At 41.6% G+C, this 57089-nt stretch carries 59 protein-coding genes and 1 pseudogene (1 of these 60 running past the window's edge); 24 read left to right on the top strand and 36 right to left on the bottom strand.

Annotation, left to right across the window (positions count from 1 at the left end; translation table 11 throughout):
* On the bottom strand, positions 1–564 hold the 5' portion of the coding sequence (locus ACH0BF_RS18990; RefSeq protein WP_340856352.1) for a peptidylprolyl isomerase. It extends 27 nt beyond the left edge of the window; the window shows 564 of its 591 coding nt (coding positions 1–564); it begins with the start codon at positions 562–564; its stop codon lies beyond the left edge, outside the window.
* A gap of 259 nt (positions 565–823) precedes the next feature.
* Here ACH0BF_RS18990 and kapB point away from each other — a divergent pair, with 259 nt between their 5' ends.
* Positions 824–1219, top strand: a complete 396-nt coding sequence (kapB, locus tag ACH0BF_RS18985; RefSeq protein WP_340852747.1) for a kinase-associated lipoprotein KapB — start codon at positions 824–826, stop codon at positions 1217–1219.
* On the opposite strand, the gene kapD is transcribed toward kapB, so the two are convergent.
* Positions 1216–1830: a 3'-5' exonuclease KapD gene (gene kapD, locus ACH0BF_RS18980; protein ID WP_259455597.1), complete on the bottom strand. Its 615-nt coding sequence runs from the start codon at positions 1828–1830 to the stop codon at positions 1216–1218. The two genes, kapB and kapD, sit on opposite strands and share 4 nt — an antisense overlap.
* Positions 1831–2301: 471 nt before the next feature.
* Here kapD and ACH0BF_RS18975 point away from each other — a divergent pair, with 471 nt between their 5' ends.
* Complete coding sequence (locus ACH0BF_RS18975; RefSeq protein ID WP_340852743.1) at positions 2302–4158, top strand: transglycosylase domain-containing protein; 1857 nt, start codon at positions 2302–2304, stop codon at positions 4156–4158.
* A 153-nt stretch (positions 4159–4311) separates the two neighbouring features.
* On the opposite strand, the gene ACH0BF_RS18970 is transcribed toward ACH0BF_RS18975, so the two are convergent.
* Positions 4312–4869: a DUF5366 family protein gene (locus tag ACH0BF_RS18970; protein WP_120034151.1), complete on the bottom strand. Its 558-nt coding sequence runs from the start codon at positions 4867–4869 to the stop codon at positions 4312–4314.
* Between the two features lie 375 nt (positions 4870–5244).
* Between ACH0BF_RS18970 and ACH0BF_RS18965 the strand changes: the two genes are divergently transcribed.
* From ACH0BF_RS18965 to mnhG, 7 genes are read left to right on the top strand one after another with little or no spacing between them, the layout of a single operon-like run.
* Positions 5245–7662: a Na+/H+ antiporter subunit A gene (locus tag ACH0BF_RS18965; protein ID WP_406910018.1), complete on the top strand. Its 2418-nt coding sequence runs from the start codon at positions 5245–5247 to the stop codon at positions 7660–7662.
* Positions 7652–8074 (top strand): Na(+)/H(+) antiporter subunit B, encoded by a 423-nt coding sequence (locus ACH0BF_RS18960; RefSeq protein WP_120034157.1) that lies wholly within the window; start codon positions 7652–7654, stop codon positions 8072–8074. The genes ACH0BF_RS18965 and ACH0BF_RS18960 overlap by 11 nt, the downstream gene beginning before the upstream one ends.
* Entirely contained in the window at positions 8074–8415 is a 342-nt protein-coding gene (locus ACH0BF_RS18955) for a Na(+)/H(+) antiporter subunit C (RefSeq protein ID WP_120034159.1), read from the top strand. Before ACH0BF_RS18960 ends, ACH0BF_RS18955 begins: the two co-directional genes overlap by 1 nt.
* The gene (locus ACH0BF_RS18950) at positions 8408–9889 is read left to right on the top strand and encodes a Na+/H+ antiporter subunit D (protein WP_120034161.1); all 1482 of its coding nucleotides are present in this window, start codon (positions 8408–8410) and stop codon (positions 9887–9889) included. The genes ACH0BF_RS18955 and ACH0BF_RS18950 overlap by 8 nt, the downstream gene beginning before the upstream one ends.
* 6 nt (positions 9890–9895) lie before the next feature.
* A complete protein-coding gene (locus ACH0BF_RS18945) occupies positions 9896–10372 on the top strand; it encodes a Na+/H+ antiporter subunit E (protein ID WP_120034163.1) in 477 nt (158 codons plus the stop codon).
* Between the two features lie 8 nt (positions 10373–10380).
* Complete coding sequence (locus ACH0BF_RS18940) at positions 10381–10656, top strand: Na(+)/H(+) antiporter subunit F1 (RefSeq protein WP_406910024.1); 276 nt, start codon at positions 10381–10383, stop codon at positions 10654–10656.
* Complete coding sequence (gene mnhG / locus ACH0BF_RS18935; RefSeq protein ID WP_340852736.1) at positions 10640–10978, top strand: monovalent cation/H(+) antiporter subunit G; 339 nt, start codon at positions 10640–10642, stop codon at positions 10976–10978. The genes ACH0BF_RS18940 and mnhG overlap by 17 nt, the downstream gene beginning before the upstream one ends.
* 85 nt (positions 10979–11063) lie before the next feature.
* On the opposite strand, the gene ACH0BF_RS18930 is transcribed toward mnhG, so the two are convergent.
* Together ACH0BF_RS18930 and ACH0BF_RS18925 are read right to left on the bottom strand one after the other, a co-directional pair.
* Positions 11064–11447 (bottom strand): DUF2188 domain-containing protein, encoded by a 384-nt coding sequence (locus tag ACH0BF_RS18930; protein ID WP_340852734.1) that lies wholly within the window; start codon positions 11445–11447, stop codon positions 11064–11066.
* Positions 11448–11509: 62 nt separating this feature from the next.
* Positions 11510–11896 carry a hotdog fold thioesterase gene (locus tag ACH0BF_RS18925; protein WP_340852731.1) on the bottom strand — a complete coding sequence of 129 codons (387 nt, stop codon included), beginning with the start codon at positions 11894–11896 and terminating at the stop codon, positions 11510–11512.
* A gap of 260 nt (positions 11897–12156) precedes the next feature.
* On the opposite strand from ACH0BF_RS18925, the gene nhaC reads away from it, so the two are divergent.
* A complete protein-coding gene (nhaC, locus tag ACH0BF_RS18920; RefSeq protein WP_120034173.1) occupies positions 12157–13584 on the top strand; it encodes a Na+/H+ antiporter NhaC in 1428 nt (475 codons plus the stop codon).
* Positions 13585–13665: 81 nt separating this feature from the next.
* Here the strand turns inward: nhaC and ACH0BF_RS18915 are convergent, their stop codons facing one another.
* The 6 genes from ACH0BF_RS18915 to ACH0BF_RS18890 form a co-directional block, all read right to left on the bottom strand.
* Entirely contained in the window at positions 13666–13845 is a 180-nt protein-coding gene (locus tag ACH0BF_RS18915; protein ID WP_120034175.1) for a hypothetical protein, read from the bottom strand.
* A gap of 105 nt (positions 13846–13950) precedes the next feature.
* The gene (locus ACH0BF_RS18910) at positions 13951–15270 is read right to left on the bottom strand and encodes a Na+/H+ antiporter family protein (RefSeq protein ID WP_120034177.1); all 1320 of its coding nucleotides are present in this window, start codon (positions 15268–15270) and stop codon (positions 13951–13953) included.
* A 539-nt stretch (positions 15271–15809) separates the two neighbouring features.
* Positions 15810–17309, bottom strand: a complete 1500-nt coding sequence (locus ACH0BF_RS18905) for a leucyl aminopeptidase (RefSeq protein WP_120034179.1) — start codon at positions 17307–17309, stop codon at positions 15810–15812.
* A 92-nt stretch (positions 17310–17401) separates the two neighbouring features.
* On the bottom strand, positions 17402–19828 hold the full coding sequence (locus ACH0BF_RS18900; RefSeq protein ID WP_406910017.1) for a molybdopterin-dependent oxidoreductase: 2427 nt from the start codon (positions 19826–19828) through the stop codon (positions 17402–17404).
* Between the two features lie 11 nt (positions 19829–19839).
* Positions 19840–20262: a hypothetical protein gene (locus ACH0BF_RS18895; RefSeq protein ID WP_142927222.1), complete on the bottom strand. Its 423-nt coding sequence runs from the start codon at positions 20260–20262 to the stop codon at positions 19840–19842.
* A 96-nt stretch (positions 20263–20358) separates the two neighbouring features.
* On the bottom strand, positions 20359–21990 hold the full coding sequence (locus ACH0BF_RS18890) for an acetolactate synthase large subunit (RefSeq protein WP_406910016.1): 1632 nt from the start codon (positions 21988–21990) through the stop codon (positions 20359–20361).
* A 226-nt stretch (positions 21991–22216) separates the two neighbouring features.
* Between ACH0BF_RS18890 and ACH0BF_RS18885 the strand changes: the two genes are divergently transcribed.
* Positions 22217–23059, top strand: coding sequence for a cobalamin-binding protein (locus tag ACH0BF_RS18885; protein ID WP_406910015.1), 843 nt, complete (start codon positions 22217–22219; stop codon positions 23057–23059).
* Between the two features lie 80 nt (positions 23060–23139).
* Here the strand turns inward: ACH0BF_RS18885 and ACH0BF_RS18880 are convergent, their stop codons facing one another.
* Positions 23140–23457 carry a YuiB family protein gene (locus tag ACH0BF_RS18880; RefSeq protein WP_120034187.1) on the bottom strand — a complete coding sequence of 106 codons (318 nt, stop codon included), beginning with the start codon at positions 23455–23457 and terminating at the stop codon, positions 23140–23142.
* A gap of 201 nt (positions 23458–23658) precedes the next feature.
* On the opposite strand from ACH0BF_RS18880, the gene ACH0BF_RS18875 reads away from it, so the two are divergent.
* The gene (locus tag ACH0BF_RS18875) at positions 23659–23784 is read left to right on the top strand and encodes a YuiA family protein (RefSeq protein WP_182917008.1); all 126 of its coding nucleotides are present in this window, start codon (positions 23659–23661) and stop codon (positions 23782–23784) included.
* Positions 23785–23822: 38 nt separating this feature from the next.
* On the opposite strand, the gene ACH0BF_RS18870 is transcribed toward ACH0BF_RS18875, so the two are convergent.
* Positions 23823–25043, bottom strand: coding sequence for an NAD(P)/FAD-dependent oxidoreductase (locus ACH0BF_RS18870; protein WP_120037887.1), 1221 nt, complete (start codon positions 25041–25043; stop codon positions 23823–23825).
* A 300-nt stretch (positions 25044–25343) separates the two neighbouring features.
* Between ACH0BF_RS18870 and ACH0BF_RS18865 the strand changes: the two genes are divergently transcribed.
* Entirely contained in the window at positions 25344–25985 is a 642-nt protein-coding gene (locus ACH0BF_RS18865; RefSeq protein ID WP_120034189.1) for an SDR family oxidoreductase, read from the top strand.
* A gap of 37 nt (positions 25986–26022) precedes the next feature.
* Here the strand turns inward: ACH0BF_RS18865 and ACH0BF_RS18860 are convergent, their stop codons facing one another.
* The 3 genes from ACH0BF_RS18860 to ACH0BF_RS18850 all read right to left on the bottom strand — a co-directional run bounded on the left by ACH0BF_RS18860 (position 26023) and on the right by ACH0BF_RS18850 (position 27911).
* Positions 26023–26736 (bottom strand): DUF1287 domain-containing protein, encoded by a 714-nt coding sequence (locus tag ACH0BF_RS18860; protein WP_340852713.1) that lies wholly within the window; start codon positions 26734–26736, stop codon positions 26023–26025.
* 62 nt (positions 26737–26798) lie between these two features.
* Positions 26799–27278, bottom strand: coding sequence for a YbaK/EbsC family protein (locus tag ACH0BF_RS18855; protein WP_406910014.1), 480 nt, complete (start codon positions 27276–27278; stop codon positions 26799–26801).
* 264 nt (positions 27279–27542) lie between these two features.
* A complete protein-coding gene (locus ACH0BF_RS18850) occupies positions 27543–27911 on the bottom strand; it encodes a HesB/IscA family protein (RefSeq protein WP_120034195.1) in 369 nt (122 codons plus the stop codon).
* A gap of 195 nt (positions 27912–28106) precedes the next feature.
* On the opposite strand from ACH0BF_RS18850, the gene ACH0BF_RS18845 reads away from it, so the two are divergent.
* Positions 28107–28808, top strand: a complete 702-nt coding sequence (locus ACH0BF_RS18845; protein WP_120034197.1) for a DUF2225 domain-containing protein — start codon at positions 28107–28109, stop codon at positions 28806–28808.
* Between the two features lie 82 nt (positions 28809–28890).
* On the opposite strand, the gene ACH0BF_RS18840 is transcribed toward ACH0BF_RS18845, so the two are convergent.
* Positions 28891–29127 carry a YuzB family protein gene (locus tag ACH0BF_RS18840; protein ID WP_120034199.1) on the bottom strand — a complete coding sequence of 79 codons (237 nt, stop codon included), beginning with the start codon at positions 29125–29127 and terminating at the stop codon, positions 28891–28893.
* Positions 29128–29333: 206 nt separating this feature from the next.
* Here ACH0BF_RS18840 and ACH0BF_RS18835 point away from each other — a divergent pair, with 206 nt between their 5' ends.
* The 4 genes from ACH0BF_RS18835 to ACH0BF_RS18820 all read left to right on the top strand — a co-directional run bounded on the left by ACH0BF_RS18835 (position 29334) and on the right by ACH0BF_RS18820 (position 34217).
* Positions 29334–30401, top strand: a complete 1068-nt coding sequence (locus tag ACH0BF_RS18835; protein ID WP_120034201.1) for an NAD(P)/FAD-dependent oxidoreductase — start codon at positions 29334–29336, stop codon at positions 30399–30401.
* A gap of 143 nt (positions 30402–30544) precedes the next feature.
* Positions 30545–32032: a spore germination protein gene (locus tag ACH0BF_RS18830; protein ID WP_406910013.1), complete on the top strand. Its 1488-nt coding sequence runs from the start codon at positions 30545–30547 to the stop codon at positions 32030–32032.
* Positions 32033–32052: 20 nt separating this feature from the next.
* Positions 32053–33144 carry a GerAB/ArcD/ProY family transporter gene (locus ACH0BF_RS18825; protein ID WP_406910012.1) on the top strand — a complete coding sequence of 364 codons (1092 nt, stop codon included), beginning with the start codon at positions 32053–32055 and terminating at the stop codon, positions 33142–33144.
* Positions 33141–34217, top strand: a complete 1077-nt coding sequence (locus tag ACH0BF_RS18820) for a Ger(x)C family spore germination protein (protein WP_120034207.1) — start codon at positions 33141–33143, stop codon at positions 34215–34217. The genes ACH0BF_RS18825 and ACH0BF_RS18820 overlap by 4 nt, the downstream gene beginning before the upstream one ends.
* A 39-nt stretch (positions 34218–34256) precedes the next feature.
* Here ACH0BF_RS18820 and ACH0BF_RS18815 read toward each other — a convergent pair whose 3' ends face one another.
* The 4 genes from ACH0BF_RS18815 to ACH0BF_RS18800 all read right to left on the bottom strand — a co-directional run bounded on the left by ACH0BF_RS18815 (position 34257) and on the right by ACH0BF_RS18800 (position 39004).
* Positions 34257–35681, bottom strand: a complete 1425-nt coding sequence (locus ACH0BF_RS18815) for an NAD-dependent succinate-semialdehyde dehydrogenase (RefSeq protein ID WP_406910011.1) — start codon at positions 35679–35681, stop codon at positions 34257–34259.
* A 23-nt stretch (positions 35682–35704) separates the two neighbouring features.
* Entirely contained in the window at positions 35705–37066 is a 1362-nt protein-coding gene (locus tag ACH0BF_RS18810; protein ID WP_120034211.1) for a sigma-54 interaction domain-containing protein, read from the bottom strand.
* Positions 37067–37151: 85 nt separating this feature from the next.
* On the bottom strand, positions 37152–38513 hold the full coding sequence (gene gabT, locus ACH0BF_RS18805; RefSeq protein ID WP_406910023.1) for a 4-aminobutyrate--2-oxoglutarate transaminase: 1362 nt from the start codon (positions 38511–38513) through the stop codon (positions 37152–37154).
* Positions 38514–38674: 161 nt separating this feature from the next.
* A complete protein-coding gene (locus tag ACH0BF_RS18800) occupies positions 38675–39004 on the bottom strand; it encodes a YuzD family protein (RefSeq protein WP_340852694.1) in 330 nt (109 codons plus the stop codon).
* Between the two features lie 90 nt (positions 39005–39094).
* Between ACH0BF_RS18800 and ACH0BF_RS18795 the strand changes: the two are divergent.
* A pseudogene (locus ACH0BF_RS18795) lies at positions 39095–39392 on the top strand (NifU family protein).
* Positions 39393–39528: 136 nt separating this feature from the next.
* On the opposite strand, the gene ACH0BF_RS18790 reads toward ACH0BF_RS18795, so the two are convergent.
* The gene (locus tag ACH0BF_RS18790; RefSeq protein WP_120034218.1) at positions 39529–40515 is read right to left on the bottom strand and encodes a 2-hydroxyacid dehydrogenase; all 987 of its coding nucleotides are present in this window, start codon (positions 40513–40515) and stop codon (positions 39529–39531) included.
* An 81-nt stretch (positions 40516–40596) separates the two neighbouring features.
* Positions 40597–41598, bottom strand: coding sequence for a spore coat putative kinase YutH (gene yutH, locus ACH0BF_RS18785; RefSeq protein WP_340852693.1), 1002 nt, complete (start codon positions 41596–41598; stop codon positions 40597–40599).
* 169 nt (positions 41599–41767) lie between these two features.
* Between yutH and ACH0BF_RS18780 the strand changes: the two genes are divergently transcribed.
* The gene (locus ACH0BF_RS18780; RefSeq protein WP_120034222.1) at positions 41768–42274 is read left to right on the top strand and encodes a phosphatidylglycerophosphatase A family protein; all 507 of its coding nucleotides are present in this window, start codon (positions 41768–41770) and stop codon (positions 42272–42274) included.
* Positions 42275–42380: 106 nt separating this feature from the next.
* On the opposite strand, the gene ACH0BF_RS18775 is transcribed toward ACH0BF_RS18780, so the two are convergent.
* Together ACH0BF_RS18775 and hepT are read right to left on the bottom strand one after the other, a co-directional pair.
* The gene (locus ACH0BF_RS18775) at positions 42381–43148 is read right to left on the bottom strand and encodes a TIGR01457 family HAD-type hydrolase (RefSeq protein WP_406910010.1); all 768 of its coding nucleotides are present in this window, start codon (positions 43146–43148) and stop codon (positions 42381–42383) included.
* 49 nt (positions 43149–43197) lie between these two features.
* Positions 43198–43635, bottom strand: coding sequence for a type VII toxin-antitoxin system HepT family RNase toxin (gene hepT, locus ACH0BF_RS18770; protein ID WP_406910009.1), 438 nt, complete (start codon positions 43633–43635; stop codon positions 43198–43200).
* Positions 43636–43763: 128 nt separating this feature from the next.
* On the opposite strand from hepT, the gene ACH0BF_RS18765 reads away from it, so the two are divergent.
* Both ACH0BF_RS18765 and ACH0BF_RS18760 read left to right on the top strand, forming a co-directional pair.
* Positions 43764–44030, top strand: coding sequence for a DUF3055 domain-containing protein (locus tag ACH0BF_RS18765; RefSeq protein WP_406910008.1), 267 nt, complete (start codon positions 43764–43766; stop codon positions 44028–44030).
* Positions 44031–44191: 161 nt separating this feature from the next.
* Positions 44192–44443, top strand: a complete 252-nt coding sequence (locus ACH0BF_RS18760) for a hypothetical protein (protein ID WP_406910022.1) — start codon at positions 44192–44194, stop codon at positions 44441–44443.
* Positions 44444–44468: 25 nt separating this feature from the next.
* On the opposite strand, the gene ACH0BF_RS18755 is transcribed toward ACH0BF_RS18760, so the two are convergent.
* Positions 44469–44744 (bottom strand): YutD family protein, encoded by a 276-nt coding sequence (locus ACH0BF_RS18755; RefSeq protein ID WP_120034232.1) that lies wholly within the window; start codon positions 44742–44744, stop codon positions 44469–44471.
* A gap of 106 nt (positions 44745–44850) precedes the next feature.
* Between ACH0BF_RS18755 and ACH0BF_RS18750 the strand changes: the two genes are divergently transcribed.
* Positions 44851–45729 (top strand): YhcN/YlaJ family sporulation lipoprotein, encoded by an 879-nt coding sequence (locus ACH0BF_RS18750; RefSeq protein WP_120034234.1) that lies wholly within the window; start codon positions 44851–44853, stop codon positions 45727–45729.
* A gap of 138 nt (positions 45730–45867) precedes the next feature.
* On the opposite strand, the gene lipA is transcribed toward ACH0BF_RS18750, so the two are convergent.
* Positions 45868–46785: a lipoyl synthase gene (gene lipA, locus ACH0BF_RS18745; RefSeq protein ID WP_120037891.1), complete on the bottom strand. Its 918-nt coding sequence runs from the start codon at positions 46783–46785 to the stop codon at positions 45868–45870.
* Between the two features lie 200 nt (positions 46786–46985).
* On the opposite strand from lipA, the gene ACH0BF_RS18740 reads away from it, so the two are divergent.
* The gene (locus tag ACH0BF_RS18740) at positions 46986–47948 is read left to right on the top strand and encodes a M23 family metallopeptidase (RefSeq protein ID WP_406910021.1); all 963 of its coding nucleotides are present in this window, start codon (positions 46986–46988) and stop codon (positions 47946–47948) included.
* 85 nt (positions 47949–48033) lie between these two features.
* On the opposite strand, the gene yunB is transcribed toward ACH0BF_RS18740, so the two are convergent.
* The 9 genes from yunB to ACH0BF_RS18695 all read right to left on the bottom strand — a co-directional run bounded on the left by yunB (position 48034) and on the right by ACH0BF_RS18695 (position 56793).
* Positions 48034–48789, bottom strand: coding sequence for a sporulation protein YunB (gene yunB, locus ACH0BF_RS18735; protein ID WP_340852683.1), 756 nt, complete (start codon positions 48787–48789; stop codon positions 48034–48036).
* Between the two features lie 60 nt (positions 48790–48849).
* The gene (locus ACH0BF_RS18730) at positions 48850–50235 is read right to left on the bottom strand and encodes a bifunctional metallophosphatase/5'-nucleotidase (protein WP_406910007.1); all 1386 of its coding nucleotides are present in this window, start codon (positions 50233–50235) and stop codon (positions 48850–48852) included.
* A gap of 18 nt (positions 50236–50253) precedes the next feature.
* Entirely contained in the window at positions 50254–51075 is an 822-nt protein-coding gene (locus ACH0BF_RS18725; RefSeq protein ID WP_340852678.1) for a sulfite exporter TauE/SafE family protein, read from the bottom strand.
* A 12-nt stretch (positions 51076–51087) separates the two neighbouring features.
* Positions 51088–51933, bottom strand: coding sequence for a DUF72 domain-containing protein (locus tag ACH0BF_RS18720; RefSeq protein WP_340856347.1), 846 nt, complete (start codon positions 51931–51933; stop codon positions 51088–51090).
* A gap of 482 nt (positions 51934–52415) precedes the next feature.
* Positions 52416–53150: an ABC transporter permease gene (locus ACH0BF_RS18715; protein ID WP_120034242.1), complete on the bottom strand. Its 735-nt coding sequence runs from the start codon at positions 53148–53150 to the stop codon at positions 52416–52418.
* Positions 53151–53846, bottom strand: a complete 696-nt coding sequence (locus tag ACH0BF_RS18710; RefSeq protein WP_340852677.1) for an ABC transporter permease — start codon at positions 53844–53846, stop codon at positions 53151–53153.
* Positions 53843–54736, bottom strand: coding sequence for an ABC transporter ATP-binding protein (locus tag ACH0BF_RS18705; RefSeq protein ID WP_340852676.1), 894 nt, complete (start codon positions 54734–54736; stop codon positions 53843–53845). The genes ACH0BF_RS18710 and ACH0BF_RS18705 overlap by 4 nt, the downstream gene beginning before the upstream one ends.
* 105 nt (positions 54737–54841) lie before the next feature.
* The gene (locus ACH0BF_RS18700; protein WP_406910006.1) at positions 54842–56122 is read right to left on the bottom strand and encodes an ATP-binding protein; all 1281 of its coding nucleotides are present in this window, start codon (positions 56120–56122) and stop codon (positions 54842–54844) included.
* Entirely contained in the window at positions 56119–56793 is a 675-nt protein-coding gene (locus ACH0BF_RS18695; protein WP_120034250.1) for a response regulator transcription factor, read from the bottom strand. The genes ACH0BF_RS18700 and ACH0BF_RS18695 overlap by 4 nt, the downstream gene beginning before the upstream one ends.
* Positions 56794–57089 lie beyond the last annotated feature (296 nt).

The following is a 57089-nucleotide window of genomic DNA, read 5'->3' as shown; positions in this document are numbered from 1 at the left end:
CACTACATCTTCCTTCGGCTTGTCCTGTGCGCCAGTTGGTATGCTAGCAATTGTATCGACAACATCCATGCCTTCCACCACTTGTCCAAACACAGTGTGACGGAAGTCAAGCCATGGTGTTCCTCCATTTTGCATATAGAAGTCTGTCACTTCCTGAGGATATCCTGCTTTTTCCATTTGCTCTTTAAAGCCTGGGTCCATCTTGCTGTTTTGCACGATAAAGAACTGGCTGCCATTCGTATTGGGACCAGCATTAGCCATTGAGAGAGCTCCCCGGAAATTGAACAATTGCTGAGAGAACTCATCTTCGAAGGCCTGACCATAGATGCTTTCGCCCCCTGTTCCTGTTCCTTGCGGGTCTCCCCCCTGGATCATGAAATCAGGAATGACACGGTGAAAGATCAGTCCGTCATAATAACCATTTTGGCTATGAGTAACGAAGTTTTCAACCGTTTTGGGAGCTTGTTCAGGAAACAATTTAATTTTAATTGTTCCTTTATTTGTTTTCATTTCAACAAGCTTTTCATTCTCTGCTACTTCTGCTGTGAATTGTGGATAACTCATTTTCTTATCTCCTTCCTGTTCTTTCCCAATCTTCGCTGCTGGCTTTAAAGGTTCTGAAGAGGCCTTTTCCGATTCTTTGTTACAGCCAGCAAGCAAGAGAAGGAATGCTGCGAATGTGATGAAAATCAAACGATACATCCTCTCACCTCTGCCTTTTCTACTTTAACTGATTGCTAAAAAAAAATCACCTGCTATCCCCCGTATTTCTTTCATCCAAAGATTCTGATAGAGTGAAGAGAGCAGAGGAGGGTAAAAAACTATGATAAAAACAGGAGATATTGTAACTGCTTTTTATAAAACAGGAAAATATATTGGGGAAGTCAGCGATTCTCACCCAGACAGCTATACAGTTAAAATACTGGCTGTGCTGCGTCATCCTGCCCAAGGAGACCTTCATCACCCCAAGCAAGTAGATGTGCCTTTTTTCCATGAAAGAAAGGCGCTTGCCTATACAGAACGAGCCAACATTCCAGCATCAACCGTTAAGCCTTATGAAGGAAGCATTCCCGATTACAATGAATCACTGAAGGAGGCCGTCACTGCGCTCAAAAGCAGGCTAGAACAAGAAGACAGCGAGTTTTCCAAAAAGAGCCTTATGTCGCTACAAGCAGTTCAGAGAGAGTATGAGCTGATGTATAACATTGCTTGGACTTAAGCCATGCGGTTAAGCAATTGTGAGAAGTCAACGAGGTCGCCGATTGTCGGCGGCTTTGACTTTTTCATATAAGCCTTGTCTTTTTCAACGAGATTGTAAATATGATAAGTAGTAAGAGCATCGTCTAGTGCTCGATGATGCTTGCCTGTCCCTTCCTTGCCGTATTCTTGTACCGCCTTCCATAGCCCAGTCTGATTGCGGTCACCGAAAAAGGTTTTGTACTCCATTGATAGGTCAATAAATTGTCCTCTTAGCGGAAAAACAAGTCCTGCTTCCTCACAGTTTCTTCTCAATACCTTCATATCCATATTGCCCCACGTAATAACGGAATGGCTGTCGGTTCCGCTTAATTCTGCGAGTAAACAAACTAGCTCCTGAAGAGACATCCCCTCGTCCACCTGCTTTTGTTCAATATGGAGAAAACGCTTGCATCTTTCAGTTAACTTAGGAAAAGCAGAGGGTTTTATATAAGAAGAAAAGGTATAAATAATTCTCTCTCCTTCAGCAATCACTATGCCGGCTTCAATAATTTCTGGATAAAACCCTTTTGCTGTTAACCCGGCATCCGGCATCGAAAATTCAAAATCAATGAAAAAGAACTTCTTACTCACAAAAACCTCCTCCTTCAACCAAAATAGCTATTTATTTTACCTTAATTTATTTTATTATAATCTCTAGCCAATCATGATGTATATAATGGCTTGATTCCGTATTCTTAAAGTTTCTCCTGCTAGACAGGAGGCCTACAAGACTATTGTACTTACTTTCCACTCTTTATAAAAGCCCCGGCAAACAAATAAAAATGAATCATACGGCTCCTTTTGACAATTTGCAACGCCAATAGACGAACAGAAATGCGCTTATCATGCTTTTCCCTTACCTTTTAAAAAAAATCTTTGCTGCTTTTTATTTCTTAAGTTAGTAGATTTATACCAGTTCATCCGGGCCTCTCAGATTTTCCTATTTTTCTCATGATATCCTCTTTCTAAATTGCCCTCTTTCGATTATGATGATGAAAGGATTATTTTTTACTTGTTTTTCCACAAGTATAACAAACTAGAAAGAAGAAGGCGGTTTAGGGAATGAGGACAGTTTTTGGTTATATGTTAATAGTTTTGCTCCTCCCTGTAGCTGTGTTTTTATTTTACTTCGCAAACGCAGAAGCACATAAAGTCAGGAGCTTTGATGAGGTTGTCGATGAAAAGATCGTCATTAAAGATGTCCACCTTTCTCAGGCAAGTAAATTTGTCGATAAAGATGGGAACCCCTATTTGGAGATTCATCAGCCTTACCGGATTGTAGCAGATGGAAAAAATATTCCCCCATTTTTAAAGGAATTGTTTTTACAGTCTGAAGACAAGCACTTTTATGATCATGCCGGTATTAATGCGGCGGCTGTTATGCGCGCCGTGCTCATTAATGCTAAAGCTGATGGGATCGAACAGGGAGCAAGCACAATCACACAGCAGCTTGCACGTAACATTTATTTGAATCACGACCGGACATTGGTACGAAAAGTGTCAGAAGTATTATATGCATACGAACTTGAGAAAAGGCTGTCGAAAGATGAAATTTTAAATCTTTACTTAAATGCCATTTATTTCAATCATCAAGTATACGGTGTAGAAGCAGCTTCGCAATTTTATTTTCAGAAACACGTCAATGAATTAACGAAATCACAGCTGGCTTTTATCGCTGCTATTCCAAACAATCCGTCATTATATGACCCCGTCCGGCATTTCGAAAATACGAAAAAACGCCAAGAACGGCTCATTGATATGATGCAGCGAGAAAAGTTTATTACGGCATCTGAAGCTGAGGAAATAAAAAAAGAACCTATTAAGCTTCAAATGAGAGACCGTATAGACAAATATGCTAGCTACTCTACTTATGTGGAAGATGAGCTGAAGCAATTAATTGCCAAAACAGAAGGCTTCGATCAGCAATTGCAAAATGCCAAAGGGGACGAAAAAATCACTATTGAACACAAATTGAACGACCGTGTTGAAAAAGTAAAATCTTCGGGCATTGTTGTTCATACCTCTTTAGATCCTTCCATGCAGCAGCGAGCAGAAAACGCTGTTAACTCGGTACTTAGCGGCTCATCGGTGCAATCATCGGCCGCAGTTATCAAAAATGATTCGCGTAATATCGTTGCGCTTGTCGGCGGAAGAAACTATGACCGGACACAATTCAATCGGAGCTTCCAAGGGTTCCGGCAGCCTGGATCGACAATTAAACCATTGCTTGATTACGCTCCCTATATTGACACCTATAGGGCAGATGTTAACAGTTTAGTAAGTGCTGATAAATATTGTGGTCCGGGCTATTGTCCGAAAAACTATAGTGGAAAAGAGTATGGAATGGTTTCCTTAAGAACCGCTCTATCAAAATCGTACAATACAGCCGCATTGCGTCTATTTGTAAAAACAGGACCAAAAAAAGCCTGGTCCTATATGAACAATTTTGATTTTGAAAGAGTCACAGAATCAGACAAAGATCCTTCTCGCCGTGCTACGGCTCTTGGTGGTTTTGATGTCGGCATGTCTTCACTGGAAGTAGCCGGTGCCTATACATCCTTTATTGACGGAACTTATACTAGACCACGGGCGATACAAAAAGTGACAGACCGTCAAGGCAATCTGCTCTATGAATGGAAAGAGGAAACGAAGACAGTTTGGTCAAAATCAACAACCTATAAAATGCGGTACTTGTTATCAGATGTAATCCATAATGGAACAGGTAAAAAAGCGAATCCTGGCACTGCCTACGCAGGTGGGAAGACTGGTACAACGAACAGTACAAAGGACCTCTGGTTTGCTGGTCTAACAGATCAGTATACTGCAAGTGTCTGGGTCGGAAAAGACTCGCCGAAAAGTATTCGCTATTTAGAAAGCTACGCACCAAATCAATTGATCTGGCGCAGAATCGTGCGATAAAAACGGCAAATACAGCTGCAAAAAAGCTGCGGAGAATCATTCCGCAGCTTTTTTATATAGCCCTACCTATCCGAACATTCGTTAACCGCCAAGCCCGTGGTTTTTCCTTTCCCTTTTATACTTGACTACAAAAAAAAACCGCCAAAGCGGTTCTTAAAGCGGCAAACTGCCAAGCAGGCCATTGTAGACTTTCATTCCTAGCAGAGCCAATGAAACTCCTAAAGCTGACCATGAAACAATTTGGAAAGTAACTATTCCAATTAAATTAGCTATCGAAAGGGAAGAGCTAGTTTTATAAACAAAAAAGATCAAGTAGCCAGCGGCTGTTAATAGAAAGATTGCTAAAATCCCTATCAATGAGGAAAAACTAATCAAGGAAAGCAGACCACCTACAAAAAAGATAATCGAGCCGTTACGAACAGCTTTTAACAATTCTCCTTCTGTATCTTTGGAGAAAAACAACAAAGACAATTCATTCACCGTATTGGCGATCACTTTTAAGCCGGCAATTACAAAAAAGAAGGCAATCATTAATGAAACGGTAATCACCAGATTGATCTCTGTCTTTGTAAATAGCTCAAGCATTTCGTTGTATAAGCCTACTTTCTTAAATAAAGAGATAATAATTCCTTGGACAAACAAAGCAAACGACAAACTAAATAATAGAATAGCTATGAGAGGCAAGTAGCCTGTTAAATAAGTGTTTTTCATAAAGAATATACTCTCCTGTTCCGTTCAATCCATTTTATTATGCAAGAGCTGACAAACAAAGACAAGTTCTTTTTTAATAATTTTTGGAAGTCCCAAACATTTTTTGGCAAAAAAGTTGCGGGCAAGAAGGACGAGAAAAAATTTTTTAATGAGTGATAATGCCATGTTTCTACATATTTATTATTATTGACCGACTTTTCAGCAAGTTTCACTTTTTGACCATGCATGAAGTAATTTTTTACGTTATAATGCTCTAGGAGATCAAAATTTGCATCATCAACGATGAGTATAGTTGAAAAAGGGATCGTTATATGCAAATAGTCACCTTTTTCTTTTGTACACATTATCGATTTAGTTTATGAGGGGGGGATTTTTTTGTCTTTACTACATCTAGCCATCTTTTCTCCTTTTTTAATGGCTATTTTAGTTCCTTTTTTTTATAAAGGGCTACGGAGTATACATACAGGCTGGTTTGTTCTAATTTTACCGATTTTGCTTTTCACTTATTTTATCGGATTTCTCCCGGTTACCCGGAACAACGGGACAGTCGAGAAATCTTTTGATTGGATCCCATCACTTGGCATCCGCTTTGCTGCCTATGTAGATGGATTAGGGCTGTTATTCGCTCTGCTTATTACTGGAATCGGTTCACTCGTCGTGTTATATTCCATCTTTTACTTATCAAAGGAAAAAGAAAGACTGCACAACTTTTATGTCTATTTACTATTGTTTATGGGTGCTATGCTTGGCGTTGTGCTGTCAGACAACTTGATCACTTTGTATATGTTCTGGGAATTGACATCCATTTCTTCTTTCCTGTTGATCGCCTACTGGTACGACCGTGAACGCTCTCGTTATGGAGCGCTCAAATCTATGCTTCTAACGGTATTTGGCGGTCTTTCTATGCTGGGCGGCATCTTGTTGCTTTCCATTATGGGCGATACATTTAGCATACGCGAGCTCATTTCTCAAGCCAGTGAACTAAATGGTCATCCTCTCTTCCTGTTTGCGCTGATCCTTATTCTACTAGGAGCCTTTACAAAATCAGCTCAATTTCCATTTTATATTTGGCTACCTGATGCCATGGAAGCACCTACACCTGTGAGCGCATACTTGCACTCGGCTACAATGGTGAAAGCGGGAATTTATTTAGTTGCCCGCCTCAGTCCAATCTTTGCTTTCTCAAGCTATTGGTTTTGGATTGTTGGAGCAGTTGGCATTTTCACTATGTTCTGGGGATCATTCAATGCAGTCAAACAAACAGATTTAAAAGGGATTCTTGCTTTTTCAACGGTCAGCCAGCTCGGTTTGATTATGTCGCTTTTGGGAGCGGGAGCCGCCGCTCTTCACTTTGACGCATTAAATGACAATATCTACATTGCTGCTGTTATTGCCGCTGTCTTTCATTTAATCAACCATGCAACATTTAAAGGCAGCTTATTTATGGTAGTTGGTATTGTCGATCATGAAACAGGCACAAGAGACATCCGCAAGCTTGGCGGACTGCTCAGCTTTATGCCTATTACTTTCTCGATAGCTGTCATCGGAGCTTTCTCTATGGCTGGTCTTCCTCCATTTAACGGATTTTTAAGTAAGGAAATGTTCTTTATTGGAATGATTCAGCTTGTTGACTTAAACATTTTCAACTTACAAACATGGGGCATGTTATTCCCTATTCTCGCTTGGATTGGAAGTATTTTCACATTCATTTATAGCATGATGTTTGTATTCAAGACATTTTCCGGGAAATATCAACCCGAAAAGCTCGACAAAAAACCGCATGAAGCACCTGTTGGCATGTTGATTTCACCTATCATTCTTGCTGTTCTTGTCGTCCTATTCGGTCTTTTCCCAAATTTGCTGTCTTACAGCCTCATTCAGCCAGCAGCGGCTGCGATTGTCCCTTCGCTAGTTGAGCCTGGTGAGCTGCTATCAGTTCATATTGTCCATTGGCATGGAGTTACGACTGAGTTGCTAATGACGATTGGTGTGATAGCTGTTGGTATTCTAATGTATTTGACTTTAAGCAAATGGATCAAGCTATATACGCTATTCCCTGGAAAAGTAACACTTAATACGTTATATGATACGAGCTTGTATGCTGCTGAACGCGGTTCTTACACGTTCACAAAGGCTTATATGAATGGATTTATCCGTACATATCTCGTCTATATTTTTGTTTTCTTTATCGGTATTCTTGGTTTCACAATGTGGACAGAAGGCGCGTTGAAGATTGATAAGAGCAACTTAGCTCCGATCGGTGTATATGAAATTGTCCTCGTTATTATTATTTTAGCGGGTATTTTCACTATTTTATTCGCCAAGTCCCGGCTGACGTCCATTATCGCTTTAGGAGCAGTCGGCTATACAGTCTCCCTCTTTTTCGTTATTTTTCGGGCACCGGATCTGGCTCTTACACAATTGGTTATTGAAACCGTGTCGGTTGCTTTATTTCTGCTTTGTTTCTACCATCTTCCAAAGCTTAATCGCCATGAAGAGCGAATGGGCTTTAAACTTGGCAACTTAATTATTTCTCTCGGAGTTGGAACCGTTATCGCTTTAATGGCCATCTCCTCCCACAGCAACAAAATGTTTGAATCAATCGCCAGCTACTATGTTGCGAACACTTATAAAGAAGCAGCGGGCAAAAATATGGTCAATGTCATCCTCGTCGATTTCCGTGGATTTGATACCTTGTTTGAAATCAGCGTGCTGGCGATTGCCGGTCTCGGCATTTTCGGCCTGATTAAACTACGGCTAGCAAAGAAAGGAGGAGAAGCAGATGAAAACTAATGATGTCATTTTACAAACAACGAGTAAGGTTGTGTTTTTCATCATTATTCTCTTTGCCATCCATTTGTTCTTTGCCGGGCATTATCATCCCGGCGGTGGATTCGTCGGCGGGTTGATGACATCGGGAGCGATCGTACTGCTTCTGCTTGCCTTTGATATTAAAACTGTAGCGAAAGGTTTTCCTATCGATTATAAAATTCTAATCGGAATCGGCTTGCTGTTTGCGATCGGAACAGCGGCAGGTTCACTTATTTTCAATGTTCCATTTTTTACTCATGTATTTGGCGACGTATATTTGCCGATCTTTGGAGAAACGTCTCTCCATACTGCTATGTTATTTGATTTAGGTGTTTATTTAGTTGTCATTGGTGTGACCATGACCATTATTCAAACGATAGGAGAGAGTGAATAATGGAGATTTTAATGTCAATTATTATTGGTGCTTTATTTGCAAGTTCTATCTATTTAATGCTTTCAAAAAGCTTGCTCCGTATTATTATCGGGACCGGGCTATTAAGTCACGGAGCTCATTTGTTAATTATTACAATGGGCGGCTTAAAAAGAGGGGCGGCTCCTCTTCTCGGTGAAAAGGCAGCCTCTTATGTAGATCCCTTGCCGCAAGCACTGATCTTAACGGCCATCGTTATTAGCTTTGGCGTTACCGCCTTGTTTCTTGTGCTCGCCTACAGGGCTTACCAGGAACTAGGAACAGATAATATGGATGAAATGAGAGGTAATGAAGCAAATGATTAACCTGTTAGTTTTGCCGTTGCTTATTCCTCTCTTGACTGCCGCTTTATTAATTTTTGTGTCTAAATCTGTCGGAGTCCAACGAGCCATTTCAGTCATCTCTGCCATTGGTACATTAACCGCTGCTGTTGTTTTATTAATAACCGTTAAAAAAGACGGGATTCAAACGGTCAATGTCGGCAGCTGGGATGCCCCGTTTGGCATTACGCTTGTTTCCGATACCTTGTCTGCGCTGCTTGTCACTACATCGTCACTGATCACGCTGTGTGTCATTCTTTATTCTTTCCGTTCGATTGGTGCGGCACGCGAACGATTTTATTACTATCCTGTGGTCCAATTTTTGCTTGTTGGTGTAAACGGTGCCTTCACAACGGGCGATATCTTTAACCTGTTTGTGTTTTTTGAAGTGATGCTGATGTCCTCTTATGTCCTGATTGTCATCGGCGGCACAAAAGTCCAGCTGCGTGAATCAATTAAATACATTCTTGTGAACGTCATTTCATCGGCGCTTTTTGTGATCGCCGTGGCTATGCTTTATTCTGTCGTTGGCTCTCTGAACATGGCGGATATTTCCCAGCGTATTGCAGAAATTGGCCAACTGCCGATCCTAACGGTTATCGCTGTATTATTTTTAATCGTATTCGGTTTAAAAGGAGCCATTTTTCCGCTGTATTTCTGGCTTCCTGGTTCTTACTATGCACCACCTGTACCAATTCTTGCTCTGTTTGGTTCCCTGTTGACTAAAGTAGGCGTATACTCTATCCTGCGAAGCTACTCACTATTCTTTTACCACGATCAGGCTTTCACGCATGAACTGTTAGGCATTCTCGCTATTATTACAGTGATCGCCGGCTGCATTGGCGCGATTGCTTATTGGGATGTAAAGAAAATTGTCATTTACAATATTGTAATTGCAGTAGGTGTGCTCGTATTTGGAATCTCAGTTGCTACAGAAGAATCCTATAAAGGCACGGTCTTTTACACGATTCATGATATGATTATAAAAGCCGCTCTATTCTTGCTCATTGGTGTAATGATCAAGATTACCGGGACAAGCGACTTACGCAAGATGGGCGGTTTGATGAAGAAATATCCATTGCTCGGCTGGACCTTCCTTGTTGCTTCTTTTGCACTCGCCGGCATTCCACCGCTCAGCGGATTTGTCGGAAAGCTGTTAATCGTACGCGGAGGGCTGGCGGAGGGAGAATATGTAGGCTCCTTAATTGTTCTTTTATCCAGTCTTGTCGTGCTTTACTCTGTAATTAAAATTTTTATGAACGGTTTCTGGAGAGCTCCGAAAGAATACCCAGGAGAAGAAAATCAGCCTGTTCTCTCTCTATGGGCACCAGGAGCGATTCTCGTACTTGCCTCAATTTTCTATGGGGTAGGAGCGGAAATAATGTATCCAATTATTTCTCAAGCCACTGATGCACTCGTACATCCGGCAATCTATATTGATGCAGTGTTAAAGGAGTAATGTCTTATGGCTTTTCAAATTTTACTTAATTTCTTTTTAGCGTTTCTGTGGATGTTTCTACAAGTATCCTTTAACAGCAAAACATTTATTATCGGATACTTAATTGGCTTGATTTTAATTTATGGCATGCGCCGGTTCTTTAAAACAGAACTGTATGTGCGCCGTGTGTTTGCCATCGTTTACTTAACCCTTCTATTCTTTAAGGAATTAATTATGGCGAACATCGACGTATTGAAAGTGATCTTAAAACCTAAACTTGATATCCAGCCAGGAATTTTCGCCTTGCCGACTGAGCTGAAATCAGACTGGGAAATTACCTTGCTTGCTAATTTAATTACCTTAACTCCCGGCACATTAGTCATCGATGTATCAGATGATCAAAAGACATTATACGTCCATGCGATTGACGTACCGGATGTGCAAGATGCAATTAACGGCATAAAAGAATCATTTGAAAAAGCGATTATGGAGGTGAGCCGCTGATGTTGGTAATGGTTATGAAGCTGTCGCTCATTTTAATTACCTTGGCAATGCTCGGCTTCATCTATCGGCTTGTTAAAGGTCCAACCGTCCCTGATCGGATTGTCGCTTTAGATGCGATTGGCATTAACTTGGTCGCCATGATCGCCATTCTCTCTATGCTGTTTAAGACCTATGCGTTTTTAGATGTTATTTTGTTGCTCGGCATTTTATCTTTCATCGGTACGACTGCTTTCTCCAAGTTCCTTGAGAAAGGAGAGATCATTGAAAATGACCGGAATCATTGAGATCGTGATCATTCTCTTTTTACTGCTTGGTGTCTTTCTTACTCTTGTTGCATCTTTTGGAGTGATTCGGCTGCCTGATGTCTACACGCGCAACCATGCAGCTTCAAAAAGCGCCACACTTGGAGTGATGTTGATTCTGCTCGCTTGTTTTCTCTATTTCTATTTAATTGAGGGACACTTTAGCTCGCGTGTCCTGCTCGGAATTGCCTTTATCTTTATAACGGCTCCTGTTGGCGGTCACTTAATTAGCCGTGCTGCCTACAACTCAGGCGTCAAATTGTGGGATAAAAGTTCCCGAGATGATTTAAAGGATAGAAAATAATTAAAACCAGCCAACGCTTGATTTGTTGGCTGGTTTTTCACTTAAAATTATGCTCTTTTCTTTTATTATAGCGCTCTATGAAAGCTTAGTTTTCATAGAGACGTTTTTCCTCGCTTCCATCAGCGTGGTGAATAATCAGAATTCCATCATGCTCTTTTACATAATCCTTTGCCTTATCTGATAACCCTTCCTTCGTGTGGTCTGACAAGATACTATGCTCTCCCTTTTTCTTGACGAGCTGCCAGCCCTCACCGTCTTCTTTCGGCTGCAGATGATAGACAGGGCGTTCTTCATCGTTTCCATGCCCTTTACCAACAGAGCTGCGGGCACGATCAATAGCAATAGCAATGGCTCTTCCTTCATCATAATTCTCATCAAGCAGTGCATTCGCAATTTCAATCGCTTTTTCACGCACCTGCTGGGGCAAGTTTTTCATTGAAGCAGGATAGTCATTTTCATTCCAGGGCATGGGTTCTCCTCCTAGTCATTCAACTACCCTTCTTCTTCCCCTATTTTTCCCCTTCAAAACTTCTACACTTTCTTCGGTACTATCGCTACTGTACAACGTGAGAGGCAAATAAGCTGCTCTTGCTCATCACGAATATCAATCTGCCAGACCATTGTTGTTCGTCCTTGATGTACAGATTGCGCTGTAGCGGTAACGATTCCTTCCCTTTTGGCTTTAATATGATTAGCATTGATCTCCAGACCAAAGCATATTTGTGTGTCTGGATCAATTAAATAAGCCGTACCAATGCTTGCAGCTGTTTCAGCCAAAGCAACGGAGGCGCCACCGTGTAAGTACCCAAGCGGTTGGCGTGTACGCTCATCGACCGGCATGGTCATGACAACTTTTCCTTCACTCATTTCTACAAGTTCCATTCCTAACGTATGAGACAAATTGCTATTTTCTTTCATTTTTATTTCCTCTCTTTCTCTCTATAAAATGAACAATAATTCATTTCATTATATTACATTCTGTCTTTTTAGAAAAATCCCTCCTTTTATGCAAAATGGTATATTTTATGCAAAATAACATGAAATCCGACATTTATCCTTATGTTTTTATGCATAGATTTAGTCTTTTTAGCATAAGATCGACTTTTCAGATAATTAGATCTATTGGCATGGTTCTTGCAATCTATTTAGATAGAATACTGAAAGAAAGAGGGATGATAATGAAAAAAACTAAAGCACCTTCACTCGCCATTGCGCTAATCCCTATTATTGCTATGGTTACATTCCTGTTCGCCGGGATTTTTATTTTTGAAGCTGATGCTCATATTCCACTTTTATTAAGTGCAGTCGTAGCAGCTATCATAGCGATTTATCTCGGCCATACGTGGAAGGAAATAGAAAAAGGGATTATTAGTGCAGTGACGCTAGCGATGCAGGCTCTTTTGATCTTAATGGTTATCGGGACGATCATCGGCACATGGCTTGCCGGCGGAATCGTTCCAACGATGATTTATTATGGGCTTGATATTTTATCGCCTGCCTATTTCCTGCCGGCTGCTGCCGTCATTTGCAGCATTGTAGCCATTGCTTCAGGAAATGCTTGGACAGCAGCCGGTACTATCGGCATCGCCATCATGGGAATCGGAGCAGGTCTCGGTGTTAACTTAGCGATGGTGGCCGGAGCAGTAATTTCCGGCTGTTATTTTGGGGATAAAATTTCACCGCTTTCCGAAACAACGAATATGTCACCAGGGATTACCGGGGTGGAGCTATTCGATCATATTCGTCATATGCTATATACAACGATTCCTGCCTTAATTCTCTCTGTTATTATCTATTTCTTTATGGGACTCTCATTTAAAGGAAAAGGGGCCGGCATTGATGAGATTACGGCTCTTCAAAATCAGTTGAATGACATTTTTATTATTAGTCCATGGCTTTTACTTGTCCCTATTATTGTACTCGGTCTGATCGCCATGAAAACACCAGCGCTTCCTGGACTTGTCATTGGCTCGATCTTAGGCGCAATCGTAGCCATTACTGTACAAGGCGTAGCTATTGGGGACATTTTGGGTATCATGGTCTACGGATTTGAGATGGAAACAGGCAATGAGGTTCTTGATAATCTACTAAATAATGGCGGTACAGAAGCCATGATGTATACGGTATCGCTTGTCATGATCGCTATGAGCTTCGGAGGAATTCTAGAAGTGAGCGGTGTGCTTGAAACACTCGTCAACAGCTTGCTAAAGCTTGCTAAATCTACCGGAAGTCTGATCGCCACTACAGTTGTTACTTGTATTACAGCAAACGTTATTGCTTGTGATCAATACTTATCCATCCTTCTTCCGGGGCGTATGTACATTAAAGCATATAGAAAGCGCCGACTTCATCCAAAGAATTTATCGAGAACATTGGAAGATGCCGGTACAATGACTTCTCCACTTGTCCCTTGGAACACATGTGGAGCTTTCATGACTGCTACTCTGGGAGTTTCTACTTTCCAATATGCCCCGTATGCTTTGCTTTGCCTTATTAGCCCAGTCATTGCTATATTATATGGATTTACCGGTTTTAAAATAGAAAAACTTTCCCAAGCAGAAATTGATCGCTTGGATGCAGAGGAACAGGCTATCAAAGTTAGTTAAAAAACTCGCAGGGCTGCAAACGCTTTATTTTTATCTCTATGAATAAAAAGAACCTCCACACATACGCGGAGGTTCTTTTTTCTAATAATATCCATAAGGGCCAAAGGGACCTACAAATGGAGGAGCATATGGAGGGTATGGAGGATAGTATGGTCGATAACCATAAAACGGACGTGCAATCGCTCCGCCGATTAACCCTCCGAGCAGCCCTCCGACAAATGGGCCGCCAAAAAAAGGGGGAAAGCGAGTGTTTCTGTACATTATGAAAAGCCTCCTTTTTCTCTGCCTACTATGTTTTATGCAGAAAGAAAGAAAAAGGCATGGGCGGGCTTTACAATCAAGCCTCCCATACCTGCAATGTATCAGTTATAAAACCATAGCAGCCAGCCAGCCAAATAAGATAACCGGGATATTATAGTGCAAGAAAGTTGGCACACACGTATCCCAAATATGGTTATGCTGCCCGTCTACATTCAAGCCAGCTGTCGGTCCTAACGTGCTGTCCGAAGCAGGAGATCCGGCGTCTCCAAGTGCTCCTGCTGTTCCGACAAGTACAATCGTCGCCATAGGGCTAAAGCCAAGCTCAAGTGCGAGCGGCACGAAGATCGTTGCAATAATTGGAACAGTCGAGAACGATGAACCAATTCCCATGGTTACGAGCAAGCCGACGATCAGCATCAATAATGCCCCGAGTGACTGGTTGCCTCCAATGAGGTGGGCCGACTGTTCTACAAGCCGCTCTACATCCCCTGTTGCACTCATTACTTTAGCAAAGCCGGAAGCGGCAATCATAACAAAACCAATGAAGGCCATCATTCGCATTCCAGCTGTTAACACACTGTCGGCTTCATTCCATCGCAATGCTCCCGTAACGTATAGGACCATAATGCCTCCTAATGCTCCAAACACCATTGAATCTGTCCAAAGCTGGGCGGCAAGCGCTGCTACAATAGCAATAATAGCCATTATTACTCCCGATTTTGTATATCCTTCCGTTTCTACATCAGCAGCCATTACTTCTTTTTGTTCATACACTCTCGGCTTCCGGTAAGAAAAGAAGACAGCAATGAGCAGGCCGCAAAGCATTCCGATTGCCGGATAAATCATCGCCGTTGCTATCTCATTTGTTTCCACCTTTAATCCACTTTCCGTGATGTTTGTAGCTACAATTTCATGAAAAATTTGCCCAAAACCGACAGGAAGCAGCATGTAAGGCGTGACAAGGCCGAATGTCAGTACAGACGCTATGAGGCGACGGTCTATTTGCATTTCGTTTAAAATTTGTAAAAGTGGTGGAATTAATATCGGAATAAAAGCAATATGAACAGGAATTAAATTTTGAGAAGAAATTGCGACTAATAAAATAAAAAAGACAATAAGAGCTTTAGGCAATTTTTTCTTGCGTGCTTCTTCTTTATTTCCAATACGCTTTAATACAAATTCAACAAGCGCTGTCGGCAGTCCTGTGCTGGATAAAGCGACTGCAAAGCCGCCAAGCGCCGCATAACTAAGAGCGACGTTTGCTCCGCCTCCAACTCCCTCTGAAAAAGCACCAACCGTTCCTTCTATTCCTAAACCGCCAATTATTCCCCCGATCAGTGCACCCGTAATTAATGAAAACACAACGTTCACTCGAAGTAGACTGAGGAGGAGCATGGCGATAACAGCTATTACTACAGCATTCATCTAAGATGCCCCTTTCACTTTAGTTTGCTAAATTGGTAGAGAACTAAAAACAAGATAGCAAACTTTACAGATGATTGTCAATGCCTTTTCAAAAGAAAAAACCTTCAACAGCTGAAGGTTTTAAAGTAACTATATAGGGACAGATAGCTTGACTACTTTATTTGTTCCATTGCCTGTTTAACATTCTTATATGTATGAATCGAAGAATGACCTCATTCAAGGATCACTGGCTTCCAGCCGAAATCCGAGCGAACTTGCGCTGCAATCCCCTTAAACTAAGAATATGGTAGACACTAAATAGATGCTTTTCAACCATAGTGTCCAATTAGAGAATGTCGTCCCGCAACGGAGCAACCGGCGCAGATAAACCCATTATCTCTTTATGCGCTTTTTTATAATAGCGTTCGTTACCCTTTCGAAAGCAAAAATCTATTATATTCTAAAGGAAGGCAGGAAACATTAAATTGCTTTTTATCTTTATTAAAAAGAAGAGAGGCATAGCTGAACATGTCGTCTTTCAGCACGCCTCTCTAATTTAATTATGCCTCTGTTTTTCTTACCGCCAATAAGGCAAGCGTGCGTGCCATGACACCTGTAGCTCCAGCAGGACCTAGAGCCCCTGCCTTATTTGTATCAGCTGTTCCAGCGATATCTAGATGGACCCATGGCGTCTCTTCAGCAAATTCTCCAATAAAACCTCCTCCCATGATCGCATGGCCCTCGCGACCTGGTGAATTATTTAAATCGGCAATTTTACTGCTGCGAATGCGCTTTTTATCGTTTTCTGTGAGCGGCAATTGCCAAATAAACTCCCCTGCTTCCTTAGACGCAGCTAATACTTCCTCCAGGAAATCCTTATTATTCGTGAGCGCACCTGTCTTATCAGTTCCAAGTGCTACAATGACTCCTCCTGTTAAAGTGGCTACGTCGACTAAATAATCAGCTTTGTGATGCTTAGCATATGTCATCGCATCTGCTAGCACGAGCCGTCCCTCTGCGTCCGTATTCAACACTTCAATCGTCTTCCCGCTCATGGATGTAATCACATCATCAGGCTTCAGCGCCTCACCATTGATCATATTGTCTGTTGAAGGAATGACAGCTACTACATTTTGATCTGGCTTCAGTTCACCGATGATTTCCATCGCTCCTAATACGGCAGCTGCACCACCCATATCCATTTTCATACCAACAAGTCCGTCCTTTGTTTTCAAAGAATAGCCACCGGTATCAAAGGTAATGCCTTTTCCAACGAATCCCAATACATTTTGCCACTCTTCCTGGGGCTGATATTTTAGCGTAATCATTTTTGGAGGCGCTACCGATCCTTTGTTCACAGCAAGCAGTGCTCCCATTCCAAGCTTTTCCATATCTGCTTTTTCAAGAATTTCCAATTCAAATCCATATTTATCGGCCAGTTTTTTAGCATGTTCTGCTAAATCAGCAGCTGTTAGCATATTGGCTGGTGTATTGACAAGTGTGCGGGCAGAATTGGTTCCCTGGCTGAGCACATAGCCAACATGCAGGGCAGCTTTTACCTCTTCACTGTCCGCCCCTGTATAGATGGTCATTTGTTCAATGAATTGTTCAGGCTCATTAGAGGGTTGTTTGTATCCTTTAAATTCATAGGAAGCCAGACCAAACGCTTCACTAAAAGCTTGGGCCGCTTCATCTGGTTCAATCGTTTCACATACAAAGCTATCGAGAGCGACAGCCGCAGAACTTAACTTGATTCTGTTCATTTTTTGTATAGCTGCACCGATAGTCTCTTTTATGGTATGAAACTCAGCTTGCTTTTCTTTGCCGAGCCCTACGAAGAGCAGCCTTTTAGCAGAAATTCTTCCTAATGTCGGAATGATGATGATTTCACCTTGCTTCGCCGAAATGTCCCCTTCTTTGACAAGCTCTGTTAATTCGCCATTCATCGCTTCATCAAGCCTAGCTAGTTCGCCGTCAAACTTGAGGGGACGGTCATACAGACCGATAAGCAAGAGCTCTTCTTTTTGGCTATAAAATGAGTCGGTTTTCACATTAAACATTCTTCCACCTCCACTGTCATTATACAGGAAAGATTTTTAAGGAACGAATGCCTTTCCTTTTTTTGCACTTGTTGGTATTTATGATGTAGCTATTATACTTTTTTCCGGTAAGGCATGTATGGAGGAAGCGGTGTATTGATAACGGATAGTGGAATCTCAAGCGACTCTCCCATTTGGATATCATAAGGAGTAGTTAGCTGATTGGCTCTTTTCAAATCCTCTACTGACAAACCGTATTGTTCTGCAATGTATTCAAGCGACTCTCCTGAATCAACTTGATGCTCCCTCCGAATTTTCTCTACTCTACAGGCAGCTTGTTTGAAAGTTGGTTGCTTAGAGAGCGGATCTGTAAAATCAGCTGTTAATTCGTTCGCAGCTTCTTTTTTCTCCCAGCTGCCAAAATGAAAAGGTACAAACACTAATCCCTGCTGAACAACATCCCCTATCCGTGCTGGTACTTCGATCCATCCTCGCGGAGAAGAAACACGAACAACTTCTCCTTGCACAATTGCCCATTTTTTCGCGTCTTCTGTATTAATTTCGACATACCCGTGCTGGGCTGCCATTTGCAAGTGCGGGGAGCGCGCTGTTTTTGTCCTTGTATGCCAATGCCAGACGAGCCGTCCTGTTGTTAACCAGGTTGGATAGTCTGAAGTTGGCTGCTCGGCTGGCGGTATATAGTGAGTCGGATGAAGGATGGCACGTCCTTCCGCTCCTTTTCTCTCAAACTCTGTTTTTGTTAATACCCGGCCGGTGAGCTGATCCTTGCCAAAACTTTGGGCGTCATCTGTAGTCGTATGGAAGACAAATTCAGAATAAAGGCGCACAGTCCCAGGAGAGTTTTCATCCTTCACTGGCCAGCGCAGCCCGTTTTCCTTCTCTAATCTTTCATAAGTGATTCCTGTCATATCACATGGTCTGCCTTTAGATATTTTCTTGAACTCTTCAAAACACTCTTCAGGAGTTGTATACGAAATCAACGACTGACCGTCTCTGTCTTTAAAATCCATCCGCTTGGAAAAGTCTAAAAAGATGTCAAAGTCTGACTTTACACCTTCTGGCGGTTCAACTGCTTTCCGAAGAAGGTTGATCGTACGGTCCGCATTTTCCATCGTTCCTTCCTTTTCTCCCCACAAGGCCACAGGCAAAACAACATCTGCGACTGTGGCTGTTTCAGTCAAGAAAGCATCCTGAACGACAACAAAGGTACTCGCGAGTGCTTTCTTCGCACGCTGACGGTTTGGAAGGGAAACAAGTGAATTCGTACCTATATTCCAAAATAGGCCGATTTCTCCGTTTTCAATCATGGAAACTTGTTCTTCAATCCCTTTTTCTGGGCCAACTGGGAGCGTAGCTTTATCCACATTCCATAATTGAGCCATTTCCTCTATATGTTTAGGATTTGCAGGATTGCGGTGTGCTGGATAGGTTCCTACTCCTCCCGCTGTTCGGTTCGCCGATGAACTTGGCTGTCCGGCCATATGTAGTGGCCCGCAGCCCGGCTTGCCAATTAATCCGCGGATTAAATGTAAATTATTAATAGCTACACAAGCCGTAGTAGCATCTGCGCTCTGGTATGTGCCCTGAAGTGTAGTAGTAACAAGTGATGCAGATGTACCTAACTTCTCGATAGCTTTCTCTAACTTTGCTTTCGATATTCCAGTGGTATCTGCTGTTTTTTCGAATGTCCACTCCTTCAAAGATTCTGTCATCCCATTAATGCCAATTGTGTAAGCATCAATAAACGCTTGATCGACATATCCTCTTTTGACAATTTCGTTAATGACCCCATTTAATAGGGCCACATTCGTTCCAGGATATAGCTGCAGATGCAAATCTGCTTCTTTTGCTGTTAAGGTTTTTCTCGGATCCACCACAATTATATAAGGCTTCCCTGTCTTTTGCTTTCTTTCCATAATCCTTTCAAATAAGACCGTACCTGTTTCCGCAAGATTATGACCAAACAGCATTAACGTATCTGTTTCATCGATGTCATCAAAGGAAGCCGGCGTCCCATCTGCACCGAAAGACTGCAACAAACAAAATTCTGTTGTCGCTGTACAAAGGCGAGTATTGGCATCAAGAAGGTGGGTCCGTAATCCAGCCCGGCCAAACTTAGCGATTGTATAGTAATCTTCTAAAAACCCCTGTCCTGTCGAATAAATAGCCACGCTGTTTGAGCCGTTCTCTTTGAGTGTTTGTTTCGCTTTCTTCACAATGAGATCCATTGCCTCATCCCAGGAAGCAGGCTCCAGATTTCCTGTTTCGTTGCGAATTAATGGAGTCCGCAACCGGTCGGGGCTATTGTTCGCATACCATTGATTCTCTCCTTTTGGCCCAAGTCTTCCTCTGTTAATCGGATGTTCACTATTCCCTTTGATACCAACGATTTCTCCGTCTTTTACAGCTGTATAACAGCCGCAGCCTACCGAGCAAATATTGCAGGTGCTATACACCCACTTCTCCACTTCTCCCTGGCTGTATATGTTCATGTCTACCCGTTCTTTTTCCCAAGCCATATCTGTTCCCCCTAGCGAATTATGGGAATATAAAAAGATGGAATCACATACTTTATATTCTCAGATCCATAGATTTTTTCGAGCTCCATTGCCGCCTCTTCTAAATGACGTTTCATCTTCTCCATAACTGGAGTTAGTCTTTCCGCTTCTTCTTCGGAAGGGAGCTTCATCCATTTATTCGCTCTCTTCCATGAATGAAAGATTGGAGAGGCTACTTCATGGTCATGATAAACAATACTGATGAATTCTTTTACCTTTTCTAATTCAATTTCTTCACTTCCTAATTGCGGCAAAAGCTTGTCCAATGTTTCTTTTTGTTCGTCTAGCAGCTTTTTTAACAGAATTAAAAGCGAATGGTCAAACGGCGCCACCCCACTTTGCAGCTGGCAATTACATTCAGATATTTCAAAAAACAACCGATGCAACGTTGACATTGGCCTCCTCCTTTTTGTTCCTCTTCTCACCGCTTTTCCCTTTCCAAGCCCTTCCTGAAAAAACTAGACAGGAAAGGCTTAAATTACTGTTACCACTTAGCAAAGAATATCTCCTAGTTTTTCTGTTAACTTCATATTCTCACTGTAATCTACTGGACAATCGATCAGCACTGGCTTATGAAGAGAAATCGCCTGTTCGATAGCTGGTTTAAGCTGTCCTGCACTCGTTATTTCTATCGCTTCAAACCCATAAGATTTAGCCAGTTGAATAAAGTCCGGATTGCCAAATTTAATATTGGATGACCGGTTAAATCTGCTAAGCTGCTTCCACTCTATTAATCCGTATCCTCCGTCTCTCCAAAGCAAAATAACAATAGGCAGATTTAATCTCTTTGCCGTTTCTAATTCAGCGCTTGACATCTGAAAGGAACCGTCTCCGCATACAGCGACAACATTTCGCTCAGGACGCACCATTTTGGCAGCGATTGCCCCGGGAATAGAGACGCCCATAGAGGCTAGTCCATTTGAAATCAAGCAAGTATTCGGCTGGTACGTATGATACATTCTCGCTATCCACATTTTATGTGCTCCAACATCAGAAACAAGAATGTCCTCTTCTCCCAAAACGGAACGGACATCTGAAATAATCTTTTGCGGCTTTACTGGAAAGCTTTCGCTGTCCTTATATTCTGCCAACTCTGCCAATGCATTTTGGCGCACATCTGCAACCCACTCATGGTTTCTTCTTGTAGAAGAGATAGCAGTGCCTAGTTCTTTTAAGTTTTCATCAATGTTTCCGATTACATTCAATTTGACAGGATAATGAGCATCTGTTTCTGCCTCCTGGGTATCAATATGCAAAATAGGCACTGATCCTTTAGAATTCCAATTCTCCGGCGGATATTCAGCCATATCAAAGCCTATCGCAATGATTAGATCGGCTTTTGTAAAGCCGCATGTAATGTAATCCTTCCCAACTAATCCGGCTGTCAGCAAGCTTAAATCATCGTTCCAGGGCAAGGCCCCTTTTCCCATAAATGTATGGACGACCGGAATAGATGTTTTGTTCACAAATGAACGCAGACTGTTTGCCGCATGTCCTCTTGCAATTCCATTTCCGGCTAAAATAAGCGGACGCTTTGATTTTTCTATTAAACTAACTGCATCCTGGATCACCCGTTCACTGGCTTCTGACAAAGTATGATCCATTAAATTTAATGGGAATGCGCTGACCTCCATAGCGGCAATATCTTCAGGAAGATCGATATGTGTAGCTCCTGATTTCTCTTGAGTGGCAACTCTGAATGCTTTCCTGACTACCTCCGGAACAATTTCTCCTGCTTTGACCTGAGTGTTCCACTTGGTAACAGGCTTGAATACAGAAACTAAATCGTAGTATTGGTGGGACTCTTTATGCTGGCGACTCAAATCTGCCTGGCCGGTAATGGCAACCAATGGACAATGATCCATATTGGCATTAGCTACACCTGTTAATAAATTGGTTGCTCCCGGGCCTAATGTGGATAAACAGACACCAGGCTTGCCGGTGAGCCTTCCATACGTCCCCGCCATAAATGCTGCACTTGTTTCATGCCTCGTAACGATAAATTCAATATGTGAGTCAAGCAAAGCATCCATAATATCAAGGTTTTCTTCACCTGGCACTCCAAAAATATATTCTACCCCTTCATTTTCAAGACATTTGACAAATAACTCAGCAACTTTCATTTGCCACACCCTTTCTCATTCAGTTGATAGAGAGATCCGATTTACCGTTTTCACCACAGGATAATTATTTTTTTATGGCTGAATGGTTTCCTTTCTCCTTTTCCACTAGGATTGCCGAATAAACGAAAAGATACGTATCATCAAACAGGCTTTTTTTAAAGTTTTATATAGCGATTTTTCTTTACCGAAGGGAATCTGTTACTATTTAAAGGAAGGAGGCGTTTGAATGAGACTTATTTCTCTTTGTCCGAGCAACACAGAGGTGATGGACTTTCTCGGTTTAACGTCCCAGCTTATCGGTGTGGATGATTATTCCGACTGGCCTGCTGCAGTAAATACTCTTCCCCAGCTCGGCCCGGATCTTGATATTAATATGGAAAAAGTAGAAGCCTTGCAACCTGATTTAGTTATAGCATCGCTGAGCGTACCGGGGATGGAGAAAAATGTGGAACGCTTAAGAGCCCGAGGAATTCCACATATTGTGACTAACCCGCAGTCACTTTCTGAAATAGGAGAATCTATTGAAGAAATAGCAATGGCATGCGGCATTCCTGATGAGGGAAAGATGGTCGCCAAAAGATATCGGGAGCAACTGAAGCAGTTTCGTGATGCTGCCTCTCTCATTAAAGCCCCCCCTTTTGTATATTGGGAGTGGTGGCCAAAACCAGTTTTTACCCCTGGAAATGTGAACTGGCTAACAGAGATAAGCGAGCTGGCTGGCGCCCGGAATATATTTGCAGATAAAAATACAGCTAATTTCCAAACGGACTGGGAAGAGGTAAGAAAGCGGAATCCTGATTTTATTTTGCTTTCCTGGGTAGGGGTTCGCACAGAAAAAATTAACCCGGACGTTGTGCTGAAACGGCCAGGATGGAGTGAACTTTTCGCTGTAAAGCAGCAGCGCATTGCTGTTATGGAAGAAAGCTTTTTCTGCCGGCCATCGCCACGCCTTATTATTGGTCTCGAAAAATTAGCAAAAATGATTCATCCAGAAGTCTTTCAAACTATTGAATTAGATCCTTTATTTCTTGGAAAAGACAGTTTGGTTCATCGATTAGATGAGAAATGAAGGGCACAACCGAGAAGATATGAACGATAGATAATAAAAAAGAAACATAGACAAATAAAAAACGGCCTGTCATAGGGCCGTTAAAACATTTGATATCCTTTTTGCCTTAAAACTCTCATTGTCACGCCCGATGTCAGTGCACCGATAAAGCCGCTCCCTAAAATGATGATGTCTGGCAGTTTTAAAGAAACTGCTCTTGTTCCTAAAGTACTGAATGCTTCACTCGCATTAAAGATATAGTCAAATGTACTGATTCCATCCACAATGGCAATCGTTACGAGCGGATAAAGAATCGCCATGATCCAAGTCATTCGAAGGAGCATATTGAGTAAAAAGCCAATACCGAAAAAAAGCACGAAAAACAGTAAAACCGAAACGAGTAAAACGGCTACATGCATTCTGTTTCCCCCCTAAATCACTATTGAATAGTGTACTCAATTCTACTGAAAACGTCAACTATACTAGCAATAACAGAGATCTGTCTTCAGACCCTATAGATATCTCTCTTTGATATGGGTTTAAGCGAAAAAGGAGATTGATCGTTTTTGAGGAACATGATATATTATCAGAAAATTCTAAACGGAAGAGGGGGACGATATATGTCAGTCCAAACAAAAACAGAAACATGCAGCTACTGTGGAGGCCAGGGCTATTTCCAACTACTGCTAGGCGGTTCAGAAACATGCCCAAGTTGCAAAGGAAAGCAGCAGCCAAAAACAAAATAAAAAAAAGGCCAGCTGGAAGCTGGCCTTTTTTAGCACAATTAAATAAAGTTAAATTTACCTTTTTTCAGTACAAGTGATGGGCCGCCAATCATGAGCAAAGCACGGTTGTCGATCATTTTCTTCATAAAGGATGCTTTTGTGCCTGTTAATTTCTTACCAAACACCACACCAATGGCATCGTCATCACCTAAAGAACATACTGTTCCTTTAATATCTGGTTTAAACGTTTCTAATTCGCCTTCTCCGCCTCTAACAAGCTTCACTAAGTTGCGGGCACAAACTTCACCTTGCTGCATCGCAATTTGAGCTGTTGGTGGGTATGGACGATTTGTTTCTTCATTGATAATAAGTGAAGAATCTCCCAGAACAAAAATGTTCTCATGTCCTGGAGCACGAAGGTCAGGATTTACTTTTACGCGGGCACGCATATTGTCAATTCCTGCTTTTTCAATGACGCTATTGCCACGAACACCAGCCGCCCAGATAACTGTGCCAGCTTTGATCTCTTCCATCTCATTTTCGCCTTTAGCCACTTTAATGCCATCCGGTGTAGCCTCTTTAATGGCTGTACCAATTTTAAATTCAACACCTTTTTTCTCAAGCAAAGCGACGGCATATTGCACAAGCTCAGGATCAAATCCAGGAAGAACCATAGGCGCTGCTTCCACACAATAAATGCGTACTTTTGCATAGTCAATGTCATATTCACGGCAAAGCTCTGGTACACGGTTTACCAGCTCACCAAGGAACTCAATACCAGTGAATCCAGCGCCGCCAACAACGATTGCCAAGCGCTCTTCTTGTTTCTCTACTTCAGTTGCATATGTAGCAAATTGATAGTCAATGTGCTCACGAATTTGACGAGCTGCGTTCACATTAGAAATAGTGAAAGCATATTCTTTCAAGCCTTGAATACCAAATGTTTCTGACTCGCCACCCAATGCAAATACTAGGTAATCATAATCCACTTCACCAGTATTTAAGATGACTTTCTTTTCATCTGTTTTAATGTCTTCTACTTCTGCACGAATAAATTCGACTTTACTGCGGTTGATCACACTGTCAACATCATAACGAACACGGTCATGATGAAGCGTGCCTGCAGATGCTTCATGCAGCCAAGTTGTTTCATAATGATAGTCATTCTTATTTACAAGAACGATATCTGCTTCCTCTTGTCCTAAAGTTTTTTGAAGACGTGTAACCGTCATCAATCCACCATAACCTGCACCTAGAACAACAATTTTTGGTTTTCTCATAATATTCCCTGCCACCTTCTGCACATATTTTGCGAATGTCTCGCTTGAATATTTAATAGTCTGCCACTTATTCGTTGAAAATGTGATGTTTTTCACGAATAGTTGTAAAAAAACACAATAAAAATTGTCATGAAGTTTTAACAAAGCTATATCTAGTTCAATAATATGCTTTTTATACTGCTTTTTCAAGACATTTAACTGATTTCATTGAATTGCTTTTCGTTATTATTCCTCCCGTTTTTTTTGCTATCAAAAGGGTAAACTATTTAATAAAATTTCCTTAAGAAAAGGGTGATTTCCATGAACGTACTCGTTATTGGTGCAGGAGGACTAACCGGTAGAGAGATCGTAAAGCAACTAGCCCAAAGCAACCAGCATCTTGTCCGGGCGATGATCCGCAAAGCTGAACAGACAGACGAAATGGAAAATCTAGGAGCAAAAGCCATTCTTGCTGATTTAGAACAGGACTTTAGCTTTGCTTTGAATGATGTAAATGCAGTTATCTTCGCAGCTGGTTCCGGCTCATCAACCGGTTATGATAAAACCATTGCCGTCGACCAGGAGGGGGCAAAGAAAACGATAGACTTTGCAAAAGAAAAAGGCATTGAGCGGTTTATTATGCTTAGCTCTATGGGAACAGCTGATCCCGAGGAAGCCCCTGCCTCCTTGACACCTTACTTGAAAGCTAAAAAGGCGGCTGATGAACATTTAATTAAAAGCGGATTAAACTTTACAATTGTGCGTCCTGGCGGGTTAACTAGTGACCCAGGAACCGGAATGATCGACCTGTCTACACGTTTTTCTCCGCTGGGCGGTACCATTCCCCGTGAAGATGTAGCTCAAGTATTAGTGGAAGCATTGACCACTAAAGAAACCGAAAGAAAAGTATTTGAGATTATTAGCGGCTATACCCCCATAAAAACAGCGTTGACAAGAATATGAACAAGAAAAAGCGCCACAAAGCAGGCGCTTTTTTTGCTTAATAGCTGGTTGTTTCATATTTCCAGCGGAAGTGTCCAGCGATGGGCGACGTGTAGGAAGATAATTTAATTTCTGAGGCAAAAGGCGGCGTATTATGAATTAAATATGGAATCCCATCTTTTGCCCGCTTATCAGAAATGATACCGATATGGTCTACTCCCTCTAAGTAAACCACGATATCACCTGGCTGCCATTTCGCTAAGTTTTTCGGATTATCCGGCATCAATTTTGTAGTTAAAGGCTGCGTAAACCGTTGGAAAAAAACGTGCTGATTAGGAACTCTGCGAAAATCAATATTAGGATCTGGCTTTCCATTCACTCGTGGATACAGATAAGGTTGATCATGAATATCCTTGTCCATCAGATCTTTTAGATTGATATTGACTCCTTTTAATCCTCTCCAAATGACATCGGTACATACACCTTCCCTATCCGGTGGATATCCCCCTTCATAATAGGCACTTTTGTACAGTGTCCGTCCTTCTGCCTCTTTTCTAGCTGCATTGACTATATCAATGGGATCGGCAACACCATTGGCATTTCGATCAATCCTTACATACTCCTCCTCTATGATTACTTTCTTCATGAATGGATGAGTGATATCGATACCTGCCATATCGAAAATCAGCCCATTTCTAAACAAAAAAGCAAAAAGCAGGGCACTCAACAATAACACCATAAAAAAGACGATAAAGAATTTATTCAAATTCATTTACCTCACATCATGGAAGATCGATTGATTAGATCTTTCTTTATTAAAAAAGAAACTCCGTTTTACTTTATACAAGTGACCTGCCCTTTGGTCATCTCCACTAACTCTGCTGGCGTTAGTCGGAACACTGCTTTAGGATGCCCTGCAGCTGCCCATATTTCTCTGTAATTTAATAAATCCTCATCAACAAGAGTAAAAACTGGCTCAGAATGTCCGAGAGGCGGAACCCCACCGATAACAAAACCTGTATGTTTGCGTACATAATCCGCATCGGCTTTTCCTAATTCTTCATTTAAATAGTCGCCAATCAATTTTTCATTAATGCGATTGACTCCACTAGCTACAACTAACAATGGACGATTTGAATCTTTCAGCCTGAAGATGATTGACTTGGCAATATGAGCGACTTCACATCCTATCGCGTCTGCAGCTTCCTGTGCTGTTCGCGTGCTATCAGGCAGCTCCACAACTTTATTAGAATATCCGATTTCTTCTAGTTTATCTTGAACCTGTTGTGCACTTTCTTTAAGCTGAGCCTCCAAAGCGCTTCCCTCCGTTTATGTACCTCTTTCATGGAATAATTCTGTATTAGCTACGGATATCCCTCTTTTATTAGCCATTAAATCTACTAAGTATATGACACGCCATAGTCCCCTTGAAGAATACCTGTATATACAAAAAGCGGCCTCTCTTAACACTCTCTTTATCAACTGTTAAGAAAGACCGCTAAACCGCTGGATCGCGGCTATTTATGTGATTTTCTATCTTGTATGAGCTTAACCAGTAGCTTTTTCCTCAAACTGCTATTAACAGTTCTCCGGCTTGCCGGCATTTGCCGCTGTACGGAACGATGAGCCACACCCGCATGACGCGATGGCGTTCGGATTGTCAATGGTAAACCCGCCACCCATTAAAGATTGTTTATAATCAATAACTGTTCCGTTCAAAATGGGTGCACTTTCTGGATCAACAGCTATATCAATTCCATGTTGTTGCAGCTTAATGTCCTTGTCTTTGATATCACGGTCAAATCCCATGCCATAGGATAAGCCGCTGCACCCTCCGCCATGAACGGTTACGCGCAAAGTGGCTCCCTCTTCCTCATTTTGCTTCATCATTTCCTTTATCTGAAAAGCAGCAGCTTCTGTGATCTTCACTATTTCTTGACCTTGCAATGGAACCCCTCCATTCTTTCATCATTATTATTAGTATATACGCGAAAAAAAACCTTCTCAACCAATCAGCTCGCGAAATTCATTAAAAATTCATCAAAAAGATCAATAGACGTAGTTCTTTTTGCATAAAAGAGTTATAATTAATTCAACATTATGAGTAGATAGACTTATAAAATGGATTAGGAGGCAGTTGATATGGAAAACCTTTCTCCTCTTTACGAAAAACAAGAAACATGTCATCTATGCGAGCGTACATTTTCATCTATGAAATTAAGAAACCGATTTGTCAAACTCTCAGGACAGGATACAGACTTAAAACCCATTTATGAGGACCCTGCAATGAATCCGCTGCTCTATAACGTGAAAGTGTGTCCACATTGCGGCTATTCCTTTACAGATGATTTTTCAAAATCTTTTCCTCCCCGTGCGAAGGAGATATTAAAGGATAAAATTTCGAGCAACTGGGTTTCTCAGGATTACGGAAACAAAAGAACCGTTTACCAAGCTATTAACAGCTATAAACTCGCCTTCTATTCTGGTTTTCTAAAAAAAGAAAAGCATTTAACGATGGCCGGTCTTGCCCTTCGTATAGCCTGGCTTTCTAGAGATTTATCTTCATCAGAGGAAGAGCGGTTTCTAGCACTTGCGGCTGAACAATATGAAGAAGCTTATTTAAATGAAGACCTAACGCTAACCCCCATGTCGGACGTAAAAGTCATGTACCTGTTAGGAGAGTTGCATATACGGATTGGGAAATGGAATGAGGCCGTAAAGTACTTCTCCAAAGTGATTGAGAAACAAAGAGAATCAAACGAAAAACAGCTTATCGAAATGGCGCGGGACCGCTGGTATGAATTGCGTGATGAGATGAAAAAGAATGAAGCAAGCGCAAGCTGACAAACAGATTTCGCTGTCTTCCAGCGACAACAAAAAGGAAGGGGGAATGAAACTCACTCTCATGTCCCTCTTCCTTTCTTATTTAAAACATAGGGTTTTCCTCTAAATACTCGTATATATTGTTGACTAGGTCCTCCGGTGTTTCTCCATCAACTGGCTCGCCATTTACGAGTGCATATAAGCCTTCCGCACATCTTGTACAATAGCCGAGACAGCCATATTCAATCACATCAATATTAGAATCCCGCTCTAATATTTCAAGCGCTGCTTGCGCACCGTTCGCCAGATTGCTGATGCAAAATTCAATAATCGGTTTCATTTTTGTTCACCTCTGCTTTTTATTTTACTATCCTTTGTGTCCGGAGAAAAGCGGAAAACTTTAAAGCGAAAATGTATGATCTCTGTTGTGAAAAACGCTGTATTTAGATATACTCAGGATGGCAGACAAAAAAGATGTGAGTCTTTTCACAATCACTTTAAGAACTCTAAAATTTCAATACATACTGTATAGAAAGGAAAATCTCGATGAAGAATTTAGTGTTGCTTGGCGGCGGCTATGGTAACATGCGTGTGTTACTCAGGCTGCTTCCAAATCAATTGCCTGAAGATGTGACGATTACATTAGTAGACAAGTTTCCATATCACTCTTTAAAAACAGAATACTATGCTCTTGCAGCTGGAACGATCTCTGATCAGGAGGTCCGGGTTAATTTTCCTGAACATCCCCGTTTGAACTTGCTATTTGGCGAAGTAACGAGCATTGATTTAGAAAATAAGCAAGTTCTTATTAAAGATAAAGAGCCCGTTGCTTACGATGATCTTGTGGTTGGCCTTGGCTGTGAAGATACTTATCATAATGTGCCGGGAGCCAAGGAATATACACATAGTATTCAATCTATTGATAAGTCGCGCCGGACTTACCAAACGCTGTCCAATATGCCAGCTGGATCAAAAGTTGGAATTGTTGGAGCAGGGTTGAGTGGCATTGAGCTGGCGAGCGAGCTTCGTGAAAGCCGGCCAGACCTTGAGATTATATTATTTGACCGTGGACATCGCATTTTAAAAGATTTCCCAGAACGATTGAGTAAATATATTCATAAATGGTTTGTTGATCATGGAGTGGAAGTAGTCAACAATGCCAACATTACAAAAGTTGAGCCACATACACTTTATAACCATGATGATGCCTATCCGATGAATGCTGTTGTATGGACAGCTGGCATTCAACCAAACGAAGTTGTCCGTGAAATGCCAGTCGAGAAAGACCGTTCCGGACGCGTTAAACTTTCTCAATACCACAACTTGCCAACGGATGAGCATGTGTATGTAGTCGGTGACTGTGCAAGCCTTCCGCACGCTCCAAGTGCCCAATTGGCCGAAGAACAAGCGGAACAGATTGTTCAAGTTCTCTTGAAACGCTGGAAAGGGGAGGCTCTTCCAGAAGAATTACCGGAAATAAAGCTTAAAGGAATTCTTGGTTCACTCGGCAAAAAACAAGGCTTCGGCTTTGTAGCTGACCGGGCCATTACTGGCCGGGTAGCCCGCTTCTTAAAATCAGGCGTTCTCTGGATGTATCGCTATCATAACGGATAATACTGTATGGCTGTTTTAAGTGTATGATACACACTTAAAACAGCCATTTTTTGTGTCCCCTTTTTATTCCTCTGTTAGTATAATTCTGCCCCTTTTGAACATACTAACTCTATCTGCTGCTTACAAAGGGGGAAGGCTAAGATATGAGAAGAAGCAAACGTGATCTATCTGCATTTAACAGCAGCCAATTCGGCCAATTGATTGCTCAGTGTCAAGAATCAGCAGATTTTCTAACCTTTCAATTGCAAGATGATTCTCCTTTTTTCATATCTTGCTTCCAAACTATAGTAGATAAAAAAGTGTTTCATCAGGATGTTCTTAGCACGCTGAAAAAACATCACTTTGCTACTTTGGAAGAGATGAAAAGTGTTGTACCTGTAGAAGATATGACACTTACAGATGATATTTCCTCCATTCGAAAGCAGCTCATGCACGGAAACATTCTTGTCTATAAGCAAAAAGCCAAGCCAACCTGTCTGCTTATCCCTGCTTTCAAGGCAGAGAAAAGACAAATTTCTATTCCTGAAACTGAATACTCTGTTATCGGCCCAAAGGAATCCTTTGTCGAATCTCTGGATACGAATATTAACCTTATTAGAAAGAGGATTCCTATAACTGATATTCAAATAAAGGAATTCACTGTTGGTACGCTGACAAAAACTCGGGTAGCCGTCATTTATATTAAAGGAATTGCAGATGAAAAGAATGTTGATACAATCATTCAGCGCATTAGAGATATTAATTATGATCAAATAATTGATACTGCCTTTATTAATCAAATGATTTCAGATAACGTCAATTCTCCCTTTCCTCAGCTGATCGATACGGAGCGACCTGATCGCACAGCAAGTGTGCTTATGGAAGGAAAGATAGCCATCCTGGCAGATGGATCGGCAAGTGCTTTAACGGGACCTACTACCCTTCTGGAATTTTTCTCAGCGTATGAAGATTATTTAATCGTATGGAATTTGGGTTCAATTTTTCGATTGATTCGGATTTTCGCAGTTACTCTTTCCGTGCTATCGACGCCCTTATATGTGGCTATACTTACCTATCATTATGAGATGATTCCGCAAGACTTGCTGACTACGCTGGTCTCTTCGCGGGCAGGCATTCCCTTTCCCCCTATTCTTGAAGCGATCATTTTAGAACTAACCATCGAATTGCTAAGGGAAGCTGGGGCCCGTCTGCCGACAAAAGTCGGTCAGACGATTGGTATCGTAGGCGGGATTGTCATTGGAACGGCTGCTGTGCAAGCCGGCTTAACAAGCAACGTACTCCTCATCGTTGTAGCTTTAAGTGCGTTAGCGTCCTTTACCACACCTGTCTATCAAGTAAGTAATGCTATCCGCCTTATCCGCTTCCCTTTCCTATTCTTCGCCCAGCTTCTCGGGCTGGTAGGGGTTGCAGTTTGTACAGCTATTCTAGTCGCCCATTTGCTTAAATTAAGATCCATCGGTCGCCCTTTTTTGGAACCTGTTTATCCCCTGCGTTTAAAAGACATGAAAGATGCGCTCATTCGTCTTCCATTTGATAAACAAGTGACCCGTCCTCTGCAGATGCGTTCGGAAAATACCATAAAATTTGAGTCGTCATCCTCGCAGAAGAATAACCGTGATATTGATGAATAACTTTTCATGGAGGTGGTCGCATGCTGCCGTTACCGTCTGAAGATAAAAAAGTCTCTCCCTACCTGGCTTTTTATATTGTCAATAGTATGCAGCTCGGAGTAGTGGCGCTCAGCTTCGAGCGCTTTATCGCCAAAGAAGCTGGTCATGATGCTTGGATTTCTGTGGTGATCGCAGGTTTTGCCATTGGCATTATCTTATGGATGACTTATCAAATAGTAATAAAAGGGGAAAATGATATAACGGTTATTCACAGAGATCTGTTCGGAAAATGGCTTGGAGGGTTGCTCACCCTGCTGGTACTTGCCTACATGATACTTATTTTTGTCGTTATTATGCGTTCTTACATAGAAGTCATTCAAGTATGGATGTTTCCTCATCTTCAAACTTGGTATATGGGTCTAATTTTATCTGTCCTTGTTTACCTTTACTTCGTGGGTGGGTTTCGGGTTATGGTCGGTCTGTGTGTGATAGGATTTTTTATGACTATTCCTCTGTTATTACTAAAAATTTTTCCATTAAGACATGCTCATCTCTCTTATATCCTTCCTGTGATGGAACATTCCCCTGCTGAACTTTTAGCGGGAGCCAAACAAATGGCGATTATCTTTACAGGATTCGAAATCATTTTGTTTTGTTATCCTTTCATAAAACAAGCGGCCCGTTCACAAAAATGGGCTCAACTCGGTTCTGCCTTTTCTACATTTATTTACTTATTAGCCGCCCTCGTTTCTCTTCTTTACTTTAGTGAAGGGCAGTTAGAAAGAACGATTTGGCCGACGCTTACTTTATGGAAGATTGCTGATTTTCCTTTTGTGGAGAGATTTGAATACGCGGGTATCGCCATATGGCTATTCGTTATGCTGCCAAACCTGTGCCTATATATGTGGGCCGTTACGCGTGGAATCAAACAATTGTTTTCTATCCAGCAAAAAAAGAGTGTAATTCCGCTGCTTTTTCTCGCTGTCTGTGCTTCATCTTTGATTCAAACAGGGGTGCAAATCCGGCATTTTAATACCTTTGTAGATTGGATCAGCTTTTATTTTATTTTCGCTTACATTCCTTTTATTTACTTTTTCCAGTTGATCTGTAAAAAAATGAGGCGAAAGCAATGAAAACATTTTTATTCTACTTTGTTCTTATTATTATCTTGGTAGCTAGCTATAACTTGGAGAGCTATGTACTTGAAGATGTTCAAATTATGACCGTTACTGGCTACGATTATGTAGACAAAGATACAATAAAAGGAACAGTAGCCACCCCTTTTTATCCACAAGGCCAAAATGTCCAGCCAATTAATGTTTCCTTTACAGCAACTGGCCACACTGTCTACAATATCAGACAGGAATATCAAAGAGAGGCTCAGAAGAAATTGGCTGCCGGCCGCCTGCGCAGTTTTTTAATGAGCAAAGAATTAGCCGAGCATGGAGTGAAAAAAATTATTGATCCTCTTTCCCGTTCTACCTTTATTGGAAGGGATATGAAACTTGCAGTTGTGGACGGCAGTACAGAAAAACTCTTGACCGCTGACTATCCAAATGCACAAAGTTTATCTCGCTATCTTTCTGATTTACTGGAAGACAGTATCATCAAAATGGCTCCTACCACTGAATTACACACGTTTCTCGCCCAGCTTGCGGGATTTGGTCAAGACCCTTTTCTGCCTATTATTAAGAAAGAACACGAGCATATCCGTTATATGGGAGTGGCACTTTTCAAGGATGACAAATATGTCGGTGAGCTTCCTTTTAAAGACAGCTATATTTTCAAAATGCTTCATGAAAGCTTTCGACATGGGGTGTATGAAATAAAATATAAAGAGACCTACATTACTATTGAAAATCTCCGCTCTAAAGTCAAGTACAGTATATCAGGATCAAAGAAAAGTCCTGTAGTCACTATCTCTGTCTCATTAAAGGGAAAAGTACAGGATGCCTCCGGGCTTTCTCTGCATACGGCGAAGAAAGTACAGAATGTGGAAGAAGAGTGGAAAAGAGAAACGAAGAAAAGAGCAGAAAAAGTAGTTAAAAAGCTGCAAGAATTAAACACAGACTCCCTCGGCATTGGAGAGAGAGTACGGAGTCACTTTCGTCACTTCGATAAAAGTTCCTGGGAAGACCGTTATCCTGATATTCCTATCTACATTAAAGTGGAGACAGAAATCACCAATACAGGCATTACTGAATAAAAGAGACATCCAGAAGAACCTGGATGTCTCAACTCGCCATTAAAGGCCTAAAGAAATGTATTTAATTTCTAAATATTCGTCAATTCCATAGTGGCTGCCTTCACGGCCAAGTCCGCTTTCTTTATAACCGCCGAATGGTGCTTGCGCCACAGATGGAAGCCCGTCGTTTAAGCCAACAATACCGTATTCAAGCCCTTCAGCAATTGTGATGGCCTCTGTAATATTCTCGCTGAATACATAAGCAGCTAGGCCATATGGTGAATTATTAGCACGCTCAATCACTTCATCCGTTGTTTTAAACGTAGCAATCGGAGCAAGCGGTCCAAATGTTTCTTCGTTCATGCACAGCATGTCGTCTGTAACGTTTGTGATAACTGTTGGCTCAAGGAAGTAACCATTTACCCCTTCAGCTGTTTGGCCACCAGCGAGCACTTTTGCACCTTTTTGCTTAGCGTCTTCAATCTGGCTGATCACTTTATCTACTGCCTGCTCATCAATTAAAGGACCGATTGTTACGCCTTCATCTAATCCATTTCCTACTTTTAACTTCGCAACTTCTTGTTTAAATGCTTCTGCGAATTCGGCTTCAATAGATTCATGCACGTATACTCTGTTGGCACATACACATGTTTGGCCAGCATTACGATACTTAGAAGCAATCAAGTTCTTTGCTGTTTTTTCAATATTGGCATTAGCCGTTACGATAAATGGAGCATGCCCGCCAAGCTCAAGGGAAAGCTTCTTCACCGTATCAGCTGCACCGCGCATCAATAACTTGCCGACTTCTGTAGAACCTGTGAAAGAAACTTTACGCACACGACCGTCTTTCATCCATGCTTCACTGATTTGACGTGCGCTTCCAGTTACAATATTAATAACTCCTTTAGGAATTCCAGCTTCTTCTGCCAACTCTACAAGACGAATCGCTGTTAAAGGTGTTTGTGTAGCTGGCTTGATCATGGCTGTACATCCCGCTGCCAAAGCAGGACCAACTTTTCTAGTAATCATGGCTGCTGGGAAGTTCCATGGTGTAATAGCCGCAATGACTCCTACTGGCTCTTTTTGGACGAATAAACGCTTGTTTGGATGAGAAGCAGGAATTGTTTCTCCATAGATACGTTTTCCTTCTTCCGCATACCAGGAAATAAAGCTATTCGCATAGCCTACCTCACCAATGGCTTCCGCCAATGGCTTTCCTTGTTCTTGTGTCATTAGTTTGCCAATTTCTTCTTTATTTTGGTCAATTAAGTAGTACCACTTCATTAAGTAGTCCGCACGCTCGTTAGCTGTCAGTTTTGACCACTCTTTCAATGCCCCGTATGCAGCATCAGCCGCACGCTCTGCTTCTACTGTCCCTCCATCCGGAATTGTTGCAATTACTTCTTTAGTCGCTGGGTTAATGACTTCGATTGTTTTTTCTGTTTCCATCCATTCGCCATTAATGTAAATTTTCCAGTTTTTCATTTATTTCTCCTCCTCTTACTTTATTAATCTTTTATTTCTCCAATGTACTTTCTTACTTTTCTTGTAGCAGATGACTGACTAATGCCAAGTGCTTTGGCAATTTTATAAGTTGATTTATCCTTATTGTAAGCCTGGACGACCATTTTTCGCTCTACTTCTTCAATGACTTCCGGAAGAGTCATCCCTGCTTCCGTTATTTCCTGTTCAAACATATCGGCCGGTAAATCACTGAGGGTAACGACCTCATCTCCCGTTACAACGAGTCGTTCCACCATGTTTTCCAGTTCTCGAATGTTTCCTTTCCATTCAAAGCCAAGAAAAGCCTGAAGCACTTTCGGTGAGAAGCGGACGTTGCTTCCATACAAATGATTAAAGTAGTCCAAAAAATGATACGTGAGGGGAACAATATCTTCTTTCCGTTCACGAAGCGGTGGTACATGAATAGGTACAACGTTGAGACGATAATATAAATCCCTGCGAAAACTGCCTCTGCCTACCATATTTTTCAAATCTTTATTCGTAGCGGCAATAATGCGGATATCTAAAGAAATGGGCTGCCGTCCGCCAACCGGGCGAATTTGTTTTTCCTGCAGCACATGCAATAATTTTCCTTGAGCAGCAAGCGGGAGCTCTCCTACTTCATCCAAAAATAAGGTGCCGTGATTAGAAAGCTCAATCAATCCTTTTTTCCCTTCCCGAAAAGCGCCGGTGAAGGTTCCGCCTTCATAACCAAACAGCTCTGATTCAATCAGCTGTTCAGGAAGAGCAGCGCAGTTAATTTCATTCAGCGGCTGATCTCGCCGGTCACTTAGCTGATGAATCAGGCGAACAATCTTACTTTTGCCGACCCCTGTTTCCCCGAGCAAAAGCACAGTCGAATTCACCTTGGCAATCTTGCGGACAAGCAGCATAATTTTATCCATTTGCTCGCTTTTCGAGATTAATCCGTCAAATTCAAGCGGCTCTTTCAATTCCTTCTTATATGTAGCCAGCTCATCTTCCATTTCTTCAATTTTATTGCGCAGATGCATAAGTTCTGTTAAGTCGCGTGAGTAACTGATCACGCTTTTCAAAGAACCATCCGGATGGAAAACGGGCCTTGTACGCACATGAAAATAGCGGCCGGTACTGGCCGTCTGGAATAGCTCAATCGGCTGCAGACTTTCGATTACCTTTAATGTAGCAGAGGGATAAAAAATCCCCATTTTTTCTAAGTCTTTCACATGCTTGCCGACCAAGTCGCCAGCTGTTCGTTCATAGTTCTTTCGGCAAGTGGCATTCACACGAATGATGATACCATTTGCATCCGTAACTACAATTTCATCGAACGATGATTCGAAAATATCAAATAATTCATCACGCACAGGATCATGAGATGGGTTCATGACAAGCTTCCTCTCGAGTAATATTGCTTTTATTATAGCAAAAATTATCTCGAGAGATAAGCATGCCGTTTTTCCTTGTTACAACTTATGCTTGGACAGCCAACTGAGAAACAGCTGCTTCCAATGCTTCTTCTAAAATATCTAATCCTTCTTCTGCTTGTTCGTCAGTAATAACAAGCGGCATCAAAAGGCGCAGTACATTGCCGTAAGCTCCTGCACTCATTAACAGCAAGCCGCGGTCATTTGCTTCTTTAATAAGCAGGTTTGTTAATTCTTTGTTAGGCTCCTTTGTTTGACGGTCTTTTACTAATTCCATTGCACACATAGAGCCGAGTCCGCGAACATCACCGATTTCCTCATACTTCTCAGCCAGCTTGCGGAGTCGATTCATAACAGTCTCACCTAATTTTTCGCCGCGTTCATTCAAGTTTTCTTCTTCAATGATATCAAGAACAGCTAATCCGGCTGCACAAGCGAGCGGGCTTCCAGAATATGTTCCGCCAAGTTCACCTGGTGTAGAAGCATCCATAATCTCCTTGCGTCCGATTACACCACTGATTGGCAATCCTGCTGCCATTGATTTAGAAACAGTGATTAAGTCAGGTACTACATCAAAGTGCTCGATGCCAAAGTAACGGCCAGTACGTGCAAAGCCAGCTTGGATCTCATCAGCGATGAAAATGATTCCGTGCTTTTGACACTCTTCATACACAGCCTGAACAAAGCGTTTAGATGGAACGATGAATCCGCCTTCCCCTTGCACTGGTTCCATAACGACTGCAGCAATTGTTTCTGGAGCTGTATCATTAATAAAGAAATCACGGAACTGTTCGATAATCATATCTTCATATTGCTCTTCTGTTACGCCTTCCGGACGGCGGTAAGCATATGGATAAGGTGCTTTATATACTTCTGGAGCAAATGGGCCAAATTCATATTTGTAAGGTTTTACTTTGCTTGTCATTGTCATTGTTAATAATGTACGGCCATGGTAACCGCGGGAGAATGAAACAACGCCTGGACGTTTTGTATATTTACGGGCAATTTTCACTGCGTTTTCTACTGCTTCCGCGCCACTGTTGAAGAAGATGACTTCTTTTTCATGGTCTCCAGGAGCAATAGCCGCTAGCTTTTCAGCTAATTCAATGTATGGCTCATACATCATTACATTGAAGCCCGGATGAATGTATTGATCCACTTGTTTGTGTACAGCTTCTGTTACTTTTGGATGGCAATGCCCAACATTCATTACCCCGATTGCACCAACGAAATCAATAAATGTATTGCCATCCACATCATGAATCAACGCGCCCTCCGCTTTTTCAGCAAATGTCGGTACGCCATTTGATACGCCTTTTGGCACAGCATTTTGTCTTCTCTCTAATAATTTCTTTGCCTTTTCACCTGGAAGGCTGCCGTTTACCTTTGCAAATTTTCTTGTCATGATGTTTTACCCCTTTTCTTAAAAAATTACTTTCTACAACAATACTACTTGCAAAAATCGTGCCAACTTTAAAAAGGCAACAATACTCCTATTATTAGAAATAAACAGTCTTTTAATAAGTCATATCTGACTTATATAAGTCAGATATGACTTATATCTTCTTTTTAACCATTTCTTGCTTTGTACCCGTGCTTTTCCATTTCATGATAGATCGTTTTTAATTTGGGATTTCCTTCTCCTACGATGATGTCTTCTAATAGAACAACCGGATAAAACATGTCTTCTTCTCTCACTCTTTCCGCAAATGCTTTTTTCTTTTCATCATCCGGCGGCGATTGAATATCCACATAGCTGATCGTAAATGGCTGATTTGGATATTTTCTCGAAAGTGCTGCTTCAAGCCACTCATATGTTTCTTTCGAAGAGGGCAGATTGACACAGCTCGGACAAAGCTGATCTGTTCCATAAATAGTAATTTCTACTTTCTTCTCCATAATCCCTTCCTCTCCTTTTTTTACTTTCAATTTAGCTTAAAGTGTACATCTACAAAATAAAACCTCTCTTTAGTAAATATTTATCAATCAATGGATTTTTCTCATTATAATCATTATAATAAAAGAGAGAATGAGAAAGGAGTGGATCATAGTGGATGAACAACAAATGGAAATGCAAGTACGAGAAGTATTAGATAAATTACGCCCATTTTTGCTTCGCGATGGCGGCGACTGTGAACTAGTAGATGTAGAGGATGGCATTGTGAAACTTCGCCTTCTTGGTGCATGTGGATCATGCCCAAGCTCCACCATCACTCTTAAAGCAGGGATTGAGCGTGCCCTTCTAGAAGAGGTTCCAGGTGTCGTTGAAGTAGAGCAAGTATTTTAATAGCACGCAATACATGATTTCAAATTGAGCACTTCTTCATTATAAAAAAGCAGAGACCCCTTTTGGAGTCTCTGCTTTTTATGTATTGGTCAGAAAAAAAGCAGTTCACACATTTAACTCTCCAGGACAGCTAGCCTTATTTTCTTGAACCTAAAAAGTCTTTATTGACGAGTGTTTTTGGCGCCCTATCGGCAAAGATGGCGTCCAGATTATCACAGCATGTTTCCATCATGGCGATTCGAGTTTCTCTTGTAGCGCTGCCAATATGAGGCAAGGCGACCACATTCTTTAATTTCAAAAGAGGATGATCAGCATTGATCGGCTCTTTATTAAATACATCTAACCCAGCTGCAGCAATGTCTCCTGCTTGCAGCGCCTCATATAACGCCTCCTCATTAACGATCGGTCCGCGGCTGGCGTTAATAAAAATAGCGTCTTTCTTCATTTTTTGGAACTGTTCACGCTGGAACATGCCCCTTGTTTCTTTCGTCAAAGGAGCCAGGCAAACGACAAAATCTGCTTCTGCAAGCAACTCATCGAATGAGCAATAACGAGCACCAAGCATTTCTTCCGCTACTTCGTGGCGCTGCCGGTTATGATAAATAATCTCCATATCAAACCCTGCTGCCCGTTTGGCGACAACCGTTCCAATCTTCCCCATGCCAACAATGCCAATCGTTTTATGATGAACGTCTGTCCCTGCTAGAAGCAAGGGAGACCAGCTTTTCCATTCGCCTTCCTTTATAAACTCAGCCGCTTCGATCATACGACGAGCGGTTGCCAAAAGCAAAGCAAACGCCAAATCGGCTGTGGTATCCGTTAACACATCAGGTGTATTGCAAATAGCTACGTCATGCCGGCTCGCAGATTCAAGATCAATGTTGTCGTAGCCGACAGCCATATTGGCAACTACTTTCAAATTTTCCCCTGCCGAGAACATTTCTTCATCCAGCTGGTCTGAGATAACAGTTAAAAGGGCATCCACTTTTTTTACTTTTTCCAGTAAAACCTCGCGTGGCACTTGTACATCCTCTTTTGGCCACATATCCACTTCGTAATTCTCTTTTAGTCTTGATACAATTTCTTCTGGAAGCTTTCGGGTTACATATACGAGCGGCTTCAAATCTCCACCTGCTTTCTCCTTTATATTTACTTTTTCATTTTAGCATAATTCGGAAAAATGCTCTGTCTTATATCAAAAAGATTACTGAAGCCAGGTGATGGCTGGAATATTTAACTGATTGGCAGACAATCCTGCTCGATTATAAAAGGAAGCTAAAAATTGTTCATACTCGTGTGAACTTGCTACATACCTTTTTAGTCTTTCCTCATTTTCTTTTTTTACGTGCCAAGACCCCTTGGCAAAGTAACTTTCCGCGCATTCAAAGTAATGAACAGGAAATAACAGTCGGGCATAAATAAGGCGCCAAGTAAAAGCTGTAATGGGTCTAACCTGCTGATATTGCCCAATAAAGTCAACGAAACGGGTGCGATAAAATAAAGATCCCTGCCAATATTCAGAACGAACCCATTCTGCTATATCACGAGCCGGGTGGTCAAACACCCAGTTAAACGGTTGATGAACGGCAGGTTCTCTCATCCATATTTGTTCGCTAAATGCTGTATGGCAAATCGTTCCTGAATCCCACTGTTGAGGAGATTCGTCTATTTCCGTATCGACTGTGTATTGTATAGCATTTTCCGTTATTCCCATGTAGTAAGGAAAAGACTGAACAATAAGCTGAGCAAAGGGATCATCCTGTTCTTTTACTAATTGGCTGATAGATTTCTCCAGTCGTTCTAAACGCTGTTCCCACCCCTCTCTCCATTTCCCCAATTCGCTCGCCGAATGAACCTGAAAGGAGAGCAATTGTCCTCTTAAATGAAAATGTGCCAGCCTCCTCCCAGTGAAAGCTCTTATCGAAGCGGGCTTTTCACTTACTAAAACGACAAACTCCCGCTGTTCTTCTGTAATTAAAAAACGGCCATTGCGATCACGTAAAAATATAGCTGTGCGCCTATCTCCTTGCCGAAGCATATGTTGAGACATTTGATGAAGTTCATATAAATATTGTTGTTCCTTCCCAGTCACATCAATAATATGATAAAGTAATCCATTACTTTCATAACACATCGTTTCTGCTGGGAAGGAGGCCCTTTCCGCCTCTATATTAAAGTGTTTAATCAATAATTGTTTCCCATCCATTTGCCTTCCTCCTCTTCTCTGCTCATTTTTATTGAATAGTCCGCACAGCTTAGGGGTATATAGGTACAGAGTACTTTTTTTATAAAAAAAGGAGTTTTGCTTCTTAACCTGGAATTCCTATTACAAGGAAAACTTTCATTATTAACATATTAGAGAAAAAGGTGATTGTATGACTCTCGAAGACAAATCAGTAATGAGCATGTCCGAAAAAACAGCGCGCCGCTGGCTCGGTGAAAGAGGAGTAACAGTGGATGATATTGCCGATCTGGTCATGTTTTTACAAAAGAAATATCATCCTGATCTGGAAATAGAAGAGTGTAAAGAAAACATAGAGAAAGTCTTGCAAAAGCGTGAAGTCCAAAATGCCATTTTAACCGGCATCCAACTTGATATGCTGGCGGAACAGGGCCAACTTGATGAACCGCTGCAATCCATTATTGCCAGCGATGAAAGCCTGTACGGCGTTGATGAAATTCTCGCACTCGCCATTGTGAACGTCTACGGCTCAATCGGTTTTACCAACTATGGGTATATTGATAAAGTAAAACCAGGCATTTTAGAGCATTTAAATGATAAATCGACCGGCAAGGTCCACACATTTCTTGACGATATTGTTGGTGCCATTGCCGCAGCTGCTTCTAGCCGTCTGGCTCATAAAGCAGCCAACGCCGAATAGAATAATAAAGCATCCGGTTGAGCTTAAAGCTCAACCGGATGCTTTTTCATGGTGTTGCATTAGTAGCCAACTTGTTTCATTTACTGCTCCAAATATGCTGTGACTCTTATATTTCCCACTCATCTAAGTTGTTTCTTGTATAGCGTGGCTGCTGTTCTATGTGAACAAGGTGTTCCTTTTTCGTCACTCCTGTATGAACGAGCAGGGTATCAATCCCTGCATGGATTCCTGCCAAAATATCGGTTTGATAATTATCACCAACCATAAGTGTTTCTTCTTTTTTCGTACCAAGAACCTGAAGGGCTTGCTCCATAATAATGGCCTCAGGCTTTCCAACAAAAGTCGGGGCTGTTCCCGTAGAAACAGCAATGACGGATGTGAGGGAGCCATTTCCAGGCAGCAATCCGCGTTCAGTAGGAATAGCCGCATCGCTGTTTGTCGAAATAAATCCGGCTCCGTTCCTCACAGCAAGGCAAGCGGTCGCCAGCTTCTCATAGGTAATGCTGCGATCAATCCCGCAGACAACAAAATCTGGCCGCTCGTGTTCAACCAGTGTAAATCCTTTTTCACAAAGAGCTGAACGAAGCCCTTCTTCTCCAATCATATACACAGCGGCTTGCGGTTTTTGCTCAAACATATAATTAGCCGTCGCTGTAGATGCTGTAAATACTTGTTCTGGTGTTGCGGAAATGCGAAAGCTATTCAGCTTTTCTGCCACCTGTGCTGGCGTACGCGATGAATTGTTCGTCACAAACAAATAAGGAATCCGCTTCTCTTTCAGCCGGTCAATAAAGGAGCTCGCTTCCTTTATCTCTTCTACTCCTCGATACATCGTTCCATCCAAATCAATCAAATACCCTTTATATGTTTTCATTGCTCCTCCTTATGTACAAAAAACGCTTTCAGAATGAAAGCGCTGCTTGTTACGGTTTAAATGCTGAAACTGGGCCTAACTCATTTGTTAAATATTGTCTTACTTGTTCTGAAAATTGCTGAAGGGCAGAAATGTGATCATTGAACACATTTTCCACTTCCTGATGATCAACAGCTGTATATTGCTGAACGAGCATTTTTCTTAAAGCAACGACGGCTTTTAAAGAAACGGCCGCTTTTTTTTCAATGACTTGCTCGTCCTCTAGAATATCAATAATATCCTCGTAACTGCCGGGATCTCTCATAATAAAACCATCGATCATCGTATTGCCAACATCTAACATCGATTCAATAACCGTGTGAGCAATTCTCTCAAGAGCAGCCTGTTCGATTGCTGTCTTCCACTGGGATTGTTCAGCAAATGCAGATAGCTTGGCTTCCATAAATGTAAGTGTTTCTTCAATCTTTCCACGATCCACAAAATACATCGCGGGCACCTCTTCTCTATACTTTCTCTAATTTCTCCTTTATTTTATCATGAATCCATGAACAAAACACATCTTCATCCTAGAAGAATCATGGTACAATCGAAACAAATAGACAGGAGTGACGCTTTATGCCAGAAAGATTTTTTCTTTATGATGAAACTGAATCAACTAAAACACGCTACATCAGTTTTATGGGAGAACACCAACGCTTTGATCTCGCTTTAATCCGAACAGACCGTTATTTTGGCAAACGCCTCGTGTTGGATATCCAGGGCAGCCGCTTTGCCATTATCGGGCAAGATGATTTAGAGGAACCGGGTTATCTTGAACATGCATTCAACTTGACAGAAGAAGAAGCGGCTGAACTCCGAGACTTCTTATGTGAAGTCATTTAGAGCATAGACAAGCGTTGACCGGGCATGCTAGCAGTAAGCGCAAGCACTTCAGTTAGCTTCAGAGTGCTTGAAGCGGTTCATCACCAAAGCAGCCGGAGGTAATGACTGTGTTCTTTAAAGATAACGAAGAAGAATATACCGACTTTTCTAATGTGGAAAAAATGCGTAACTTTTTAACTGTTGAGCAAACGCCCGAAGGTCCCTATGGAGCGCCGCGTGGCAAGTATGAGCCTGTAGAAAATAAATCCACCCCGTGGGAGGAAGGCCAACAATATTATACACCGACCACTTATGAAAACAGGTCTCTTCATCAAGGGATGCCACGCCGATTTCCGGGAGCTCATGACACCCATGATGACAAAGAGAAGAGCCAGGAAAGAGAATATCAGGATATTCCCCCTAATAACACATAAAAAAATCGAGCCTCTGTGCTCGATTTTATTTTTGAATTTTTTTAACGACGAAATAGGCACAGCCAAAATTACAATATTCATATAAGTACTCTTTCAGTGTACTGATTTTTGAATCAAATGCGGCTTTTTGGTTATCATCTTCATAGAAGCCCTTTAATCGAAGCTGTCCGTATCCCCAATCCCCTACGATGTAATCATACTTCGTTAGAATGTCGCTGTAACGCTCTTTAAATACCTCTTCATTGAATCCATTGCTCCGCTCATCAATGACTTCATAACAATGATTTTGGATACAAATCATCTCTCCTCAGTCCTTTCCTTCTCCCTTCATTATAGCCCATCAGCCATTAATTACTAAGAAAAAAATGAACAAAAAGGGGCAATCTACGTGTTGAGGGGGTGTTAACATGAAAAAACCATTGTTAACTGTGGGATTTTCCAGTTTATTGATGCTAGCTGCTTGTAATGCAAATGATGGAAACAATCTTGCCGGCGTAGACAACAATCGAGACGGCAATCGGATAAACGTCGCTGATCGATATGATCGGGATCGCTACGATATGTATAATGGGGATCTTGGAAATGGAAGAGATGGCAGAATTGGCGGATATAACAAAGATGAACGCTCAGATAGAGGCGGCCTAATGACAAACAATCGCCAAGATGGCTTTGGCTATGTCCGTCATCAAAAAGGAACCGTTCAGGGACAAACAGTTTCTTATCGAAATATGCATGTTCTTGACCGGGAACGGGCAGCGGATACGATTGGCAGATTAAGCCTTGACCTGCCTAAAGTGAACGACGCCTCCGTACTCGTAACAGATCAGGAAGTTTTGGTCGCTTATGATACAAATGCGAAAGAAGATAAAGACCGCAGAGAAGTGGCAGAGCAAGTAAAGAGAACAGCATTAAGTGTCGTACCGCGTTGGTACCATGTATATCTTACTGACGATACTGACCTACGCCGTGATATCGAAAACATTGCACAAACAAATGGTGGAATGGCTGTAGCGCGTGATTCTGTCGGTCGTACAGTTAAATTGATGAAGCAAAGATCACCTCAAGGCTACCAAAAAACAGAAAAAAACAACAATCAAAACACTCAGATGAACCAAAATAACGGAATGAACGGAACAGGCGGTACAAACAGAAATCCACAAAACACGGGCACGCCACAAACAACAGGCACACCAGGAACAAACTGGACAACTGGTCCGGATGATCAAGATGGGGCATTAGATCATACACCTGGCAGAGCTAACCCTTTTACCAACGGGGGAAGCTAACTACACCGTTTATCACAACTAAAAACACCCGGTTTCTCTTTTTTGCATCGTCCTTCGATACTTATAAGAGACCGGGTGCTTCCTTTTTTATGCTACTCTTTGACAGCAGACGCTGAACAAAGCCTCTACCATTTCGGTTTATGCTTCAAGTGTTTCTTTTTCGCCAAGTTCTTGCTTCGCTTTGGCTGCTGAGTTTACCTGTTCATCCGCATGATACGAAGAGCGAACAAGTGGACCAGCTTCACAATGGCTGAAGCCTTTTTTCATGGCAATCTCACGGAGCTCCGCAAATTCATCTGGGTGGTAATATTTCTGGACTTTTAAATGCTTCTTAGAAGGCTGCAGGTATTGCCCCAGCGTAACGATATCTACGTTGTTTGCTCGAAGATCGTCCATCGCTTCCATGATTTCTTCTTTTGTCTCTCCAAGGCCAAGCATAATGCTGGATTTCGTTGGAATATCAGGCTGCATTTCTTTGGCTCTTCGCAAAAATTCAAGCGAACGCTCATATGTAGCACGCGCACGCACTCTCGGTGTCAAGCGCTTTACTGTCTCAATATTATGGTTGAGAATATCTGGACGTGCATCCATGAGCATTTTCAAATTTTCTTCTATTCCTCCCATATCAGAAGGAAGCACCTCAATAGAAGTAAATGGATTTTTGCGGCGGATCGCCCGTACAGTTTCTGCAAACACAGCTGCCCCACCATCTTTTAAATCATCGCGGGCAACCGCAGTGACTACTACGTGTTTTAAATTCATCAATTCAACAGAGTCCGCAACCCGTTCCGGTTCTGCCCAATCCAATTCAGTCGGTAAGCCTGTTTTCACGGCACAGAAGCGGCAGGCGCGCGTACACACATCACCAAGAATCATGAAAGTAGCGGTTCGACGTACTGCCCAGCATTCATGAATATTGGGGCATTTTGCTTCTTCACACACCGTATGAAGGTTTTTCTCCCGCATCATTTTTTTCAGGCCTGTATAGTTTTCATTTGTATTCAATTTTATTTTTAACCAATCCGGTTTGCGTAAATGTTCTTCTTTCTTGCTCATTCCTTCATCTCCCATCATTCTGCTTTGAACAATAGCTTCTTTCCTGAAGAAAAACAATCCTGTAGCCACTGTATCATAGTCCATATTCTAACACAATTCTTGTCCTTTTCATGTTTTTCAGACACTTTTCTGTATGAAACAATCATAATTTCACAAAATAAAGAAAGAACGCTAAAAGGGAGAGAATTTCATTGCAAAAATTGATTTGGCTTTTATTTATTACTTTCATTTTAACTGCGTTTCCTGCCGAAGCAGCTGATAATAAAAAAGACGAGCAGATGTATCAAAAACGGATGGAATTGTTTAAAAAAATGGAAGCAGCTACTGCTATTCCATGGTATTATTTTGCCGGCATGGACCAATACGAAAGAAATTTACGATTTGTCCGCAAAGATTTGCCTGAACCGGGCACCATCTCTATTCATATACCCGAGAGTAAATGGGCTGGTCCACTAAACCCTAATCAAAAGGATAAGAATCCCGGCACTATTGCAGTTTTTCAAGGACTAGGTGTAGACGGAGATGGCGATCAGAAAGCCGATCGCCTAAATGGCGAGGATGTACTTGCTGCAATTGGGCGTTATCTCCTTACCTATGGAACGGATCACGATAATATCAAAATTGCTCTCTGGCGCTATTATGGACGTGACAAAGCAGTTAGCATCATCATCGGCAACGCTAAAATGTATAAAGAGTTTGGAAAGCTTGATCTGCAAGAAAAGGCCTTTCCTCTTCCCCGCCGTTTTAATTACACTTTTAAGAATACATGGGGAGACGCACGCGGCTGGGGAGGGCGCCGCATTCATGAAGGAACAGACATTTTTGCCGATTATGGTGTCCCTGTCCGTTCTACTTCTTACGGAATTGTTGAAATGAAAGGGTGGAACCGTTACGGAGGCTGGCGGGTCGGCATTCGGGACATCAACAATACGTATCATTACTACGCACATTTAAATGGCTTTGCTAAAGACTTAACACTGGGTAAAATCGTTAAACCCGGCACCGTGATCGGCGGAGTGGGAAGCACCGGATATGGGCCTCCTGGTACCTCAGGAAAATTCCCCCCACATCTTCATTATGGAATGTATAAGGACAATGGACGTACGGAATGGTCCTTTGATCCTTATCCTCACTTGAGGCAATGGGAAAGAGCCGGCTCCTGATGAAGGAGCCGGTTTTAAGATCGCCTTGACTGATCACTTTCTACACGTAGGAGAGAAAAATATCTCTTTCTTACAGCTCAGCAGTTTATTTCTTCTTTGAAGGCAATTCAATAGAAGGAGACATTCCGCCGCCGCCATTATAGAAATCCGGTACCTCACCAGGGACAATTCCCATAGCGACCGGTATATCCTGTACAACTGTTGTCATCTCAGTAGCGAATGGAACAATAATTTGTACATTTACCTCTACTTCAATAAACACTTCTACATATGCATTGTTAATGCCATATGGCTTTACATTCGATTTGACATTTGATGTTACCTCACCGATAGCATGAAAGCGAATGGGGATTTTAGGTCCCAAGTTGCCAAGCAGAACATTGTTTGTCACTTGACCAAGAGGAACATAGTAGACAATCCCATCGGTGCGATTTGTTTGATCAGTTTCAATTTCCACATCAGATAAAATCTCCAGCGCTTGCAAATTGCCCCGCTCTGCCTCCTTTAAATTTAGTTGAACGAGGTTGGTTGTTTCAGCCATCACCCTGTTAATAATTTTCGCATTTAGCTTTGTCATCGAAGGGTTTTTCGGATCGCTTTCAATAATGTCATTAATGTCCATTACACTGGCGACCTTTTTGTTAATTGCTTTATTAATGACCATAGCAGCAATTTTTTTTGTTTCTGCATGAGCATAACCAATTAAAGTTGGTTTTACATTTTTATTGATGATCCACAAACTTGCAGCTGTTGAAAAAGTAAATAAAACAAGTGTAATTAAGAATACATAGCGAAGAGGGAGCGGCCCTCTTTTCGATCTCCACCTTTTTTGTGCAGCCAAAAAAATCCCTCCTTCTTAGCTAATCTATGCTAAAAAAAGGAAGGATCATGCAACAAAGTTTCATTCCTTGCCGTGAAAACCGTAGTGGAGCAATTTCCATTCCATGACGTCCCGCAGAAACTCTGGCATAAAATGTTTTTTATTCGGTGACCGGTACAGTTCAGGGAAAAATTGTCCGTAGGCAAACATATCCAATGTGGCGATCTTATATTGCTTACTATCCACGATGTCTTCCTGATTAATCTTAAAGCTGTAGCGCTCCATATCCACGCTTAAGTGATCATATACAAACCGTCCCATTACTTTTCCTCTAAAGCCCAGTCCCTTGATCGGCAGATGAGGCCATTTCTCATCCGTTGTCTGCTTGAGTACTTCCTTTAACTCTGCTCCTGAAATTTCAATAACACAAGGATTAATCGGATGGGGGAGCATTCGGTGAATATCATATTTCGTGACGGTACCAGCCTGGAGGCCACCAAGAAAAAGACCAGCATTTAACAATGCTCCGTCTGCCTTGCACCATTCCCTAAGCGCCTCACAAAGCAGCTGGGGAAGCTCTGATGGAGCAAACCAATCACTCGTTAACGGAGCCGGTAAAGAGATAACCGGTTGACTGAGCGCTCTCTTCCCCTCTTGTTCATACCCCTCTATCTCCTGCTGTTCATTGATTGGTGCCGGCAATTCTTCTGCTGTGCTATATACACGTGCTTTCTTTTCGAGAATTTGCTTTTTTTCCATGTCTACTTGAAGCATAACGTGCCCCACATAATAACCAAATCGACCAGCTGCGGCAAGCAGTGTGTTCTCCAGCATTTTGCCTTCATGAAGCAAATGATGAGTATGAGCTCCAAGCACCACATCCACTTCTGGAAGATTATGAGCAATTTTTTCATCTTCATAAATACCTAAATGAGAAAGGATGACAATAATATCCGCTTTCTTGCTCAGTTCAAGCACTTGTTGCTTCAATTCAGGAATAGGCTGGGTCAACTTCCAGCCAAGCTGTTCATATGCTCCTGAGAAGAAGGCAGTGGCTCCGGTAAGCCCCAAGGTCATCCCATTAGACAGATGAAGAACATCAAAAGGCTGCGCCCATTGAGGCCGTTCACCGTTATCATCATAAAGATTAGCGAGCACGACTGGAAAGCGGGCTTCCTCATATAAAATATCGAGCCCTTCTTTTGGCAAGGTAATTCCCTCGTTGTTCCCAATCGTTACAGCGTCATATCCCGCTTCGTTCAACAGCTCGATATTTCTTTTCCCGAGCGATCCCTCTGTCATCGGGTGTGACCGGTCAACATGATCGCCAATATCGAAGATAAGGACACTTTCCCCTGCCTCTTCATGCCATTTTCTCCGTTCCTGCAAAAAGCGGCGGATTCGCGGCCAATTCTCAAAATGGCTATGAAGATCATTCGTGTGATAAATGTGAATCGTTTCCTTCAAACTCTCACCTCCGCCTCGTTATGCGATCCCTTCATAGATTAAGCGAATACCCGTGATAATTAAAATAATCCGCAGAACCATTACTAGAGCATTGGATTGCATTCTCGTATTTAGAAACGCCCCCAGTTTGGCTCCAATCCAGGCACCAGGTACAATCAATGCAGCATACAGCCAAATTACATTACCCAATACTACATGTGTAATGGAGCTAACCATCGCCGATAAGAAAATCATAAACATCGAGGTTGCCACCGCTACATGCGGAGGAAACGCGAACAATAGGATCATTGCCGGTACCATTAATGCGCCTCCGCCGATCCCAAAAATCCCTGAACAAAAGCCAACAAAAAAAGCAATAAAGATAGCGGTAAGCGGTTGAAAGCGATATGTATAAACCTTGCCGCTTCTTTCAGTGAATTCACGGGTAATCCCACCTCTCAACTTGGCGGGAAGCGGCTTTATCTTAGAGCGAAAGAGTAAAATGATCGCCATGATAATCATAAAGGCACCAAAATAAATGTAAAAAGAATGGGTGCTTAACGCTTTGTTGACAAAGGCACCGACAATTCCGCCAGGTCCGCTTCCAATAAAAAAAAGCAGGCCGCTTTTATAATCAACCGTTTTATATTTCATGTAAGCAAGAGTTGAAGACAATCCTGTAAAGATCATGACGACAAGCGATATTCCGACCGCCTGCTGCGGAGAAATCTGAGAGAACCATGCAGTCGACGCGCTAAAAAAAAGAAGGGATGGAACGATAATTATGCCTCCTCCAATCCCCGCAAGTGCCCCAAGTGAACCGGCTGCAAAACCAATGGCCAGAAGAATAATCCACTCCATTTGGAGCCCTCCTTAAAATAGATCAAGCTGGCGTGAGGCCAGATTCTCATACGTTAAGCCAGCTAGCTGAATAAACTGCTTAGCATTATCAGCGGCATCTCCGCCGGAATTGTTATTAAAAAGCATGTAGACCTGTTTACTTTGCTTTTGAAGTTCTTTTGTAAAACCCACCCACTGATGTAATTCCTCTTCATTATAGCGGTATAAATAACGCACGTCGCGCCAATTTTTATTTCCTTGCTTTTGCCACCCCTGTTTATTCCGACCGTGCAAACGCACAAGTGTTTTTTCCGCATCAGTCGCACGCAAAACAAGCGGCACCGATCCTTCTCCCGCCTGCGGTTCATCACAAACGGTATGAATCCACTTTTCATTCTTTAAAAAAGTAATTGTCTTTTCTAGAAAATCCGGCGAATACCACGATTGGTGACGAAACTCAACGGCGAGGGGCAAATCTCCCATTAATTCCTTACAGTAACGTAAGTACTCCACGTTCTTACGCTGACAATCAAACCACGGCGGGAACTGGAACAACACCATCGCGAGCTTTCCCGCTTGTTTCATCGGCGCAAGCGACTCGATAAACGCCTTAAACATCTCTTCCTTTGATTCAAATGGAATCTCTCCCCGCTCGTGCCCTGTCATGCCTTGGTAAGCTTTGACGACAAATTGAAAACTCTCCGGGGTTTCATCCACCCATTTTTGCATATTGCGCAGCGGCTGTACTGCGTAAAAACTGGCATCCACTTCAACAGTTGGAAAGTGAGCGCCATATTCCTTCAGCTTATCCCGGGAAGCAATGCCGCTTTTATAAAGCGTGTCATGGTCCCCCCAGCCGGTTACACCTACATATAACATCGACATCCACCTCTCTCTTATTTTAGCATATCATCATTGTTCTTTACTTATTATCCACTTATAACTGAAAACTAACATAACCGCTATTCCTTTAAAGAACCAATCTTTTCTCAATCCTCTTTCTCTATGTCAACTTGTTTTTGGACCATAGAAAAAAGCAGCTCTTGAGCTGCCTCTTCAGACGAAAAATTAACCGATTGAACCTTCCATTTTGAATGTAACTAATCTGAATAAAACAATCAAATAGAATCCACTAAAAATATCGACAGATCCAACACTTTACAAAATCACCTTACGAATGAACAAGATATTAACATAAACTATTTAGGCATACATGAGGAATCAAAGCTGTCGCTACTATCGGATAGCTTCTAATCATGGAAATCAATGTAGAGATTATCATTGTCTAAAATATTAAACTTATAGGTTATATGCTGACTCTTCATAAAAAAGTGAGAAGGAAATTAACTTTCTCCTCCCCTTTAAATCGCTTTATGCTTAAAGCTCATCAAACCTAATAATAAAAACACGATAAAGCTACCGCCTGTTACAAGAAGCACTTGGCTTATCGGAACGAAGAAGAGCCCTGACATGCTGTCTTCCATATACATCATAAAGAATGGCTGTGACCATGGATAATAAGGACCAAAGCGTTCTGAATTGATGGCTAAAATACTTGGCAATGTAAAAATAACATTTAACGTAAAGGCTACGGCAAAACTTCGCCAATGCATAGCTGCCCAAAGTTGTAATGCGATCATCGGAAATGTAGCCAACCAGCCACCTAAAATGAACTTTATAATTACGACGAACGGAAAGCTTTCCTCAAATCCATTCATAGTACCTGCAATATACACCACCACACCATAAATTAGTTGAATCACTAAGACTAGCATAGCGTTTAAAACAAATTTGGCCAAATAAATTTGCGAACGTGTCACAGGTAATGCTACGAGCTGTTTCCAGCCACCTGCTTGATGCTCGTAGCGACAAATGATACCTGCTAACACGCCTGTGATTAAGGGCAAAAATAATAAAGCATATGGCAAGTTCATAAATAAAAATAAGCCATGCCATGGATTTATGCCTTTCATCTGCTCTGTCATAGGGTTCGCAGCGCCTATAAATAATGTGAGAAGCGGACCGATAACAAGTAGCGCGTAAATGTTATTGCGTTTTAGCTTATACCATTCCGCTTGTAATAATGAGAAAAACATTTACTTCGCATCCTTTCGATAGAAGTCATACATGCCCATAAGAAAAACAACCACTCCCACACTAATGCCTAATCCTACGTTCCAAGTTGGGTTCAATAAGTTAATCCATTTCCAAGGCATCCAATCAGGTAATGAGAAAGCAGAATAGGTCAGTAAAAATTGCACAATTCCTGTAGTAATCGCAACTGATTGGGACTTACTAACAACAGAAATCCATAATTGCACTGCAACAATCGGCAAAACGGCTAACACAGGCAATATACTTTGCCTAGCTATTGCTTCATATGGAATAGCTTGATCAAAATTTAAAACCATGCCATAGATAAGTGTGAAAATCATTAATAGTACGGAAGCTAGTATGAGGTAACTCAATACCACAAAGAACTTGGCAGCATATAACTTTTTTTTGGATAATGGCAAGGCCAATTGTTGCTTCCAGGCATTGGTTTCCTCTTCAACTCCGGCAATTTGCACCGCTAATATGACGCTGCCAAGTACGATAGCAAGAGGGATGAACCCTTGAACATTCATTAAGTAATAACCCCAATGGTCCTGGTTTTGTTCCATTAACCATTCTTTGCGCACACCGTAATTCACCATTTGCAAAGCCACAACACCAAATCCGCCAAGAAATGATAGAATTAAAAACCCTTTGCGTTTTATCTTGGCAAACTCTGCTTGCATTAACGTCATCATGCTAAAGATGCCTCCTCTATCATGCGAAGGAAAATGTCCTCTAATGAGCGCTGCTCTTCTTCTATACGGTAAATAGCAATATTTTGTTCGATTAGTTTTTGAACAGCCCATGCCACCTCATCATCAGCGAAGGACTCACAGTATAACCATTTTCCTTCTACTTCTCCGCCCACAGCTTGCTGCGCTTTTTGTACATCGCTTACACGCATACGTAAACGACGCTTTGCTAAAGTGCGCATCGTTTGAATATCATCTTGATAAATGATTTTTCCTTTAGCAATCACACCAATAGTCGTGGCTATTTGGTCGATCTCTGAAAGCAAGTGACTCGAAATAATAATCGTTTTCCCTTCCTTTGCCAAGTCTTTAATAAGCGTACGCATTTCAATAATGCCTTCTGGATCTAATCCATTTGTAGGCTCATCTAAAATTAATAACTTGGGTTCATGCAATAAAGCTTGGGCAATCCCTAAACGTTGTTTCATACCAAGCGAAAAACCTTTTACCTTTTTATCTGCTACATGACTTAATCGCACCATCTCCAATACATGAGCAATGCGTTCTTCAGGTACTTGTAGAACCTTACGTAAAACCTCCAAATTTTCTTTTGCTGTTAAATGGGGGTAGTATGATGGATTTTCAACTAATGAACCAACCTGTTGTAAAATTTTCTTTCGATGCTTTTTTAGATCTTGGTTAAAAATTTGAATTTCGCCAGCTGTTGGTTTCATTAAGCCTAACAACATGCGTATAGTCGTTGATTTCCCTGCTCCATTCGGACCTAGAAATCCATAAATTTCGCCTTCTTTAATTTTTAAATCAACGTTTGAAACAGCTGTATGTTTATCAAATTTCTTAGTTAAGTTTTTTGTTTTAACGATGTAAGTCATCTCATTCACCTCACTTTTAACTTTAAGCGCTGGAGTTTAAAGCAAAGGTTAAGTTTGTTTAAAATTCGTTTAAAAAAGCGTAGCCGAGTATCTCGGCTACGCTTTTTAATCTTTTGGGTATAATTGAACAGTCGTACCGTAAGCCGTACTATCAATAACCAAGGATAAGTTCATTTTCTCAGCCATTAACTCAACGATGGAAAGCCCAATTCCGGCTCCTTTCGTATGAGCATGATCCACAAAGCCTTGCCCTTTATCTCTAACCATAATTTGATTATTCTGCACCACAACTCGAATAAACTTGCCTTCATTTGCGTGGCGCAGCACATTTTGTAATAAATTATCCAATATACGTTCAAGCCATAATTTATCAATATGCCATGACAGCTCTTCAACTTCTAATTCCACCTCAAAACCTTGTTCTTCAAACAACGGATACCACGATGCGATACTTTGATTCACAAGGCGGTCGATGCGCGTGTCTTTAGCATGATAGCGCATCTTATTAGCTGTGAGTAATGAATAAGACATTAAGTTCTCGATTAAGTGACTCATCATGCTAATAGAATGATCTAAATGCTGTGCCTGATCAGCGGATACATTTTGTAATTGTGCACGCATTTTGGTCAGTGGTGTTTTTAAGTCATGTGATAAATTTGCAATCAATTCTCGACGTAATTGCTCTTCTTCCAGCTCTCGCTTTTTAGCTTCTCGAAGTTCGTCAACCATATTGTTAAAGGCTTGTTCAACAGCTCCGATTTCGTCTTTTTTCTTCACTTCTGTGCGAATGGGCAAACCATCCATCTCACGAATTGTCATAGCCTCTTCTAAGTTGACTAAACGCTTTAAAATACGCATAAAAAACAACAACGAAATACCTAAAAAAGCAAACATTAATAAGAAGGCGATGTATAAAAAACCGGATTCCATTTTAGCAGGCTCTAATGTGTCACGCTCAATTTGTAAAACTAAAAATCCATTTTCATCCTTGTTACCTACGAAACGGATAACAGTGAAAGTTGGGCTGCCATAATGCGATTGGATAAAGCGTGTAGTCGTTACCGTGTCCCAGTGTTCAGGTATTTTCGAAGCGGCATGAACGTACCATTTTTTCACAAGCTTGCCATTAGAATTCACATAAAAAAAGCTAGCTTGAGAGTATTGGGTATGCCAATCTTGAACAATTCCATCCACATCATCTGTAGTAGCCTCATATACATCTTCAGTCCATCTTTCTTCAATCTCTTCTATAGTAGGCACTTTTGAGACTAAACGTTCGAAGTTTATACCAACCATGTACAATATCACAACAAGCTGCAAAAAACCTAAAGCTATAAGAATTAAAACAATGTATTTTGTAAGCAATGAATGCCAAACCTTTTTCATGCTCTCACCCGATAACCAATGCCCCTTACGGTTTCAATAATTTGAGGTTGTGATGGATCTTGCTCAATCTTTTCACGTAAATAACGAATATGAACCATTAGCGTTTTATCGCCATCGATGTAAGTCTCTTGCCATACTGCTTCATACAGCTGTTCCTTTGTTAAAATTTGATTAAGATGCGTAATAAAATAGCGCAGTAAACCATATTGTGTCTGTGTCAATAATATCTCTGCACCCGACTCTCTATTATGTACAGTAAAATCTTTAGTGCGAATTTCAATATGTTTTAATCGAATCGTTTCGTCCGTTTTATTAAAACGGCGTAGTAAAACTTGTATACGCGCAATAATTTCTTCTGCCTGGAAAGGCTTTGTCACATAATCATCTGCTATACTCAAGCCTTCTAGCTTATCATCTAACATCGAACGCGCTGAAAGCATTAAAATTGGAATTCCTTCATATTCACGCTTTAATTTTCGTGCAATTGAAAAACCGTCCAACCCTGGTAGCATAATATCTAATATCGCGACGTCTGGCACAAATTTATCTTTACTTTCCTCATATGTTTCAAAAGAACGATAAGCGTGTACATTGAAGCCCGCTTGTATCAGCGCTTGTTTTAGCCAATCTGCAATTTCAACCTCATCTTCAATATATAAAACGTGTATCATCTCACTACTCCTTTTGATATATACAATAGCATAACACCTGAATTCCACAAATTGTGAATCATATCATTACTAAATGCTCTGCGAATACACTACTGAATAAGATGCTTACTACATAATCGATAAAAAAGCACCTGATTGATTCAAGCAAGCTAAGCTGAATGACTTGTGACACAAAAGAAGGAGAGGACAAAAAACCCCCGCCACAACGTTGTGGACTGCCCCCATAAAGTGAGACAAATAAAAAACACCTTTAAGTTGAAAACGAGTATGGGATACTCGAAAATAACTTGGAGGTG

Origin of the sequence: Pseudobacillus sp. 179-B 2D1 NHS, assembly GCF_045370945.1 — a bacterium.
Classification (GTDB): Bacteria; Bacillota; Bacilli; order Bacillales; family Domibacillaceae; genus Pseudobacillus.
This window is presented reverse-complemented; position numbering and strand designations above follow the sequence as displayed.

Bases quoted from the DNA above. Each gene is read 5' to 3' on its own strand.
- ACH0BF_RS18895 (WP_142927222.1), bottom strand. From the start codon at position 20,262: ATGTCAACGTTGCATCGGTTGTTTTTTGAAATATCTGAATGTAATTGC.
- ACH0BF_RS18755 (WP_120034232.1), bottom strand. From the start codon at position 44,744: ATGATTTGTATCCAAAATCATTGTTATGAAGTCATTGATGAGCGGAGC.
- ACH0BF_RS18815 (WP_406910011.1), bottom strand. From the start codon at position 35,681: ATGAAAAACTGGAAAATTTACATTAATGGCGAATGGATGGAAACAGAA.
- ACH0BF_RS18760 (WP_406910022.1), top strand. From the start codon at position 44,192: ATGCGTAACTTTTTAACTGTTGAGCAAACGCCCGAAGGTCCCTATGGA.
- ACH0BF_RS18925 (WP_340852731.1), bottom strand. From the start codon at position 11,896: ATGAAAGAAAATAGCAATTTGTCTCATACGTTAGGAATGGAACTTGTA.
- ACH0BF_RS18875 (WP_182917008.1), top strand. From the start codon at position 23,659: ATGTCAGTCCAAACAAAAACAGAAACATGCAGCTACTGTGGAGGCCAG.
- ACH0BF_RS18955 (WP_120034159.1), top strand. From the start codon at position 8,074: ATGGAGATTTTAATGTCAATTATTATTGGTGCTTTATTTGCAAGTTCT.
- ACH0BF_RS18865 (WP_120034189.1), top strand. From the start codon at position 25,344: ATGAACGTACTCGTTATTGGTGCAGGAGGACTAACCGGTAGAGAGATC.
- ACH0BF_RS18905 (WP_120034179.1), bottom strand. From the start codon at position 17,309: ATGTTTAATGTGAAAACCGACTCATTTTATAGCCAAAAAGAAGAGCTC.
- ACH0BF_RS18970 (WP_120034151.1), bottom strand. From the start codon at position 4,869: ATGAAAAACACTTATTTAACAGGCTACTTGCCTCTCATAGCTATTCTA.
- ACH0BF_RS18695 (WP_120034250.1), bottom strand. From the start codon at position 56,793: ATGATACACGTTTTATATATTGAAGATGAGGTTGAAATTGCAGATTGG.
- yutH (WP_340852693.1), bottom strand. From the start codon at position 41,598: ATGGATGGGAAACAATTATTGATTAAACACTTTAATATAGAGGCGGAA.
- ACH0BF_RS18885 (WP_406910015.1), top strand. From the start codon at position 22,217: ATGAGACTTATTTCTCTTTGTCCGAGCAACACAGAGGTGATGGACTTT.
- ACH0BF_RS18840 (WP_120034199.1), bottom strand. From the start codon at position 29,127: ATGAAACCGATTATTGAATTTTGCATCAGCAATCTGGCGAACGGTGCG.
- ACH0BF_RS18900 (WP_406910017.1), bottom strand. From the start codon at position 19,828: ATGGCTTGGGAAAAAGAACGGGTAGACATGAACATATACAGCCAGGGA.
- nhaC (WP_120034173.1), top strand. From the start codon at position 12,157: ATGAAAAAAACTAAAGCACCTTCACTCGCCATTGCGCTAATCCCTATT.
- ACH0BF_RS18780 (WP_120034222.1), top strand. From the start codon at position 41,768: ATGACTCTCGAAGACAAATCAGTAATGAGCATGTCCGAAAAAACAGCG.
- ACH0BF_RS18820 (WP_120034207.1), top strand. From the start codon at position 33,141: ATGAAAACATTTTTATTCTACTTTGTTCTTATTATTATCTTGGTAGCT.
- ACH0BF_RS18825 (WP_406910012.1), top strand. From the start codon at position 32,053: ATGCTGCCGTTACCGTCTGAAGATAAAAAAGTCTCTCCCTACCTGGCT.
- lipA (WP_120037891.1), bottom strand. From the start codon at position 46,785: ATGAGCAAGAAAGAAGAACATTTACGCAAACCGGATTGGTTAAAAATA.
- ACH0BF_RS18800 (WP_340852694.1), bottom strand. From the start codon at position 39,004: ATGGAGAAGAAAGTAGAAATTACTATTTATGGAACAGATCAGCTTTGT.
- ACH0BF_RS18705 (WP_340852676.1), bottom strand. From the start codon at position 54,736: ATGACTTACATCGTTAAAACAAAAAACTTAACTAAGAAATTTGATAAA.
- ACH0BF_RS18910 (WP_120034177.1), bottom strand. From the start codon at position 15,270: ATGAATGCTGTAGTAATAGCTGTTATCGCCATGCTCCTCCTCAGTCTA.
- ACH0BF_RS18765 (WP_406910008.1), top strand. From the start codon at position 43,764: ATGCCAGAAAGATTTTTTCTTTATGATGAAACTGAATCAACTAAAACA.
- kapB (WP_340852747.1), top strand. From the start codon at position 824: ATGATAAAAACAGGAGATATTGTAACTGCTTTTTATAAAACAGGAAAA.
- ACH0BF_RS18830 (WP_406910013.1), top strand. From the start codon at position 30,545: ATGAGAAGAAGCAAACGTGATCTATCTGCATTTAACAGCAGCCAATTC.
- hepT (WP_406910009.1), bottom strand. From the start codon at position 43,635: ATGTATTTTGTGGATCGTGGAAAGATTGAAGAAACACTTACATTTATG.
- ACH0BF_RS18775 (WP_406910010.1), bottom strand. From the start codon at position 43,148: ATGAAAACATATAAAGGGTATTTGATTGATTTGGATGGAACGATGTAT.
- ACH0BF_RS18880 (WP_120034187.1), bottom strand. From the start codon at position 23,457: ATGCATGTAGCCGTTTTACTCGTTTCGGTTTTACTGTTTTTCGTGCTT.
- ACH0BF_RS18710 (WP_340852677.1), bottom strand. From the start codon at position 53,846: ATGATGACGTTAATGCAAGCAGAGTTTGCCAAGATAAAACGCAAAGGG.
- ACH0BF_RS18725 (WP_340852678.1), bottom strand. From the start codon at position 51,075: ATGGAGTGGATTATTCTTCTGGCCATTGGTTTTGCAGCCGGTTCACTT.
- ACH0BF_RS18700 (WP_406910006.1), bottom strand. From the start codon at position 56,122: ATGAAAAAGGTTTGGCATTCATTGCTTACAAAATACATTGTTTTAATT.
- ACH0BF_RS18810 (WP_120034211.1), bottom strand. From the start codon at position 37,066: ATGAACCCATCTCATGATCCTGTGCGTGATGAATTATTTGATATTTTC.
- ACH0BF_RS18715 (WP_120034242.1), bottom strand. From the start codon at position 53,150: ATGTTTTTCTCATTATTACAAGCGGAATGGTATAAGCTAAAACGCAAT.
- ACH0BF_RS18720 (WP_340856347.1), bottom strand. From the start codon at position 51,933: ATGTTATATGTAGGTGTAACCGGCTGGGGGGACCATGACACGCTTTAT.
- mnhG (WP_340852736.1), top strand. From the start codon at position 10,640: ATGACCGGAATCATTGAGATCGTGATCATTCTCTTTTTACTGCTTGGT.
- ACH0BF_RS18870 (WP_120037887.1), bottom strand. From the start codon at position 25,043: ATGAGAAAACCAAAAATTGTTGTTCTAGGTGCAGGTTATGGTGGATTG.
- ACH0BF_RS18940 (WP_406910024.1), top strand. From the start codon at position 10,381: ATGGTTATGAAGCTGTCGCTCATTTTAATTACCTTGGCAATGCTCGGC.
- ACH0BF_RS18975 (WP_340852743.1), top strand. From the start codon at position 2,302: ATGAGGACAGTTTTTGGTTATATGTTAATAGTTTTGCTCCTCCCTGTA.
- ACH0BF_RS18945 (WP_120034163.1), top strand. From the start codon at position 9,896: ATGGCTTTTCAAATTTTACTTAATTTCTTTTTAGCGTTTCTGTGGATG.
- ACH0BF_RS18835 (WP_120034201.1), top strand. From the start codon at position 29,334: ATGAAGAATTTAGTGTTGCTTGGCGGCGGCTATGGTAACATGCGTGTG.
- ACH0BF_RS18915 (WP_120034175.1), bottom strand. From the start codon at position 13,845: ATGTACAGAAACACTCGCTTTCCCCCTTTTTTTGGCGGCCCATTTGTC.
- ACH0BF_RS18890 (WP_406910016.1), bottom strand. From the start codon at position 21,990: ATGAAAGTTGCTGAGTTATTTGTCAAATGTCTTGAAAATGAAGGGGTA.
- ACH0BF_RS18960 (WP_120034157.1), top strand. From the start codon at position 7,652: ATGAAAACTAATGATGTCATTTTACAAACAACGAGTAAGGTTGTGTTT.
- ACH0BF_RS18860 (WP_340852713.1), bottom strand. From the start codon at position 26,736: ATGAATTTGAATAAATTCTTTATCGTCTTTTTTATGGTGTTATTGTTG.
- ACH0BF_RS18845 (WP_120034197.1), top strand. From the start codon at position 28,107: ATGGAAAACCTTTCTCCTCTTTACGAAAAACAAGAAACATGTCATCTA.
- ACH0BF_RS18750 (WP_120034234.1), top strand. From the start codon at position 44,851: ATGAAAAAACCATTGTTAACTGTGGGATTTTCCAGTTTATTGATGCTA.
- ACH0BF_RS18930 (WP_340852734.1), bottom strand. From the start codon at position 11,447: ATGCCCTGGAATGAAAATGACTATCCTGCTTCAATGAAAAACTTGCCC.
- ACH0BF_RS18950 (WP_120034161.1), top strand. From the start codon at position 8,408: ATGATTAACCTGTTAGTTTTGCCGTTGCTTATTCCTCTCTTGACTGCC.